At 49.8% G+C, this 57,671-nt stretch carries 42 protein-coding genes (1 of these 42 running past the window's edge); 19 read left to right on the top strand and 23 right to left on the bottom strand.

Annotated features, from left to right (window positions below):
- From AAC022_RS22065 to AAC022_RS22040, 6 genes are all read right to left on the bottom strand, one after another.
- Positions 1-563, bottom strand: partial view of a hypothetical protein gene (locus AAC022_RS22065; RefSeq protein ID WP_339734521.1) — the start only. The gene continues 595 nt to the left of window position 1, outside the view; 563 of the gene's 1,158 nt are visible here — the first part of the coding sequence; the start codon lies at positions 561-563; its stop codon lies beyond the left edge, outside the window.
- Between the two features lie 25 nt (positions 564-588).
- A complete protein-coding gene (gene guaB / locus AAC022_RS22060) occupies positions 589-2,070 on the bottom strand; it encodes an IMP dehydrogenase (RefSeq protein WP_339734519.1) in 1,482 nt (493 codons plus the stop codon).
- Between the two features lie 130 nt (positions 2,071-2,200).
- The gene (rsmA, locus tag AAC022_RS22055; protein WP_339734518.1) at positions 2,201-3,136 is read right to left on the bottom strand and encodes a 16S rRNA (adenine(1518)-N(6)/adenine(1519)-N(6))-dimethyltransferase RsmA; all 936 of its coding nucleotides are present in this window, start codon (positions 3,134-3,136) and stop codon (positions 2,201-2,203) included.
- Entirely contained in the window at positions 3,123-3,740 is a 618-nt protein-coding gene (locus AAC022_RS22050; protein ID WP_339734517.1) for a riboflavin synthase, read from the bottom strand. The genes rsmA and AAC022_RS22050 overlap by 14 nt, the downstream gene beginning before the upstream one ends.
- Before the next feature lie 55 nt (positions 3,741-3,795).
- Positions 3,796-4,683, bottom strand: coding sequence for a CDP-diacylglycerol--serine O-phosphatidyltransferase (gene pssA, locus AAC022_RS22045; RefSeq protein WP_339734516.1), 888 nt, complete (start codon positions 4,681-4,683; stop codon positions 3,796-3,798).
- Positions 4,684-4,702: 19 nt separating this feature from the next.
- Positions 4,703-5,752 (bottom strand): phosphatidylserine decarboxylase, encoded by a 1,050-nt coding sequence (locus AAC022_RS22040; protein ID WP_339734515.1) that lies wholly within the window; start codon positions 5,750-5,752, stop codon positions 4,703-4,705.
- A gap of 476 nt (positions 5,753-6,228) precedes the next feature.
- Between AAC022_RS22040 and eno the strand changes: the two genes are divergently transcribed.
- The 3 genes from eno (at position 6,229) to AAC022_RS22025 (ending at position 8,907) form a co-directional block, all read left to right on the top strand.
- Positions 6,229-7,503: a phosphopyruvate hydratase gene (gene eno / locus AAC022_RS22035; protein ID WP_339734513.1), complete on the top strand. Its 1,275-nt coding sequence runs from the start codon at positions 6,229-6,231 to the stop codon at positions 7,501-7,503.
- Positions 7,504-7,772: 269 nt separating this feature from the next.
- On the top strand, positions 7,773-8,330 hold the full coding sequence (locus AAC022_RS22030; RefSeq protein WP_339734511.1) for a hypothetical protein: 558 nt from the start codon (positions 7,773-7,775) through the stop codon (positions 8,328-8,330).
- Between the two features lie 292 nt (positions 8,331-8,622).
- Positions 8,623-8,907 carry a hypothetical protein gene (locus tag AAC022_RS22025; RefSeq protein ID WP_339734509.1) on the top strand — a complete coding sequence of 95 codons (285 nt, stop codon included), beginning with the start codon at positions 8,623-8,625 and terminating at the stop codon, positions 8,905-8,907.
- 38 nt (positions 8,908-8,945) lie between these two features.
- Here the strand turns inward: AAC022_RS22025 and AAC022_RS22020 are convergent, their stop codons facing one another.
- Entirely contained in the window at positions 8,946-9,662 is a 717-nt protein-coding gene (locus AAC022_RS22020; protein WP_339734507.1) for a flagellar motor protein MotB, read from the bottom strand.
- Positions 9,663-10,004: 342 nt separating this feature from the next.
- On the opposite strand from AAC022_RS22020, the gene AAC022_RS22015 reads away from it, so the two are divergent.
- Positions 10,005-11,192, top strand: a complete 1,188-nt coding sequence (locus AAC022_RS22015; RefSeq protein WP_339734505.1) for an HRDC domain-containing protein — start codon at positions 10,005-10,007, stop codon at positions 11,190-11,192.
- 59 nt (positions 11,193-11,251) lie between these two features.
- Positions 11,252-11,707: a hypothetical protein gene (locus AAC022_RS22010; RefSeq protein WP_339734503.1), complete on the top strand. Its 456-nt coding sequence runs from the start codon at positions 11,252-11,254 to the stop codon at positions 11,705-11,707.
- 11 nt (positions 11,708-11,718) lie between these two features.
- Here AAC022_RS22010 and AAC022_RS22005 read toward each other — a convergent pair whose 3' ends face one another.
- From AAC022_RS22005 to AAC022_RS21995, 3 genes are all read right to left on the bottom strand, one after another.
- Positions 11,719-12,036: a hypothetical protein gene (locus AAC022_RS22005; protein ID WP_339734501.1), complete on the bottom strand. Its 318-nt coding sequence runs from the start codon at positions 12,034-12,036 to the stop codon at positions 11,719-11,721.
- Between the two features lie 146 nt (positions 12,037-12,182).
- Positions 12,183-13,265 (bottom strand): DUF1559 domain-containing protein, encoded by a 1,083-nt coding sequence (locus tag AAC022_RS22000; protein WP_339734499.1) that lies wholly within the window; start codon positions 13,263-13,265, stop codon positions 12,183-12,185.
- Between the two features lie 236 nt (positions 13,266-13,501).
- A complete protein-coding gene (locus AAC022_RS21995) occupies positions 13,502-15,004 on the bottom strand; it encodes a DUF4339 domain-containing protein (protein ID WP_339734497.1) in 1,503 nt (500 codons plus the stop codon).
- Positions 15,005-15,043: 39 nt separating this feature from the next.
- Here AAC022_RS21995 and AAC022_RS21990 point away from each other — a divergent pair, with 39 nt between their 5' ends.
- Complete coding sequence (locus AAC022_RS21990; protein WP_339734496.1) at positions 15,044-15,325, top strand: hypothetical protein; 282 nt, start codon at positions 15,044-15,046, stop codon at positions 15,323-15,325.
- On the opposite strand, the gene lnt is transcribed toward AAC022_RS21990, so the two are convergent.
- The 3 genes from lnt to AAC022_RS21975 form a co-directional block, all read right to left on the bottom strand.
- On the bottom strand, positions 15,326-17,221 hold the full coding sequence (gene lnt / locus AAC022_RS21985; protein WP_339734494.1) for an apolipoprotein N-acyltransferase: 1,896 nt from the start codon (positions 17,219-17,221) through the stop codon (positions 15,326-15,328). It lies immediately after the preceding gene.
- Positions 17,222-17,443: 222 nt separating this feature from the next.
- The gene (gene glp / locus AAC022_RS21980; RefSeq protein ID WP_339734492.1) at positions 17,444-18,658 is read right to left on the bottom strand and encodes a gephyrin-like molybdotransferase Glp; all 1,215 of its coding nucleotides are present in this window, start codon (positions 18,656-18,658) and stop codon (positions 17,444-17,446) included.
- Positions 18,659-18,679: 21 nt separating this feature from the next.
- Positions 18,680-19,285 carry an aminodeoxychorismate/anthranilate synthase component II gene (locus AAC022_RS21975; RefSeq protein WP_339734490.1) on the bottom strand — a complete coding sequence of 202 codons (606 nt, stop codon included), beginning with the start codon at positions 19,283-19,285 and terminating at the stop codon, positions 18,680-18,682.
- Between the two features lie 441 nt (positions 19,286-19,726).
- On the opposite strand from AAC022_RS21975, the gene AAC022_RS21970 reads away from it, so the two are divergent.
- The 5 genes from AAC022_RS21970 to AAC022_RS21950 all read left to right on the top strand — a co-directional run bounded on the left by AAC022_RS21970 (position 19,727) and on the right by AAC022_RS21950 (position 27,683).
- On the top strand, positions 19,727-21,565 hold the full coding sequence (locus AAC022_RS21970; RefSeq protein ID WP_339734488.1) for a nucleoside-diphosphate sugar epimerase/dehydratase: 1,839 nt from the start codon (positions 19,727-19,729) through the stop codon (positions 21,563-21,565).
- A 151-nt stretch (positions 21,566-21,716) separates the two neighbouring features.
- Positions 21,717-22,691 (top strand): sugar ABC transporter substrate-binding protein, encoded by a 975-nt coding sequence (locus tag AAC022_RS21965; protein ID WP_339734486.1) that lies wholly within the window; start codon positions 21,717-21,719, stop codon positions 22,689-22,691.
- Between the two features lie 3 nt (positions 22,692-22,694).
- Positions 22,695-24,209 (top strand): sugar ABC transporter ATP-binding protein, encoded by a 1,515-nt coding sequence (locus AAC022_RS21960; RefSeq protein ID WP_339734484.1) that lies wholly within the window; start codon positions 22,695-22,697, stop codon positions 24,207-24,209.
- Entirely contained in the window at positions 24,196-25,146 is a 951-nt protein-coding gene (locus AAC022_RS21955; RefSeq protein WP_339734482.1) for an ABC transporter permease, read from the top strand. Before AAC022_RS21960 ends, AAC022_RS21955 begins: the two co-directional genes overlap by 14 nt.
- Before the next feature lie 197 nt (positions 25,147-25,343).
- Complete coding sequence (locus AAC022_RS21950) at positions 25,344-27,683, top strand: MMPL family transporter (RefSeq protein WP_339734480.1); 2,340 nt, start codon at positions 25,344-25,346, stop codon at positions 27,681-27,683.
- 18 nt (positions 27,684-27,701) lie between these two features.
- On the opposite strand, the gene AAC022_RS21945 is transcribed toward AAC022_RS21950, so the two are convergent.
- The 8 genes from AAC022_RS21945 to AAC022_RS21910 all read right to left on the bottom strand — a co-directional run bounded on the left by AAC022_RS21945 (position 27,702) and on the right by AAC022_RS21910 (position 39,649).
- Positions 27,702-29,660 (bottom strand): translocase, encoded by a 1,959-nt coding sequence (locus AAC022_RS21945; RefSeq protein WP_339734478.1) that lies wholly within the window; start codon positions 29,658-29,660, stop codon positions 27,702-27,704.
- 368 nt (positions 29,661-30,028) lie between these two features.
- Positions 30,029-30,976, bottom strand: a complete 948-nt coding sequence (locus tag AAC022_RS21940) for a site-specific DNA-methyltransferase (RefSeq protein WP_339734476.1) — start codon at positions 30,974-30,976, stop codon at positions 30,029-30,031.
- Between the two features lie 36 nt (positions 30,977-31,012).
- The gene (locus AAC022_RS21935; protein ID WP_339734474.1) at positions 31,013-31,648 is read right to left on the bottom strand and encodes a thioredoxin family protein; all 636 of its coding nucleotides are present in this window, start codon (positions 31,646-31,648) and stop codon (positions 31,013-31,015) included.
- 61 nt (positions 31,649-31,709) lie between these two features.
- A complete protein-coding gene (locus tag AAC022_RS21930) occupies positions 31,710-32,780 on the bottom strand; it encodes an Ldh family oxidoreductase (protein WP_339734472.1) in 1,071 nt (356 codons plus the stop codon).
- 209 nt (positions 32,781-32,989) lie between these two features.
- Positions 32,990-34,300, bottom strand: coding sequence for a PQQ-binding-like beta-propeller repeat protein (locus tag AAC022_RS21925; RefSeq protein ID WP_339734470.1), 1,311 nt, complete (start codon positions 34,298-34,300; stop codon positions 32,990-32,992).
- 28 nt (positions 34,301-34,328) lie between these two features.
- On the bottom strand, positions 34,329-35,795 hold the full coding sequence (gene pyk / locus AAC022_RS21920; RefSeq protein WP_339734468.1) for a pyruvate kinase: 1,467 nt from the start codon (positions 35,793-35,795) through the stop codon (positions 34,329-34,331).
- Between the two features lie 70 nt (positions 35,796-35,865).
- Positions 35,866-38,493 carry a DUF255 domain-containing protein gene (locus AAC022_RS21915; protein WP_339734466.1) on the bottom strand — a complete coding sequence of 876 codons (2,628 nt, stop codon included), beginning with the start codon at positions 38,491-38,493 and terminating at the stop codon, positions 35,866-35,868.
- A gap of 202 nt (positions 38,494-38,695) precedes the next feature.
- Positions 38,696-39,649, bottom strand: coding sequence for a MoxR family ATPase (locus tag AAC022_RS21910; RefSeq protein WP_339734464.1), 954 nt, complete (start codon positions 39,647-39,649; stop codon positions 38,696-38,698).
- Positions 39,650-40,046: 397 nt separating this feature from the next.
- Here AAC022_RS21910 and AAC022_RS21905 point away from each other — a divergent pair, with 397 nt between their 5' ends.
- The 6 genes from AAC022_RS21905 to AAC022_RS21880 all read left to right on the top strand — a co-directional run bounded on the left by AAC022_RS21905 (position 40,047) and on the right by AAC022_RS21880 (position 47,281).
- Positions 40,047-42,155, top strand: coding sequence for an acetylxylan esterase (locus AAC022_RS21905; protein WP_339734462.1), 2,109 nt, complete (start codon positions 40,047-40,049; stop codon positions 42,153-42,155).
- 125 nt (positions 42,156-42,280) lie between these two features.
- Positions 42,281-43,351: a MoxR family ATPase gene (locus AAC022_RS21900; protein WP_339734585.1), complete on the top strand. Its 1,071-nt coding sequence runs from the start codon at positions 42,281-42,283 to the stop codon at positions 43,349-43,351.
- Positions 43,308-44,213, top strand: a complete 906-nt coding sequence (locus AAC022_RS21895) for a DUF58 domain-containing protein (RefSeq protein ID WP_339734460.1) — start codon at positions 43,308-43,310, stop codon at positions 44,211-44,213. The genes AAC022_RS21900 and AAC022_RS21895 overlap by 44 nt, the downstream gene beginning before the upstream one ends.
- A gap of 21 nt (positions 44,214-44,234) precedes the next feature.
- Complete coding sequence (locus AAC022_RS21890) at positions 44,235-46,484, top strand: VWA domain-containing protein (protein ID WP_339734458.1); 2,250 nt, start codon at positions 44,235-44,237, stop codon at positions 46,482-46,484.
- 96 nt (positions 46,485-46,580) lie between these two features.
- The gene (locus AAC022_RS21885; RefSeq protein WP_339734456.1) at positions 46,581-46,760 is read left to right on the top strand and encodes a hypothetical protein; all 180 of its coding nucleotides are present in this window, start codon (positions 46,581-46,583) and stop codon (positions 46,758-46,760) included.
- Between the two features lie 62 nt (positions 46,761-46,822).
- A complete protein-coding gene (locus AAC022_RS21880) occupies positions 46,823-47,281 on the top strand; it encodes a hypothetical protein (protein WP_339734454.1) in 459 nt (152 codons plus the stop codon).
- Between the two features lie 13 nt (positions 47,282-47,294).
- Here AAC022_RS21880 and amt read toward each other — a convergent pair whose 3' ends face one another.
- On the bottom strand, positions 47,295-49,958 hold the full coding sequence (gene amt / locus AAC022_RS21875; protein WP_339734452.1) for an ammonium transporter: 2,664 nt from the start codon (positions 49,956-49,958) through the stop codon (positions 47,295-47,297).
- 784 nt (positions 49,959-50,742) lie between these two features.
- Here amt and carB point away from each other — a divergent pair.
- Positions 50,743-54,006, top strand: a complete 3,264-nt coding sequence (gene carB / locus AAC022_RS21870) for a carbamoyl-phosphate synthase large subunit (RefSeq protein ID WP_339734450.1) — start codon at positions 50,743-50,745, stop codon at positions 54,004-54,006.
- 533 nt (positions 54,007-54,539) lie between these two features.
- Here carB and AAC022_RS21865 read toward each other — a convergent pair.
- The gene (locus AAC022_RS21865) at positions 54,540-55,115 is read right to left on the bottom strand and encodes a methyltransferase (RefSeq protein WP_339734448.1); all 576 of its coding nucleotides are present in this window, start codon (positions 55,113-55,115) and stop codon (positions 54,540-54,542) included.
- Positions 55,116-55,336: 221 nt separating this feature from the next.
- On the opposite strand from AAC022_RS21865, the gene AAC022_RS21860 reads away from it, so the two are divergent.
- Positions 55,337-57,511, top strand: a complete 2,175-nt coding sequence (locus tag AAC022_RS21860; RefSeq protein WP_339734446.1) for a cation:dicarboxylase symporter family transporter — start codon at positions 55,337-55,339, stop codon at positions 57,509-57,511.
- Positions 57,512-57,671: the final 160 nt, after the last annotated feature.

Raw genomic sequence — 57,671 nt, 5'->3', positions numbered from 1 at the left:
AAGGCTTTTTGTTCGTTGATAAAACGGGACCCGCTTGAATTCCCCTCTGGGAATAAGGGATAATCTGGAGTTGAATTGCCGCTGGCATTTGCTGGGGTTGATGTGTTGAAATCGAGGTTAGTCGTGGCACTTTTGGCTACCGGTTGCTTCTGTTCCAGACCGATTGTTTTAAACGGCTCTGCGATCGGTTCGAGAGTGGTTACCGGCACGTTACTTTGGGGAGCAGAAAGCGAATTGACGTTCGCTGAACCCGGTTGTGTGTTTTCGGTAATTGCTGGAACGGTCGGTGTTGAAAAATGATCCGGAATCTTACGGAACTCGGGTGCAACTTCGGTTGCATCGGGATTTTGATTCGACTTGCGTTGTTCCCGACGCTCTTTGCGTTCCTGTTTTTTCAGCTCACGTTTATTTTCGCGTGAGAGAGACTCCCAGCGTTTTTCCGGAGAACGGCTTTTCAATTCTTCCCAGGTTTGTGCTGGTTCTGCTGACTGAGAAAGAAAAGGATCTGTCGAAGCAGGTTCGCTTGCGACAGAGAAAGGGCTCATTCCCAGCGTGAGTGCCACGGCCAACAGCCATCGCAGACGGCGACTATTCCATGGAATGTTCGGCTGTGTAATTTGGTGCTTCCTGAGTAACTGCAATATCATGCGGATGGTTCTCCCTAACCGTTGCTGCTGAAACCTGAATAAACCGGGCCTCGGTTCGCATTTCCGCGATAGATTGGACTCCTAAATAACCCATGCCTGCCCGTAGTCCACCCACGAGTTGATAGAGTAAATTTTGCAGCGGACCTTTATAAGGTACGCGTCCTTCTACTCCTTCAGGTACCAGTTTTTTAGCAGTGTCCTTTCCATCTTGACTGATTGAACTTTGGCGGTAGCGTTCGCTACTACCTTTAACCATTGCTCCCATCGATCCCATACCACGGTAGCGTTTAAAGCTTCGTCCATGATACAAAATCAACTCACCCGGACTTTCGTCCAGACCGGCGAGCAAGCCCCCTAGCATCACCGTATGAGCACCAGCTGCCAGTGCCTTGGCGATATCACCACTGTAACGAATTCCCCCATCGGCGATGACTGGAATTCCAGTCCCTTTCAATGCTTTTGCTGCATTGGAAATGGCCGTTAATTGCGGCACACCGACACCTGAGATGATTCGCGTCGTACAAATTGATCCGGGCCCAATTCCGACTTTGACGGCATCTGCACCTGCATCTGCCAGATCACGGGCACCCTGTTCTGTCGCCACATTTCCGGCGACCACATCGATGTCCCATCGGCTTTTAATTTCTCTCACGGTCTGTACAACATTGCCAGAATGGCCATGTGCACTGTCAACAACCAGGAGATCAACGCCCTTCTCAATCAGTAAAGCGGCTCGTTCAAAATCAAATACACCAACCGCAGCTCCCACACGCAGCCGTCCTCGTGAATCTTTTGAGGCCAGCGGGAACTGCATCGTCTTGTAGATGTCTTTAATCGTTATGAGCCCCTTCAGTTGATAATTTTCGTCAACCAGCAGAAGTTTCTCGACCTTATTTTCCAATAATATCCGCTGCGCTTCCTCAAGTGTTGTATCTCCTGCAGCCGTCACAAGCTTATCTTTCGTCATTACTTCAGAAATGCAGGTGTCTGGCGTGTCAAGAAATCGTAAGTCTCTGCTCGTTAAAATCCCCACAAGTTTCCCATTTTCCGTGACGGGGACACCTCCAATGTTTCTCCGCTTCATAATTTCGGCAGCTTCTGCCACTGTTGCTACGGGGGGGAGGGTAACAGGATCAACGATGACACCGTGTTCGCTGCGTTTGACCAGGTCGACCTGCATCGACTGCTGTTCCGGCGTCATATTCTTGTGGATGACGCCAATACCGCCTTCCTGGGCCATCCCAATGGCCATATCACTTTCTGTGACTGTGTCCATGGGGCTGCTGATGATGGGAACATTAAGGGGGATATTTTTGGTGAGTTGGGTGGCAACACTGACTTCGGAAGGCATTACTTCACTATAAGCGGGCTGCAGCAAAACATCATCGAAGGTAATTCCCTGACAGATAATTCGATCTTCCATTGTTCCTCTCCTTCGCGTCTCTTTAATGTATTTTCTAGAATGGTTTGATTTTATAGGAAAATATTTTTTATAAAACCAGTTCTCTCTGATTGACCAGTTCTCGCCCATTGGTTTGGACTCTGGTCGATTTTTAAATGCCCGTCGATTGTGCACCCGTCTGTTGTGCGATTTGTTCCTGAAACGAATTTGCCAGTTCGATCATTTCGGAAATCGTAAATTCTTCGGCCCGCGCTTTTTCGATTTCGATGCCGTGGACTGATAAAATCTCATCGACAGCCGACTTGGTCAGTTGCTTGCTATACATGCTTACGATAGTGCTGCGCATCAATTTTCGTCGGTGCTGGAAGATCCGTCTCAGAAAATCCTGAAAGAAGACACGGTCTTTGATCGTTTCTTTGAGCTTCGGGTTCGGAGTGAGCTGCATGATGGCAGAATCAACTTTGGGCCGCGGCCAGAAAACGGTGGGTCCCAGTTTTTTCAGAAGTTTGACAAAACATTGCGACTGCAGCCAGACCGACAAAGCACCGTAATTGGAACTCGATGGTTTAGAGCACATCTTTAAGCCGAGTTCATATTGAATCGTTACCACCATGCGAGTCCAAGGGAGATCGGAGGCGACGATGTTGGAAATAATCGGCGTAGCGACGTTGTAGGGTAGATTGGCGACCAGTTTGAGTTGGCTGCCGGGATTGGCGGCCAGTTGTTTTTCAATCGCATCGAGTACCGTGGGGGACATGTGATTTTTATTTTTTAAGGCATCACAATTGAGCAGTGTGATATTGTCGTACCTTTGGATGGCTTCACTGGCCAGCGTATGCATGTTGTGATCGTATTCGACCGTAATGACGTGTAGGGCCCGCTGTGCCATAAACGTCGTCATCCCGCCGGTTCCGGTGCCAATCTCGAGCACAATATCCTGCGGTTGAATATTGCCGTGTTGAACGACGTACTCGACGATATTCATATCGATCAGAAAGTTTTGACCCAGATCAGAGCGCGGGTTAAAGCCATGCCGCTCGAAGAGCTGCATTAAATAAGATCGAGTCTGCCTTTCATCGTCTTTCATTGAAACCATCAAGTGTTAAGGGAATCAGTTTTTGAACGTATTTCCCGAGGATATCTGTTTCGATATTTACCACGCTGCCAACCTGTTTTTGGCCGAGTGTGGTTACTTCCAGTGTGTGCGGTATGAGCGCGATACTGAAAGCCGTTTGTTGGCATTCCACAATCGTCAAACTGATTCCATCAATGGTGACCGATCCTTTGGGCACCATCTGCAGGGCAAGTTCCTGAGGGACTTCGAACCACATTGTAATCCATTCCCCGTCCTGGTCGATGGATTTTATCGAACCTACGCCATCCACGTGACCTTGAACAAAGTGGCCCCCCAGACGCCCGTTGGCCGCCAGGGGTCGTTCCAAATTGACCAGATCACCAACCGTTAACAGCCCCAGGTTGGTTTTGGCTAAGGTTTCTGTGCCTGCTTGAAACTTCAGATAGCCATCATTGATTTCAACAACAGTCAGGCAGCAGCCGTTGATGGCCACACTATCACCGATATGGGCATCATTCGTGATGAGATCCGAAATCTCAAGAGTTAAATCGATGGCTGAGCCGTTCTTTTCCAAAAGATGAACGGTACCTCGACCCTCGACCAGTCCCGTAAACATCGGCGACAGTACCTTCAGGGTTCGATAAGTAAGGGGAATTAAACCATCCAGTTTCTCAAATTTGTTTCGATTTGTATAGTCGCCCGGAGAGTACTTCTTCCCAAAAAGCACGAATTGGAGACGAAAATGCGAAATAACAGAATAAAACGGGGATTGCCAGTTCTTGGACCAGGAAGATCAAGGCGATCGAAAATACCAGTTGGATCACATGGCGTCGGCTGCGCTGGCCAGTGAACAATTGATTAAACACATGCATATATCGAATGCGGGAGACCATTAGGGCGGCAAGGGTGAATGTGATCCAGGGGAGTGACCATTCGACAGCGGGAATCAGCCACTGCGCGACAGATTGTGAAAATGACCCTGGTTCGGTTTCAGCCAGTTTATAAAGTCCGCGCATGGCGATGGGGAACGATGCGACCGCGCCCGCCGCTGCCGGGGAAGGGAGTCCACTGAAGCCTTCGTGAGAGTCCTCTTCATCGGTTTCCACATTAAAGCGTGCTAATCTTAAGATAGTACAGACGGCGAACAGCAAGGCGATCACCCAGAGTAAACGCGGGTGATAGTCGGTGCGAAACTGAACCATTTGCAGCATTAGAAATGCAGGAGCGATGCCGAAGCTGATGGCATCGCACAGGCTGTCGAGTTGCGCGCCAAATTCGCTGGTTTGGTTGGTCCAGCGGGCAGCGCTGCCGTCCAGTGCGTCAAACAGCATGGCGACGAAAATCAGCACCGCTGCAATAAACAGGTGCTGGTTATCAAACGAATTGAAGAGGCCGGGCGTGGTTCCCAGCATGCGGGTTAAACCGCCTCCGGTGGCAGCCTGGCCCAGGTATTCCGGACCGACTTTCGCAGCATAGGTGATCGCGCCGAATCCGCAGGCGGCATTGCCCAACGTTAATAACGTCGGGAGCACGGCGATCAGTTTGCGCTTCTTTTTCATCAGTTTCCTCAGCAGTTAATCAAGGGGTCTTTTCTGGTGCGGCTTTATTTGGCGAGGCATATTTCGCCAGGATGCTCGAACCGGCTTTCAGTTTATCGCCTGGTTTTGCCAGAATTTCCAGCCCTTCTTCTTTTGGAAATACAATCACGGTTCGCGAGCCTAATTTGATCATACCAAATTGGGCGCCCTTGGATAATTCGTCTCCCGGTTTCAGTCGACAGACAATGCGACGGGCGATCGCGCCTGTGATCTGCTGCACAAGCATGGGTCTCAATGTGGGTTCGGGAGTTTGCAGGTAGATTTCCAGCCGTTCATTTTCCCGCGTTGATTCAGGGCGGAGTGCGTTCAGGCATTTACCGGGTCGATAAGTCAGTTTGATAATTTTGCCTGCCACAGGCACACGGTTGATGTGTACGTTAAAGATGGAGAGAAAGATACCAATTTCAATGGCAGGGCCGCCAATGAATTCGTGATGGTCCAATTCTTCGATCGTATCGAACGTCCCATCGGCGGGGGAGACGACCACGCCTTCTCCTTCGGGGATCATACGCCTGGGGTTGCGAAAGAACCAGACGATTTCCAGGCCAAGCAAAAACAGGGTAAAGACCAGCAGCCAGCCAATGATTGCGAGAGCACCCGAAAGTTGGCTGGAGAGAATCAGTCCGGCTAACAGTGCCATACCCCCGAAGAAGAGAGTCGAGAGCACAATCAGTTCTGCTAAACCTTCCCGGGCAAATGGCAGGCGGCTGCGATAGGCAAACGGATCGTCTTGTTCGTCCCAGTAATAGCCCCCCTGATTTTCATAATACTTCAAGTCACGCGGATCAAGCACCTCGTGCGGGCAGGGGTTGAAGTCGCCTTTGCGCGTGCTCTGCATTTTCTGGACATAGCCACGTCGAAAGGTTGTTAACCAGAGCCGGCGCCAGCGTCCCCAGAACATTTCCAGATTGATAATCATGCCACCCCCCGGCTGGATGGTTTTCAGCTGGGGGTCCATCGGTTCGACAGCAAGCGGGGCGTACGATTTTTCTGTTGTCTGCGGGCTGGTTTGTGGTGAAGTTGAACTCATCAGGAGATTTTTTCAGTTGGTATGATTTTGAATGGGAGTATTCTATTTGTGTTATACAGAGCATTCTCGCTCGGATCTGGAACGTTCCAGTTTAACATGCTGAGACCAGTCTGACGAGATTGGGCATCGATCCTGGCCCGTATTAATTGGTTTTCCAGCAGGCCATTTCCTCGAATCGAAACAACCTGTTCAAGGTCTCTGTTTTGTGTGGTTATCAGAAAATGGCGGAAGGCTGCCGCTTTTAAGGGTTTTCTTCACTTGGGTTGCATCTTTAAGTCTGGTCATACTTTGGGTGTTTTTGGGGCAGACGATTTTTTCAGGTCTGTGAAAGATTCATACAATCTAAACTCAGTCATTTGAGCTTGCTCCTGGTTTCTGCTAAAAAGATGCTTCTTAAACAGCGAAAATATCAAAAATTGTTGATCTGTTGCAGGTGCAGTAGATCGAGTTCATTTATCTTTGAGGAATTACAAACGATGAGTATTGCCATTAGTTCCGTTCATGCCCGTGAAATTCTTGACAGTCGCGGGAATCCCACAGTGGAAGTGGATATCGAGCTGGAAGATGGAACTGTCGGTCGCGCTGCTGTACCCAGTGGTGCCAGCACAGGCATACATGAGGCCTGTGAACTGCGTGACGCCGATAAAAAAGACCGTTTTCTGGGCAAAGGTGTTCAGCAGGCGGTTCTGAATGTGAACACCGAAATCGCCGATGTTCTGGTTGATCTTGATGTCTCCGACCAACTGTTGATCGACCGGGTCATGCTGGATCTGGATGGTACCGAAAATAAATCGCGTCTGGGAGCGAATGCGATTCTGGCTTGTTCTCTGGCAGCCGCTCATGCAGCCGCACATGCTTCCGATTTGCCGCTGTTCCGTTACCTGGGTGGCGTCGGTGCCAATCGTCTGCCTGCCCCAATGATGAATATCATCAATGGTGGTGAGCACGCCAGCAACGGGATTGATCTGCAGGAATTCATGGTGATGCCTCTGGGCTTTGATAACTTCAGCGATTCCCTGCGTTGTGGAACGGAAATTTTCCACTCTTTGAAGAAAGTACTTTCTTCTAAAGGCCTGAGTACCGCCGTTGGTGATGAAGGCGGATTTGCTCCGGACCTTCCCAACAGCGAAGACGCGATTGATGTCATTTTGACCGCAATTGAGCAGGCAGGCTACAAAGTCGGCGATCAGGTCCAGATCGCTCTGGATGCAGCTTCCACCGAATTCTACAACACTGAAACGGGGATCTATACGGTCGAAGGACGCGAATTCGATTCTGCAGGCATGGTTGATTTCCTGGCATCATGGGTTGATAAATACCCGATCTGTTCCATCGAAGATGGTCTGGCAGAAGATGACTGGGCTGGCTGGAAGCTGTTAACAGATCGCCTGGGAGACAAAGTGCAACTGGTGGGTGATGACCTGTTTGTGACCAACCCCAAACGATTGCAGCGCGGCATCGATGAGGGAATCGCCAACAGTATTCTGGTCAAAGTCAATCAGATTGGAACATTGTCTGAAACAATCGAAGCAGTCCAGCTGGCAGGCCGCAATGGTTACACCGCTGTGATGAGCCATCGTTCTGGTGAGACAGAAGATACCACAATTGCCGACCTTGCTGTCGCCTTGTGTACCGGTCAGATCAAGACCGGTTCCGCCAGCCGAACCGATCGTATCTGCAAGTACAACCAGTTGCTCCGAATTGAAGAAATTCTGGGAAATGAAGCAACTTTTGGTGGAACAATTTCCTGATCTGCCAAAAAACGATATTGAAAATCAACTCCCCTTTGAGATCTCAAAGGGGAGTTTTTTGTTGTGCCATTTTCTAATCGACAGATTGGTAACAAGGCGGATAACCGTTGCTGTTTGCCAGTGGATGGAGAGTCCTGAGTGGGAATGACGATTTTGATTGAAGGAGAAGCGTGTTGGCTTTTCCCACGTATACTTGAATTAATTCAGATCGGGTTTGAATAATTGTGTCTGTCACACAGAATCAGAATGAGGAATCCAGATTCGGCTGGATGATTTCACTGACATTCTGGATCTTTCTATTTATCGCAGCGATCCTGTTTGCTGCGGTTCTGCTGTCCCCTCGCTATTTATCTTATTTGAGTTTAAAAAACGAGTATCTTGCCAATCAGGTCCAGCTGGTTTCGCTGGAAAATCAGGTTGAGTATCTACGAGAAATTGCCCATTCTTTAGAGCATGATCCGGAATTTCGTTCTGAAGTAGCACGTGTTGATTTTGATGCGGTTCGCCCGGGTGAAGAGCGAATTGCTGTCCATCCGGATTTGGCTCTAGACGTTCCACAATGGAATCCGGGGAATAAAATCCCAGTCACAAATCGGTCCTGGTATGTGCCGATGCTGGGGGTTCTGAGTGAAAATCAAAAAGTCCGATCGTCTATTTTGCTAACCGCTGCCGTGATCGTCGTTCTGTCATTTACTTTTCTGCATGAGTCGCAGTCCAGACAGATAGAGAGCGTCACGAAATCGACGCGTGATGTTTTCGGCCTGTTCTTTTCGCGGTATCAAATCTCTGATGACGATTCTAGGGATTGTGAGGAAGAGGGTGGCTAGCTGTGCGTTCTGGGGCTCTCGGGACTGGTTTTGATGATTGTTTCGTATCTGGCTGTTATTGTGGTCTTAGGTATTCTTCCTAAGAGTGTTGTTGTTCGGGTTGCGTCTGGAATAGCTGCATCTTGAGTTGAATCTCACTTAAAGCAAGTCACAGAAATAAATTGATTTTGGCTGATGGGTGTTCTGAGACGATTCCTGTTGTAGTTGCATTATAAGAATATTCATCAGTGAAGGGCATCACAGAATGAAAAGAGAGGCAAGCGTTGCAAGCTCTTTAGCAGCGGAATTCCGAATGAGACGTTGGGCTCGGATGCATTATGTGCCATCTGATCAACGGAAAGAAACATGGAATCCGATTGTGTTAGATGAAATGAGAATGAAGGACCAGGAAATGCATGAAGCAGAAGAAAATAGTATGAATGCTCGTGTTTCGTCGATGTATGTGCCTTTGGCTCCCGGTGTTACAAGCCGGATTGATGAGGCCCACGAAGAAGCCTCGACGCCGCACATTTTGAAAATGCAGGATCCCTCAACACGTTACCTGCGTAAGCAGGCGACGGAATTGACCGAAGAATAAGCGGGCTTGCTGGTTGATTTTCCAGTTTGTTTTCCGGCTTACTTTCTGGGACCTACATAGTCATTGACAAAGGCATCCAGCAATAAAACGTCAAGTCGGTCCATTTGTTCCGACTTTTCATCGCCGGTTTTCAATGGTGGTTCATAATCGGATGCGGCTGTAATTCTGATTCGTTTCGGGGCAATTCCTTTTTGGATCAGATAGAGCATCACGTTACGTCCCCGATCATAGGTCAGGACCAGTTTGTCTTGAATCGGGCAATCGGCGGGCAGTGGTTTAATGGAAGTGTGTGACCGCAATTCGATTTTATTCGGTTTCCCTGCCAGTTCCGGGATGATTTCGTCCAATTTCTCTTTGCGATCTGCATCTAGTGCAATGTCGGTCTGGTTATAGTGCAAGGCTTCCCCTACTTTTACGGGAACTCCCTCCCGCGTGCGGTATACCCGGACGTCCTTTCCTTCCAGGGCGCGTGTTTTAATCCCCCCTCTTCCACGGTCAGGGCTATCTGTAAAGGCACCCAGCATGCTCATTTGTTCGACGAGCGAGTTCATGGGGAAATATTTTCCAGGTGGAGAGACCGGACCTGTGCGGTACCCCGAATAGTTTTGAATGGATTCCAGAACGGCCCGGAATTTTTCATCGTTGACGATTTCACTCAGGGAAACCAGCATGATAAAGAATGTTAGCAGGAGTGACATCATGTCTCCATAAGTCACTACCCACTCCGGGACTCCTGGTGGATCATCATCTTCCATGATAATGCACTCCTGGAGTGTAGTTAATAAGCCAAGTTAATAATCGGCAGTATTTGCCGAGGGGCCAGAGATTCCTGAGCCTGGTATAAACAGAATCGTCATCGTAGCCGGTAGAACTTACCAGATTTTGTGAATCGAACGGACTTCCAGGGCTTTTTATTTGGGAGCGCGCAGGTTTCTGGGATCCTAGTAAACGTAGTAAGGGACACAAAAAACGCTTGAGTTCATTGACGAAATCAATAAATATCTACAACATTAGGGTTTAAGAATGATAAAATCTACGGGTTCTCGGCAGATGAAAGATCTGCGGTTCCTGGTCCAAGAAAAGGAAGTTATCAAAGGATGTCGAGCCCACTCATTGTTCAGCAGTCTGAGTTTATCGCCTTATGTGATCAAATCTTAGACGCGGGCATCGTTTCATTCGATACCGAATTTGTTTCAGAATTCACCTATCGTCCCGAGCTTTCGCTCTTGCAGTTTTCCTTAAATGGTCAATCTGTGGCAGTCGATCCTTATGAGGTACAAGACCTCTCTCCCTGGTGGGAGATTATGACCAACGATTCCACAACGGTGGTCGTGCACGGGGGGCGGGAAGAGGTTCGGTTTTGTCGACACTTCTCCGGCCAAAAACCTCAGAAGCTGGTAGATCTGCAGATTGCCGAGGGACTTCGGTCGCGCAGCTTTCCGATTTCTTATACCGCGCTGGTGGCGCGCGTGCTCAGCGAAAAGGCCGGCAGTAAAGAGACACGCACAGACTGGCGACGACGACCGCTGACTCAGCAGCAAATTAAATATGCGCTGGATGACGTAAAGTACGTCTTGAAAATCTGGAAAATACAGGAAAAAGAACTGAGTGATTTGGGGCGGCTTATTTGGGCAGAGTCCGAGTTCCAGCGGATGGTTGATGAAGTCGATTCCGAGTTTTATCGCGAAAACTGGCGGCGTCTTTCCGGCTTACATAAATTGAAGTCGCGTGAACTGGCAATTGTGCGAGAGTTGTTTGCCTGGCGTGACGAAGTGGCTCAGGAAAAAAATCAACCCGCGCGGCGCGTATTGCGTGATGATCTGTTAATCGAACTGGCACGCCGGAAGCCAAGTACCACACAAGATCTGACGGCAACGCGTGATCTCAATCGCAAAAATATGTTTAAGGTGGCTCCTGAACTGATTCAGCGTATCGCCAAGGCCCAGCAGATTCCCAACGATCAGCTCCCGCAGCATATGGAAAACCTCAGCAACCAGCAGAATCAGGATGAGCAAGTCATTGGAAAGCTGCTGGGGATAGCGCTGGCAAATCGTTGTGCAGAAATGAATGTGTCTCAAACACTGGTTGGTACTTCAGCCGACTTAAGGCACCTCGTCCGCTATCATGTTTATAAAGAACAGGGTGAAGAAAAACCACGGTTGATGTCGGGCTGGCGGGCCGAGGTCTGCGGAGATCTCTTAACCGATGTACTCGATGGCAAAATCTCGATGCGCGTGGCTGACCTTGAGTCCGATCACCCGCTCCATTTCGAGCGATTAGACTAAGTCTCGGAGTACGACAGCGCACTTTCGGAAATGGATTTCAAAAGTAAAGGAAGGGACCAATGAAACAAATTGTTCTATTGGCTGCGATTCTGTTTTGTTGGACAACCGCTTTTTCTGCAGAGCCCGCTCCTGAAGAAGACTATCAAATTCTGGAAGGGAAATGGGTCAGAAATGATAAGGCTAGGAACGGGGCACCACTTCGTGTCGAGCAGGAGTTCTCAGGGAAAGTTACGAAATTACATTTGTATGACAGCAATGGCACGCTAATTCATGCCCACCAGGCCAAGTACCGGCTACAGCGGATGTCCGATGCGAATCTCTTTACCTATTATGATCTGGAAGTTTTAACCGGGCCGAACAAAGGTAAAATCCAGAAAGCACCGCGATCATTCATTTACCGCGTGAAAGGGAACCAGTTTATCCAGGTGGAGGGGATTTTGAATGATGATAAAACCCCTTTGCTGATGACTGTCTGGTGGAAAGTGAAACCGCCTGTACCGCAGCCGGATATTTGAGTTTTCTCAGGCTACTGAAGTGCCCCGATAATTTTTGTTGCCAATGATTTACGATTTTCAGATTTTGACGTATTCAGCAGCGCTTGAAAATCGTTCTCGATGGCCTGTGCTTTATCGGGGGCCTGTGTTTTAAGTTCTTCAAATTCCGTTCTCAAAATATCGAGACCGCTTCCACCTTCACCGGTGTCTACGACGAGCTGGAGATTTGCTTTCAAAGAAGCAACGATTTCTGCGGAACTGGGGACTTGAGGAGCTGCTTCACCCGAACAACCACTGGCAACAGGGCAAATTAGAATTAGGCACAGTAGTAGTGCATTAAGAGATTTCATGGATCTGGCTTTCTTAATATTAGTATCTGAATCGTAATCTCTCGAAAAAGATTACGATTCAGTAAAATGAACCTGCTACAGGTAGTATGAGTTCTCTAAAACAATCATGAGAGATTTGAGACCGCTACGACCGCTTTGAGTCAGCTCTAAAATTCACCCAGGACGTTCCCATCAGCGATCGCACCCAGATTTTGCCAGGTGGCATTGTCAATGTTTTCACTGATAAATCGAGTGGCGCCATCACCCATCAGGATATGGACACCTCCCGTATGCCGACTGCGGGCGGGAAACAGGCCGGTCGAATCATTCGTTCCACAAGTGGCACAGCTCACGCAGTTGGGATACTTGGAGTTGGGGTTGGTCAACGTGTTAAATACCGTCAACCCGCTATTCCCGTAGACCCAGTTTGAACCGGTGTCTCCCCGTGGAGCGGGAGAAGCCGGGAGAGAGTTTTTCTTTGCTAAGCAGGCATTGCCCCAGGTATTTAGATCTGATTGAGACGGGAATGAGTAAGCAGTGCTTCCTCTTCCCACTCCGCGAACGGTATCCCCGGCGCCAATTTGTGAGGCATCGTTATTACCATCACCCATCATAATTTCCGAAGCGGCGATGGTATTCGAAGTTCCATCGACCAAGTCTCGAATTCGGATTGCTTTCCGATAATTAAACATACCGACTTGATGCTGAAGATTCTGAGGGGACGTGTTGGTCGCCGAAGGCGTAAATCCAAACCAGTATATTGATGGTCCAGCACATACAGCGTAACTGTTTCCCGGACCGGCCCCATAACCACCACCATTCGAAATCGAGCGAGTATCTGAAGGGCAGAGAAACGCAGGAATGACCGCTCTTTTCGTTGCGTCATTCGTGGATTGGTTTGGAGCGAGTGAAAAGTTAAATTGATTGTAAAGGGGAGCTTGATCCATAAACGGCAGGAGCATCGTTTGCGCAGAATATGCCAGATAAGAATAATTCCCATATCCATGGGTCGATGCTTCTTGTCTTTCAAAATTGGCACGTGGATAGATGGAATGCGTTTCATGATAGTTGTGCATTGCCAAACCAAGTTGCTTCAAATTATTTTTGCAGGAACTTCTGCGTGCTGCCTCTCTGGCTTGTTGTACCGCGGGCAATAATAAAGCGATCAAGATGGCGATGATGGCAATCACAACCAGCAATTCAATCAGGGTAAATCCCCTGGTTTTTAGAGAAGAAGACTCTGTATTCATGATAAATACTCTTTGTTAATGCAGGATAAGCTGGTGGGAATTTCTAAGCAGAAAATACTTTGGGAAACTCAATTAGGGGAGAAAAATAAGGCGGGTGACGACTGCTAGAACTACTCTTTTAGTTTAGCACTGGATAGTACCTGTGGAAAGAACTAGACAAAAAAATTCTGCTCTCAGGTCAACTTTGTACAGATTGATGTGCATAGTGAATGCTCGTAGCCAGGAGTGCATTTTTGTCACTTTGTGATAATGCGTTCCGCTTCTTTGATGTGCGTCTCAAATTTTTCCTGGTCGCGGTTTGCCTCAGTTCGTGCGGTTTGAAGCATGGGTTTTAAATAGTCTCGGCCTGCCCACAACAAATGTTGCAGCTGTGGATTGTCAGAGCTGGCATTACTTTCCAGGCTTTCGATGACTGGGGCCAGATCGGACTGGGCTTTGTTCTCGAAACTGGTCCACTCTGCATCGCTGGCTTTCTTTTGCTGTAATGCTAAAAATTCTCGATGCACCGCCTTAAATTTATCCAGTTCATCACGTCCACTGGAAGACAATAATCCGCCAAGGGGGACAAAGTAAAAAATGGCCACTAAAGCAATCACTGCGGCGGCACCACCTAAAATCTTAGGCTCCATCATGGGGCCTAAAGACTCGAATGGGTTGGACCGTGCGACTTTGATTTTCGGTTTGGGACGCGCGGGAGCGGGGGTCGCCGCTGCGAAAGAGGAAGCGGCAGGTATCGCGGCAACGGGGGCTGTCGTTGCCCCAGCCTTGATGGGGGCCGTAGCGGGTTTGCTTTCCGGTGCGTTCAATTCTTCTTCGGTGGGAGCCGTTGCGTCGGCCGCTGTTTTTTCTACCGGTTTTTTTAATTGCAAGGCTTCGATTTGCCAGGCTTCAAACCATTCTCCTTTGCGGCCCAGCTTCAGTAAATCGGTCGGTTCCACACGTTCCTGTTCGGCCCACATTTTAATTTTATGGGCTTCAATCGGACCATAACCCATGCCACCCAGTTTGCAGAACCATTTTTGTCTTGAACGTACTTGGAGAATGGGGGGCTTGGCAGGTTTGATGGGAGCTGCTGCCGGCGTTGGCTCAGCCGGTGTTTCCTCTACCGGTGCTTCAACAGCAGCCTCGGCCGATGCGGGAACAACGTTCGCCGTTTCCTCTGCTTCTGAGTCCAGCAGATCCAGGTCCCCGCCAGAGGAACTTAGGAAAACAACGGTTCGCGCGGGAACCCACTCCGGTTCCGCAGACGATTTGACTTCATCGTTCGGCGCCAATTCACTATCGAGCAGCAGTTGCATCAGGTCGTCTGCCGACATCGGTCCCAGTTCCTGATTCAGAATGCGACAATACCATTGAATCTTCTGGTGCTTGCTTCTGACTGCTTCCAGTGTGGCAAAGCGGGGCAGCTGTGATTCTAATTCCGAAGAGAGTTTGTCTTCTTCTTCAATGATCGAGAACCCATCCAGTGTAGGCAGGTTTTCCTGGGGCTCGACGCCAAAGGAAGAATCGACGATTGAAAACTCGTCGAGTGAAGGCATTTCATCGGCGGAAACATTGTCAGAGTCTGCGTCAAACAGTCCGCCGATGTCCTCTGCCGGAAACCAGTTTCCTGACTCGCCATTTCTGATCTCCATTTGAGGTGTCAATTTGCCCTCATGCGCCATGGCAAATAGTTCTTCAAATGAAATTGGCCCACAGATCTCGTCTACTTGCTTATAGTACCAGCTATCGACTGCCATTTTTGTGAAACGATCTTCTTCAGATTGAATGTGAGTAATATGTTCGATGTTGGCTGCATCAATACAAAATCTATGCCTGCCTGTCTCTATTTTAGCCACAGGGGTGGGGAACACGCAAATCTATTGTTCCTGCTGGATTTGTTTAAAATCAACATAAATCAACAAGCAACGACTGAATGGCTCAATCACTCAATATCGGGAGGGAGCCGGCAGGCAGGCGAAAACGAAGATGACCAACAGATCATCATTTCAGCGCATATTCAAAAGCAGGAAACGGACGATCAGCGGTCGTTTGATGAACGTGACTCCGTAGAGTTCTGATTATGACTTCACAGGTCCTGGAGTTCGTTTGAGAGTCAGCAGTCCCATAAAAAATACGAACAGAACACAGAAGCAGCAGGTTCCCGCAAACCAGTCGCCGTATTTTGTATACAGGCTGGTTCGATTATCCAGGGGAATCGTATCGATGACGACGGCATTCATCGATTTATTCCAGCGACCTGTCTTGGGATTCACGAATGAAGTGCGCCCTTGATTATCGCCGTCGATAAAGAGATCGGGTTCGACGATCATGCCGTCTCCGTCAATGACAGCCGAGATCCCGGTATTCACGGCTCGAACCATGGGGGTTCGATTTTCGACACAACGAAAGGCCGCTGTAATCAAATGCTGGTCCAGTTCGCTTGAGCCGTGAAACCAGCCATCGTTGGTCAGATTAACGAGACAATCGATTGGTTTGTTTGTGGAGTCAGCACTGGATGACTGATTGACCACCGAGCGGACCAGGTGCGGTACGGTGTCTTCGAAACAGACCACCGGTGAAAAGTTCCAGTTTTGAAATTCAAAGTTTGCCGCCGCTTTCCCCGGTTCGATACCGAACGAAGCACCATAGGGTGTGAAGTATTGTAAAAAGGGAAGTGTGTCTCTTAAGGGAAGATATTCGCCGAAGGGAACACGGTGAATTTTATCATAGCGTGAAACAATGCCATAATCGGGGCGTATAAACAGGGCGGAGTTATAGTGATCGACTTTCGAGTCACCTGCGGAGATCGTATCCAATCCGATGACCAGAGCCGCATTGGCTTCTTTACTCATGTTGCTGAGCAATTTTCGCGCGGAAGGTTCATTCCATTTTTCCAGAGGAATTTCGGGCGCAATTGTTTGCAGTTCCTGATTGGTTTTTCCGTTCGATTCAATGAGCGGCCAGCGAAACATGGTTTCCGGCCAGATGATCAGATCGGGCTGATGACGAACGGCAACGCCCGTCAGGAACAGGTGTTTGAGAAAGATAGACTGCCATGCATTGGGATCATGTTTCACCGATGTCGGAAAATTCCCTTGAATTAAAGCCATACGGGGCCCATCCTGAAATGCGGCTTGGGAGCGACGTACGTAACCGTAACCGAGAACAGCAAAGAACAGAGTTAAGCAAACCGCTGTCTGAACGATCTGCTTCAAGCTGATCTGATCCAGATTTTGTTCTTCCGGAGTCAAGTTCACCGGGAACAGTTTGAAGCGTTTCATTATTGATGCCGGTAGCAGATCGGCAAAGCAGGCTGCCAACATGACGACCAGAAAGCTGACGCCATAAGCGCCGGTGATGTCGCTGATCTGAATCAGTTCAATCCAGCGATATTGTGTATGTCCGATGTAATACCAGGAGAAGCCGGTCAGCAGGTAGGCACGCATGTATTCCAGGCCAACCCACATGATAGGTGCAGCTACGGGGAGAGGAACATGAAAGCGATGAACGGCGGTTCGTGTGAGCAGAACAAACAACGGAAAATAGCAGGCGACATAAATCGCCAGCGCGACCCAGGCAACATACATCGAAGGGTCGCCGAGCCGCATCCATTGAAATGAGGCCAGAGTAAACAGGAAACCCGAACAATAAATGGCGGTATACATCAACCGCGTTTTGCGCGGAATTCTGACCAGCAGTAACAGCGGAATCAGACAAACCCATCCCAGCGAACCATAGTCAAGGGGAGTAAAGCTGGCCCACATCATTACAGCAGTGAAGCCCGACATCAACCAGGCGCCCAGTGCCGGTGCGGGCGATGTCCGCGCGGTATTAATGATGTTCTGAATGTCCTGGCCTAGCGGCTGGTTATTCGGTAACTCATTTTTCAAAGGCACGTTTTCAGACACAGGATCTTGTTCCATCGTTGGTTGATCAGTGGGAGAATTTTCAATTGTCGTTGTGGTAAAGGCCATGATATCCGTCCTTGGAATCCGATCTCAATGGGAGGTTTTTAAGAAAACCTGTGGTGAGTGAAACATCCTGTTTCAGCTGAACCGGTCATATTTCTTACGTCAATTCCACGATCCTGAATGGGGGCAATCCGAATGAAGGTCCTCATTTTAAGTCTGATCGAGGTGATTTTTACAGAAATCAGGCATTTGAGAGTAGATCAATTGTGGCAGAAACTGGGAGAGCTACCATAAAAAAGTGTCAACTTGAAGACCCGCCTGATAAAGCTGATTTCCAGTGGGAAACAGGGCAACGGCGTTTGCTGTGACTGTGGAACGCAGATCAGCAGAACCTAGAGTTTTCAAAGGAGTCACAACGGCTTCTCCTGATTTCCATTCCACCTGAGCCGGGTGATACGTCGGCCGATCTCCACGGGATTGGAAATCCGCACTCAAACGGGCTTGAACCGGAGCCGGTTTCGGCGCGGGGAATTCCATGAATTGTCGGATCGCCGTTCGGACAAACAAATCAAAGCAAACCATGCTGCTGACAGGGTTTCCGGGCAATCCAAAAATATAACACGGGCCCTGGTTTTCCCGTTCCAGGATGCCAAACCAGAGCGGTTTTCCCGGCTTCAGATTCACTTTGTGAAAGACCTGTTTCACCCCGGCAGCCTGCAGTTCAGAAGGAACCAGATCTAACGTCCCCGCAGAGACACCCCCCGAAAGCAGCAGGAAATCACTCTTCAAGCCTTCCTGTATTTTTTCACTTAAATGAGTTCGTTCATCGCGGGCAATGCCCAGTGGAATCGGTCGTGCATGCGATTGCAGAATTTGTGAATACAGCATGACTTCATTGGAATTTCTGATCTGACCCGCTTGCGGAGACTCTTCAGGTGGGACGAGTTCATCACCGGTCGCTAAAATAGAGACGCTGGGGGGACGGCGAACTGAAATGGTGGGACTGCCGGTTTCTGCCAGGGCACCGATTTCCTGTGGCCGGAGCAATGTTCCTGCTTCAATTACGGGGGCACCGGTTTCGAGAACAGAGGCCCGGTAGAGCATGTTTTTTCCGGGGGCAACCGGAGAAGTTTCGATCTGAACCGTCTGTTGTTCTTCATTAATCCGGCAGTGTTCAATCTGAACGACGGCATCGGCGCCTGCTGGCAGAGGTGCACCCGTCATGATCTGTGAGGTCTGGCCGGCTTGCAGAGGCAGCGTGGGAACAGAGCCGGCATAAATCGTTTCTAATATTTTGAGTGTTGCTTTGCCCTCTGGTAAATCAGCACTGTTGACGGCGAAGCCATCCATCAGGGCTTTATCAAACGGGGGAACATTCAAGTCACTCACGGTTCCTTTTGCGAGGACACAATGTGTGCCTTCAAACAGCGAACAGTCCTGAGGAGGAGAGGGTTTGACCGTTTCCAGAATCAATTGAAAGGCTTCTTGAACCGACAGCATAGGGGGATTTCTCTTTTCCGTTCAGGCACTGGTGAGTTGTTCTGCGGGAAGCGCCAGGAAATTTTTCAGCAGCGTCACACCTTCCAGAGTAAGAAAACTTTCCGGGTGAAACTGTACGCCGTGCACAGAATGCGTTCGATGTCGCAGTCCCATGACTTCTTTCGGATGGCCTTCCTCTTCCACCCAGGCACAGACCTCAAGTTCTTCCGGACAGGTCTCTTCCGGGACGATCAGACTGTGGTAGCGGGTTGCCTCAAAGGGGGAGGGGATGTTTTTAAAGACGCCGGTCCCATCATGGTGAACCAGCGAAACTTTGCCGTGCATCAATCGATTTGCTCGAACGACTTTGGCTCCAAAGACCTCGGCAATGCACTGATGCCCCAGGCAAACCCCTAAAATGGGTACTTTGCCGGCAAAGTACTCAATAATTTCCTTGGAAAGCCCTGCTTCCCCAGGGGTGCAGGGACCGGGAGAAATGATGATTTTTTCGGGCGCGCTCTGTTCAATTTCTTCAAGGGACGTCTGATTGTTTCGGACGACCTGAATGTCCAGAGTGGGATCGATTTCCCCAAACCTTTGCACAAGGTTATAGGTAAATGAGTCATAGTTATCGAGAACGAAAATCACGTTACACCTTATACTTTGTCTAGTTGAGTCAGGTAACAGGTTTGACTGAGGCTCATCATAATCAACCAAAATCGGAAAAGCGACCAGCCTGCAGTGTTAACTGCATTGGGAAATTCAGACCGCGGTTCATTTTCAGACGATTTGGAAAAGGGCGTGGTCAGAAAAGCGAGTCTTTCAGATTATAAAACCAGACAAGGTATTTGCTGGATTGTTCTTAAGAATTTTGATGTTGACGGAAAATAGTGAAAATTGGTATTAACACGGCCCCGCTCTGAACCATCTCAAGAGAGGTATGTATTTATGTGTATAGTTTCTGGTCTAAGTTTGTTCTTGGACCGGGATTTACGACATTAGGAGCTAAGGTTGGACTCCAAGTCAAAATCAAATTGGTTTCAGAAATCTCGTGTAACGCGTCGCCAACTCTTTTGGATGGTTGTGTTTTTGCCAATATTTTGCGCAATTTACTACCTTGCGTTCTGGCTGCGCTTCGAAGGTTCGTTCAATATTGATGGGGTGCTGGGAGAGTATGGCTTTCGCATGTTCCGATCGACTGTTTTATGGGCCGTTGGCTTGAAAACACTGACGTTCTGGGGCAGTGGGGTCTATAAAATCCGTAGTCGGTATATCACTGTCCTCGACCTGGTCAATCTGGCGAAGGCTGTCACCTTGAGCTCGGCTGCCCTGGCGATTATCGATTATTTAATTTTCCCCAATATTATGATTCCCCGCTCCGTTTTTCTGATTGACTGGGGATCCACTATCTTAGCGGTCTGTGGTGTCTGTGCCGGAATCCGTATGATTCAGGACAGCGGACGCATCTTGCGGCAGCAGAGTGATTGTAAGCCCACCTTTATTGTGGGAGCAAACGAGTCTGGTGCGTCTTTACTTCGCATCATTGAACGGAATAAGGATTCGTGTTTGAGGGTGGTCGGTTTTCTGGATGATCATCCCAATCGGCTGGGAACGCGCATTAATGGCGTTCCCGTTCTGGGTCCCTTAGAGGAGATGTGTTCTCTGGCAGAGCGGTATGCGGTTTCCGATATTCTGTTACCAGCAGATGAGATTCCGGGTAAGACTGTGCGTCAGTTAATAGAAGCAGGGAACTCTGCTCAGATTCAGGTACAGGTACTTCCCAGTTATCAGCAACTGCTGTCTGGCAAAGTCGAAATGAAACCGCGTCCGGTTTGTATTGAAGATTTGTTGGGCAGAGAAGCCGTGCAACTCGATATGCAGAATATTCGCGACTGGATGGATGATCGTGTTTTGATGGTCACAGGCAGCGCGGGAAGCATCGGCTCGGAAATCTGCCGTCAGCTGTTACAATTTTCCCCCCAGAAATTGATTCTCGTGGATCGTTCTGAAAACAGCCAGTTTTATCTGGAACGCGAACTAATTAAACTCGGGTATCAGGGGCGGTTTGATGTCGTGATTGCAGACCTGAATGATTCCAAAAGGATCAGGGCTGTCATGAACGAGTATCAGCCCGATATTCTCTTTCATGCAGCAGCCTATAAACACGTTCCGTTGATGGAAAGTAACCCGGGAGAAGCCGTAAAAAATATTGCTTTGGCAACAAAACGGTTGGCCGATCTGGCAGAGGAACTCGAGGTTGGTACTTTTGTGATGATTTCCTCCGACAAAGCCGTCAATCCGACGAATGTGATGGGAGCCAACAAGCGAATTGCCGAGCTGTATGTGCAATCTCTGGCCGCGCAATCCAAGTGCCATTTTGTAACCGTTCGCTTTGGAAATGTATTGGGGTCCGCGGGGAGTGTGGTCCCGATCTTTACGCAACAGATCCAGAATGGCGGTCCCATTACGGTGACCGACGAACGGATGCAGCGGTATTTCATGACCATTCCCGAAGCATCTCAGCTGGTCATTCAGGCAGGCGCCATGGGACGTGGTGGCGAGATATTTGTACTCGATATGGGCGAGCCGGTTCGAATTGTGGATCTGGCTGCCGACCTGGTGCAACTATCCGGTCTGAAATTGGGCGAAGACATCGAAATCCAATTCACAGGCTTGCGTCCTGGTGAAAAACTGTACGAAGAGCTGCACGTGGATGGGGAAAAACATCTGCCAACATGCCATCCCAAAATTATGGTCGCAGAGAAAGTTAATTTCAGCCAACAGTTCATTCACGAAGCATTTGCGAGGCTGACTGATATTACCGAGCAGCCTTCACATCAGATCCTGGAAGAGATTCAGAGGATTTTGCCTGAATTTCAATCGCCTACTGCAAAACAGGCTCGGGAGCCCTTTAAGCGAGCCGCTTAGTCAGTCGCAACTTCGAACGTGTGAACCGCAGTTTGATACACACATTTGCATCCCAACCTTTTCATTGCAGTCTGATTTTGTTACTTAATAGTAACAGAGTATATCGTTTTACAGAGGAATTCTCACTATTCCATTGGAACGAAGGCTGATTATGAACAGTGCGCGACAGTTTCTGATCTCTTCTTTGATATTCCTGCTCCTCGTCCCGTTTTCGAACGGTTGCAGTGAAGACCCCGGTTCCGAACCGCAACAGTCCCCTGCTGAGGCAGCCAAAGGCAAACTGTTTGGCGTCTCATTTCAAACTCTGAACAATCCTTTTTTTGTCGATCTCGGCGAAGGTTTGAAACAAGAGCTTGAAGCCAACGGAGATCGGCTGGTCATTCTGGATGCACAGTTTAATTCCCTGAAACAGAAAAATGATCTCTCCGACTTGATCCTGCAGGGAGTTGCCGGCATTTTTGTAAATCCGGTCAACTGGGAAGGCTTAAAAGGTTCGTTACTCGAAGCCCAGCGAAAAAACGTGCCGATTATCATCGTGGATGCACCGGTAAAAAAATCAGACGAAGAGTTGATTGTGTGTACGGTCGCTTCAGATAATGTCCGTGCCGGAAAACTGGCAGCACAGGCACTGGCAAAAGTGAATCCGAAAGCAAAGCTGGTGGTTTTGCATCTGTCTGTCAATAAAGCGTGCATCGACCGCGTGGAAGGTTTTAAAACGGAAATGGCTCAATTTCCCGAGATGGAAATCTTAGATGTGCAGGAAGCCAAAGGTTCGACCGAGGGAGCACGCCCGGTGATGCGCGATCTGATTGGTCGCTATCCCGATTTAAACGCAGTCTTTGCCATCAATGATCCGAATGCATTGGGCGTGATTTCTGCGTTGGATTCGGTAAACAAACTGGATCGGGTGACGATTGTTACCGTCGATGGTTCCCAGCCGGGAATCAAAGCAGTTCAAGCGGGCAAACTGCATTCCACATCAGCTCAGTTTCCTCGTGAAATTGGTCAGATTGCCGCTCAAAAAATGCTGGCACATTTGCGCGGTGAAGCAGTCGAAACAGAGGTCAAAGTGCGCGTAGAGTTAATCACGTCAGAAAACGCGGAGCAGTTTCTGGAGGCAAACTAAGCGATGTCTGCCAAGAGTGTGCCGCTACTCAGGCTCCGGGGAATTACCAAACGCTTTGGTACAGTGACTGCACTGGATGAGATCAGCTTTGACCTGGAAGCCGGCGAAATTCATACCTTGCTGGGAGAGAACGGCGCGGGCAAAAGTACGCTGATTAAAATTCTGGGCGGCATTCATCAACCCGATCAGGGAGAAATCTGGCTGGAACAGAATCAAATCACGCTGCGAAATGTGGCCGATGCAGACCGGCAGAAAATTCGCTTGATCCATCAGGAACTTTCGCTGGCGCCCAATTTGTCTGTAGCAGAGAATATCTTTCTAGGTAGAGAACCGGTTTCGCTGGGAATCTTGCGCCGCTCTCAGATGAATCGGCAGGCAGAAGATCTGATCGCGCAATTGGACCTGTCTGAAATCAATGATGTGACCGCGCTGGTATCTGACCTGAGCACGGCACAACAGCAACTGGTAGAAATTGCCCGCACTTTATCGCAGGAAGCACGCATCCTGATTCTGGATGAGCCAACCTCGTCGCTTTCTGAGGTCGAGGTGGATGCATTGTTCAAAACGCTGCGACAACTGCGCGAGCAGGGAGTCGGCATCATTTATATTTCTCATCGGATGGAAGAGATCACGCGTCTGTCAGATCGGATTACCGTATTACGCGATGGAAAGTCGGTCGGGACGGCGAAAACAAATGAGATTGAAACAGGGACGCTCATTCAATGGATGGTGGGCCGTGATATCAAAGAGCATTTCCCCCGGCCCCCTTATCGCCCCGGCGAGGTGGCATTGAAAGTTTCCGAACTGAGTAATTCCCAGGTACATGACATTTCTTTTGAGGTCAGATATGGAGAAGTGCTGGGATTGTCCGGACTGGTTGGCGCCGGTCGGACCGAGCTGGCACGTGCTTTGTTTGGCATTGATCGTATCCAAAGCGGAACAATTCAAATCGATGGAAAACCAACGCAGATTCAGAGTCCCCGAGATGCTTTGCAGCAGGGGTTGGTTCTGGTTCCCGAAGATCGAAAGCGGCAAGGCCTGGTCAATGATCAGTCGGTCGCGTTCAATATCACGCTCCCTTGGTTGAAGGATTGGATCAACGGCTGTGTGTTTCATTACGGGGTTCGAAACGCCATCGTCGAACGGACGATCAGCCGATTTGGAGTCCGCTTGTCCGGAGCCGAGCAACCGGTTCGGGACCTGTCGGGCGGGAATCAGCAGAAAGTACTTGTTGGCCGCTGGATGGAACAGCCGCCCAAAATTCTGATTCTGGATGAACCGACACGCGGCATCGATGTGGGAGCGCGGGAAGACATGTATCGTATTATTGGTGGTCTGGTGGAACAGGGAATGGCCTTGATTTTAATTTCTTCGGATCTGGACGAAGTGTTGAATATTTCGCATAAAGTGGGCACGTTCCGAGAAGGACGACTTACCCGGATTTACGAAGCACAAAACGTCTCTGCAGAGCAGGTGATGCAGCAACTGACAGAAGGGGCAGCAAGTGAAAGTCGTTAAACAAATGGTTCCTCTGCTGGTCGCGATTATCATATTGCTCCTGCTGTTTCGAATCTGGGTGCCTACGTTTCTCTCTCCGGAAAACATGCTGAATCTGACGCAGCAGATCTCCGTCAATACCATCCTGGCGTTCGGGATGACATTGGTCATTTTGATTGGGGGGATCGATCTTTCCGTCGGCGCCATGGTTGCACTGGTGGGCACGACGACCGTGTTTTGTTTATCTGCTTTGTCTGGTGATTCTCAGAATCTGTTTCTGGTTTTGATTTCCATTCTGGCGGGATTGGGCGTCGCAGCGGTATTCGGAACTTTTCATGGTATTGCCGCATCAAAAACAGCGATGCCCCCGTTTATTATCACGCTGGCGTCAATGCTCATCGCCCGTGGTTGTGCACTACGGTTTAACAGTGGCCTGCCGATGCCGATTGAGGAACAGCAGACATTTTTCCTCGCGATTGGCAATGGTCGCCTGTTCGATGTGATTCCGATCCCCGTGGTTATCATGCTGACGCTGTTTTTTCTGATGGCGCTGCTATTACATCGTACCCGTTTTGGTCAGCATGTTTATGCGCTGGGAGGCAATCGAGAAGCGGCCTTGTATACCGGGATTCCCGTCGTCCGCGTCGAAATTCTGGTTTACCTGCTCTGTTCGCTGATGGCGGGAGTTGCCGGGATGATCCATACCGCACAGCTTTATTCTGCGGAACCGGGTTCAGGCGAGATGTTTGAATTAACGGCGATTGCCGCCGTTGTTGTTGGTGGTACCAGCTTTACGGGAGGCCGGGGAACCATGTTCGGCACGTTGATCGGAGCCGTTATTATTGGCATACTCGACAAAGGCCTGAATCAGGCAGGCGTCCATTATTCTCTGCAATATATCGTCAAAGGGGCCGTAATCTTGATTGCCGTTTATCTCGATGTGCGACGGAACAGATAGTCATTCAGCCTGTGTGGCGCCGTTGATGGCTGTTGTTTCGAATGTGCTGATTGCGCAGGGGGGCGAGTCTGCCGAAAGTTTATTCTTTTTTTGGACGAGTGAAAAGTCGTGAGCTAGACTTGCTGTGTACACATGGGCTGGATGGCCTTGGATGTACCCGTTGATCTTGTTTTGTCCCCTCACTCAGAGATCGTCCAATGACTTCTAAACAACCGCGTTACGTACGGCGCTATGTCGTTACCGTTATTTTATTGGTACTCGTCTCACCATTTCTGATTTATGGTGCGCACCAAAGTGTCGAAAGCATGTGCATTGCCCCAGAGAAGTGGGCGCCGCCTGTCATGCAATCCCGACAGAACTATGATAAGTTCAAAGATCATTTTGAGAGTAATGATCTGCTCTTAATCAGTTGGCCTGGTTGCACGGTCGATGATCCTCGCCTGATTGAATTCGAAGCCGCCATCAATGGGCCGCGCTCCACCGATTTTGGTGAGACACACGAGTCACTATTTGACCGTATCGTCAGTGGGGCTGGTGTGGTCAATACACTGACGGCACCTCCATTAAAGCTGCCGCGCGACGAAGCGCTGGTACGACTGGAGGGATCACTGGTCGGTCAAGACTTAAACGACAGTTGTGCCGTCATTATTTTAACAGATCGTGGGAATGAACTACGCAAACAATCCATCGAACATGTCTTAACGGTTGCTGAAGAAGTCTGCCTGTTACCACGCGAAGAGTTTCGTGTGACCGGCCCCCCCGTCGATGGAGTCGCCATTGATCGTGCCAGTATTCACAGTGTGAATCTGTTTGGTGCTTTGTCTACTTTCGTGGCAATTGGTCTCTGCTGGATTTGTATTCGTTCCTGGATGTTGACGGCTACAATCCTGCTGGCAGGTTTGTTCGGGCAAGGGCTCGTTCTGTCGCTGGTCTATTATTCCGGAACACCCCTGGATGCCGTTTTAATTATTACACCTTCACTGGTATTCGTGCTGACCATTTCCGCCGGCGTGCATCTGGTGAATTACTATTACGATGAATTATTTGCGACCGGCGCTCAGTCGAAAACAGAAGCGAATGAGGCAGTGCGCACCGGGTTTTCCAAAGGCTGGCAACCCTGTCTGCTGGCAGCGGTTACTACAGCCATCGGGCTTGGGTCGCTGATGGTTAGTCAGATTATCCCCATCGCGATGTTTGGTCTGCTGGCTTCGGTGGGCCTGTTGGTCACATTGGGAGTCTTATTGCTGATTCTGCCAGGAGCGATGCAGCTTTGGCCGCCTCAACAGATTTTGAAATTTAACCGGGGCAATAAGCGGTCAGCAACTCCCAAGTATTTTACTCGCATCTCCCACTGGATGGAAACGTTAGCGAAAGTGCTGCAGCGACATTCGGCAACGGTGTTCCTCTCCTCAATATTATTAATGGCGGTTTCGGCGTATGGCTTACTCTCAATCCGCTCTTCGGTCGATGTGCCTTCTCTGTTCCCGGCAGGCAGTCAGGTTCTGGATCATTACCAGTTTAACGAAGACCGGATGGGGCCGCTGATTCCCGTCGAAGTGGTCATCGAGTTTGACGCCGATTGTAAAAAAACATTTCTGCAACGCTTGCGGATTATCGATGATATTGAAAAAACGATCAAAAACATTGACGGCTATACGGGTACAATGTCGGCTGCCACCTTTGGTCCTAATCCAGTCGAACATAACGGGTTTGAATCGATATTCAGAAAAGTCGTGACCAATAAAAAACTGAAAGAGAACCGTCAGGCGGTACTGGATTCGGTTTATTTATCTGAAAATGACGGTACAGAATCGTGGCGTATCAGTGCCCGGGTTCCTGCGATGCAAAAGATCGATTATGGAGCCGCTCTGGCGAAGTTGAAAACAACGCTCAAGCCGGCACTCGAAAAATATAAAGCAGAGGGCGTGAATATGACCGCGTATTACACCGGGATTATGCCTTTGATTCATACGGTTCAGCAGTTGATTCTGCACGATCTGACCTGGAGTTTTCTCACCGCGTTCTTACTGGTGGCTGTGGTGATTGTCATCATCCAGCGCAGCCTGTGGACTGGGTTATTGAGCATGCTGCCCAATGTATTTCCAATCGTCGTCGTGTTTGGTTTGATGGGCTGGATGGATATTCCTCTGGATATTGGAGCCGTAATGACGGCCAGTGTCGCATTGGGAATTGCCATTGATGATACGCTGCATTTCCTGGCATGGTTCCGCAGAGAAAAGACCTTGAACCGAACCAACGAAGAAGCGATTCAATCTGCTTTGAAACATTGCGGACGTGCGATGATTCATACCACGTTTATTTGTGGCCTTGGATTAATGGTGTTTGGTTTCAGCGATTTTATTCCTACGCAAAGATTTGCCTGGATGATGCTGGCACTGCTGACAACGGCTTTGATTGGAGACTTGCTCTTCCTGCCTGCCATGTTAATGCAACCTTTTGCTAAGCATCTGCAGTTTGCGAAGAGGGGGATTTATGAAAAACTGAGCGTAGCGCCACACTCACTGTCAACAAAATAAACGGACAGGAGCGGGCTGCTAATGCTCGCTCAAGTTGGCGTGCTGGCCCATTTGTTTCAGCATCTGACGACGCTGAGTGATACGGTTCACCAGATCAATGCGTTGCTGTTCGTGTCGTTTCTCGATACGTTGTTGCGCCTGGTAGAAGTAACGCAGCGTCGATTTCAGATCCTGGCTGGTTTCCTGGAAACTGGTAATCAGGTCCTGCGCGTGTTCTTCGCCCAGGCCCGTTGCCAAAATATCGTCTTCGAGTGATAGAAAAACGCGGGCGCTGCCTGGATCTCCCTGGCGGGCGCAACGTCCGGTCAATTGCCGGTCGATGCGTGCGGATTCATGCAATTCAGAACAGATGACATGCAGGCCGCCTTTTTCAGTGACTCCCTCACCCAGCAGAATATCCGTTCCGCGGCCCGCCATGTTCGTGGCGACTGTAATCCGGCCTGGCTGTCCTGCCTCTTGAATAATGGATGCTTCATTTTCATGATTGAGCGCGTGTAGCACTTCATGCTCCAGCCCTGCTTGTAAGAGCAACGCCGATATCTGATTCGACAGATTCACGGAACGCGTCCCGATCAGCACCGGTCTGCCCTGCTGATGCATTGTGGCAGTTTCTTCAACGATCGCGGCCCATTTTTCTTCTGTCGTCAGAAAGATCTGTTCGGGAAGATCTTTACGTTTCGAAGGCCGATTGGTGGGGATTTTAATGACGGGGGTGCCAAAGACTTTTTTCAATTCACTGGCGGCAGATTCGGCGGTTCCCGTCATGCCTGCCATGCGCGGATAGCGCGAGAATAGTTCCTGAACCGTTGTTTGTGCGCCGATTTTTGTGGGTGAGGTAATCTCTAGGCCCTCTTTGGCTTCAATGGCCTGGTGAACGCCGTTTTGCCACTTGCGGCCTTCTGAGATGCGCCCCGTGAATTCATCAACGATCGCCACCTTCCCATCACAGACAACATAGTCGCGACCGTTCTGGAAATAGTGATGCGCCTTTAAGGCGCGTTCGGAAGACTGATAAGCGGTGCCCGTATCGAGTGAACCGGGGGCATCAGTCTGTAATAATAGTTCACGTACCACACGTCGACCCGCTTCGGTTAGTTCCATGCCCCGCTGCGGACCATGGTCGATATAATGTTCATCAACAGTTAATTGCGCAATTTGCGATGCACTCCACTGGCAGAGATCAGTCATCTGCTCTGCTTCGGCAGCATCAGTCTGTCCAATGATCAATGGCGTGCGTGCTTCGTCAATCAGAATGCTGTCGGCTTCATCGATGATCACCATGTAAGGCTTTCGGGGATTCAGCAATCGTTGCTCGCTTTGATTGTTCTGCTGACCGAATAACTGCTCGCGATGAGGAGAGACAGTCATTTTGGAACCCGGCGCACTGAGCAGGTCCTTCAGATAGTCAAAACCAAACTCGCGTGCGGTGCTGTAAGTGATATCACATTCATAAGCGGCCCGCCGTTCGGCCGTTGTGGAATCAGCGGTGATGGTTCCGACGGTCATTCCCAGCGAATAATAAACGGGGCTCAACCACTGGGCGTCTCGTTCGGCGAGATAATCATTGGCAGTGGCGATATGAATGCCCTCATCGGGTAACGCATTCAGGCACAACGTCAACGCCGCCGTCAGAGTTTTTCCTTCACCCGTCTGCATTTCTGCGATGGCGCCTTCATGCATGGCAAACGCGCCCAGGTATTGCACAGGATAAGGCGTCATACCCAGATGACGTTGCATTTGCTCGCTGACGATCGCAAACGATTCCGGAAGCAGATTCGTGAGCGACTCACCACTTTGTACTCGAAAGCGGAGTGAGTTCCATTCATCAAATAACTGGGATTCAGACAGGGAAGATAAATCCTGTTGCAGGAATTGAATCTGCTCGATCATATCCCACCATAGCGCAGGGATTTCGTTTTCTCCCGTTAGAAGAAATCCTCGCAGTCGATTCGTGAGAGAGGTGATGAAGTTCGCCACGATGAATCTTTAAAATCCCGATAAGGGTTGTGGTTGATGCGATCTGTATATTCTAACGAACCGTTGCGGCTGTTTCGATCCTTTTTATCTGCAAGCCTGACTGAAGCCAGAAATGAGTGTGCTGTGTTGATTTTTCGCAACAGCGCCGGCAAACCAATGTTGTTTTACGGCAACAATTTAGGACACAGAGCCCTTATTTCAGGAGCAAAAGCGGCATATCACTGTAAAGGCACATTCCATACCGCGGGAGATGGGGGCACTGGCTGCTTCGGGTGGATAGCGACGACTTTGACGGCGCATTCTGGAAATGAGAGTGCGCGCGTCAAGCGTTGCAGGCAGGTATGAAACTAAGAGCGAGAAGAGTCAGATCAGAGCAATTTTTTCTGACGTGGATTCTGTTTTTTTGAAGCGGCGCTTTTTTTAGAAGCAGTACTCGCTGGCTGCTCTTTCAGTCGCTTTCCATTTTTGGTCGAGGGAGCACTGACCAGCGGGTTTTCCTGTCCGTCCAATGGCTGTCCGATTTCGATTTCAGTCAGCCGTTGTTGTGCGCGTGCGCCATATTCATCGGAGAGTTCGAAACCGACAAATTGACGGTTTAATTTCTTCGCGACAGCCAGAGTGGTTCCGCTTCCCGAGAAAGGATCGAGGACCACTTCTTCCGGGTGCGAACAGGCGCGAATGATGCGCCCCAGAAGTTGTTCGGGCATCTGACAGCCGTGCCAGCCCTGACGTTCCTTGAACGTGCCATTGATGCGGGGAAAGTACCAGGTGTCTTCATCTGCCTGAAAACTCTCAGGAATATCTTGTGGCCTCAGGATCCAAGTGTCATCGGGAAGGCGTCCCTTGGGGTTGGCCCGCTTATCGCCGTAAACGAGTTGGCGGGCAGAAGGAATGCGGATCGAGGGATCGTCGGCGTTGAATGTAAATTGTTTTGGGTCTTTGACCATATGAAATAAATGCGCATGTGAGCGGCTGAATTTATTTTTGCAGTTTACGCCAAAGGTGTAATACCAGATGACCCAACTGCGGCAGGTGAGCCCGAGTTCCCGCTGCATTATGACTTTGAGTTCAGCCGCGTATTCATCACCAATCGCCAGCCAGAACGTACCATCCGGTTTCAAGAGCCGCACGACTTCGGCCAACCAGAGCGAACACCAGTCGAGGTATTGTTCACTCTCAAGACGGTCTTCGTATTGATCGTATTCATAGCCGATATTGAACGGCGGATCGGCGAATGCCAAATCGATCGATTCCGCTTCGAGTCCCTGCATTCCAGCAATGCAGTCCTGAATATGTATCTGGTTCAATTTCGTCATGTGTGCTGCTATTGAAACGATTGAGAAGAGAAAGTGTTATTTTTTTCTGCGGATGCGTTTGTAGCGAACATTACAGCCGATGGCAATGGTCTCCTGCGTTTCCGGCTGTTTGCCTGCTAAAGCCGCTTCAATCGCCTGTGCGACGTAATCGCGTTTGACTTTGCTGGCATCGGTGGCGTCATCCATGGCTCCCATGTAAACGACTTTTCGGTCTTTGTTTAAAACAAAAAACTCGGGAGTCCGCGTGGCGCCGAATTGCTGGCCGATCTTTTGTGTTTTGTCAAACAGATAAGGGAAGACAAACTTTTTCTTTTCGGCCTGCGCTTTCATTTTTTCCAGACTGTCAGCCGGCACCAGATTCACATTGACGGCAATCACGCCCACTGGGGAATCCTTCGTGGCATATTTTTGCGCGAGACGATTCAGACGGTCTTCATAGTCAACTGCATAAGGACAACTGTTACAGGTGAAGGCGATCACCAGCACGTCTTTGTCTTTGAAGGAATCGCTGGAATAAGTCTTGCCATCTGTCGCAGGCAACTTTTCCCAGGTCGGCGCCGGATCGCCTGCGTTCAGCACAGGATTGTATTTACCCGCCGCGAGTTCTGTGTGGGTGGAACAGAGGAAGCAGATGGATAATATCAGAAGCGAAATTGACTGACGTGCTGCCATTTTCATTTCAGACCTCAAAATTCGTGATTAAGAAAGGTGATATCAAAAAACAGAAGTACGTTTACCAGGGGACGTCATACTTCACGCGCTCAGCCAGTTCTTTGAGTGAGTTGGCATGATCGCGATGCACGTACAGGCCTTCCTGGAGCGCCCGTTGAGTCTGTTTCCATTCCTGCTCCCCGGGTAATTGAACCCGCTGGTTTTCGTTGACCGGGTTTAACTGATGTATGGCCTCCGTCGCGGATGCCAGTGTTTCATGGAATTTGTCTTCTTCAACGAACTGTTTGATATCGATGACATAGAAAAAATGTTCCGAGCCTTCCAGTTCCGGTGCACGCGTTTTGTGGATCGGCAGTTTGCCTCCGGTTAACGCCCCCGTCAGTATCGAACTGACCATGGCGAGCCCATAACCACGGGGGCCCGCTGCAGGCAGGAGTGTTTTGACGGCTGAGGAATCGGTGGTTTCTTTCCCCTCACTGTCCAGAGCATAACCGGGTGGCACCGGTAATCCATACAGGGACAGCGTCTCCAGTTTTCCCCATGACGTTTTGGCGCATGCCATATCCAGAACAAAGGGGGCTCCTTCGCGGGTGGGAACGCCCCAGGCGATGGCGTTGTTTGCCGTTGCGCCCTGTGTGCTGCCATGGGCGGCTACGGTGGCTCTGCCGGTATTCGTGGTGCAGTAGCCAATCATGCCGGCTTTGGCCGCCAGCAGAACATAAACGGCGGCGGCGCCAAAATGATGGCTGTTGCGAACCGTTACGGTTCCCGTGCCGACTTCGCTTGCTTTTTTGATCGCCAGTTCCATGGCGCGGGTTGCGGCGACATGCCCCATCGCATTGCTGCCATCCAGAACTGCGATTGCTGGCGTTTCCGTGATCGTCAGGATTTGTGCACGGGGATCGATATCGCCCATGTCCATCGCATCCAGATACCGTTCTGCGGCGCGGCTGCCATGTGAATGAATGCCGCGCAGGTCGGCTTCGATTAACCGATCCGCGGCGATTTCCGCCTCAACTTGAAACATCCCCATCCGCACAAAAAGCTTGACCAGCAATTCTTTGAGCGGTTCCAGTGGTATCAGAACTTCCTGGGATCGATCCTGAGGAGGAGCAAAATGATCCGACGACATAATAGTAACTCTCGATGTATGAACAGTGTTCACACGCACTAAAGAAAGTGCGCGTACATAAACAGGCTGTGTAGCCCTGATGATAGACTAACGCCAATTATATCCGGTTTCGACTCTAAGCGGGACTGACGATCCGACTTTTGGTAATTCTCCACAAAATTGTGACAGGTTTTCGTTTGAAAATTCTCGACGAAAATATCCGTGTTGTACTACTTCGCGGATAAATCGACGCGGATGATTTCTTTATCATTCCGTGCAAACACGCTTTTCATAGCAAACGCGGGATGCGACCAGATGGTCATACGGCGTTGAACGCGGCGGGTCGGCTCGATTAATTTGGCACGGCTGATTTCTTCATATCCCTGCGGAGTCAGATTGGCGATGATCAGATCGCCTTGCTCATTATGTAGAAAATAGCGATCTTCGTGCGGGACAATGAATGCGTTCCACCAGCGCCCTTTGCCGGTTGCTTTTTCTGTTTCCCACAAACGGCGACCGTTGCTGGCATCGAGGCACCGCAGTTGACCGTAACTGCAGACGCCGTAGATGTGCGTTCCGTTGAAAATGGGAGTCATCATAATCGGGTGCAGGCCATCCGTCTTGAGCTCACTGTCGCTGTTTCCTGACCAGACAATTTTTGCCTGACTGCCGTCATTAGAGACTTCAATCATGCGTGGCCCATTATAAAAACTGGCGACGAACAGGCGATTTTTCACTTTGCGCGGTGTGGCGATGCTCAGCCCATAGCGGACACCATATGGGACTTCCCAGATCAGTTTTCCGGTCTTCGGTTCCAGAGCAGAGACCGCCGTCGGATGCCAGACAATCAGTTCCCGTTTCCCGCCAAACGTGAAGATGACGGGCGGCGCATAACCGACGGCACGGTCATCGAGGGCTCGCCAGAGTTCTTTGCCCGTCGCTTTATCAAAACTGACGACCAGAGAATTCTTTTGTCCGCCTACCAGCGTAATGAGTTGATCGCCGTCCACCAGCGGTGCCGCCACCATGCCCCAGGTCGCGAGTCTGGTTCCATAATCTTCAACGAAGTTTTTACTCCAGAGGACTTTTCCTGTCGCCGCATCAAAGCAGAATAAGTGGCCTTGCGCGCCGAGTGTGTATACGCGGCCGGCGTCGATCACCGGCGTCGCACGCGGGCCAGCGGGATAGCTGACGGAATACTCTACCGGATATTCATAATTCCAGATTGGTTTTCCGCTTTCCGCATCCAGGCACAAGACCCGTTCATATCCCACGCGTTGTTTGAAAATACGATCTGTCACGAAAACACACCAGCGGGAATTCACCTCTGCAACAGCCGGTCCGGAATAGCCTTCGCCAATCGGAGTCGACCAGACGCGCGGGAGCAGGCCGGTGGTGGGGAGTGTTTTCACAATCCCCGTTTCCCGCCAGACAAGATCCTGCTCTGGTCCACCCCATTGAGGCCAGTCATCACCAAAGCCAAACTGAGAAGTCAGACTGGAACAGAGCAGTGTTATGATCAAAGTCAATTTGTGTGGCATGCTGCCCTCAAATATTTAACAGACAGAGTTATTTCACTTCATGGACTAAAAGCATATCGTGCCCTAGTGAAGACCAATCGGTTCCCGAAATCAAGACAATCTGACTTCCCGCCGATAGGAAACCGAGCTTTTTGCCATAAGTGTCGATGAATTTCAGAATTTTTTGTGGTGACTTATCGACGACATCGGTCAGTAGTGGGGTCACACCCCAGTAAAGCGTAATGCGGCGGGCAGTCGCCGGTCGATCGGTGAGGGCGACCGTGGGGACGGTACGGCGCTGTTTGGAAAGTGCCATTGCCGTTTTTCCTTCGTGCGTACAGGTCACCATCAAGTCGGCGTCCAGTTTTTCCGCTGTAATGCCGGCACCCAGGGTGACGGCTTCGGTGACTTCACGCGCATGTAAGCGGCGGTTACTGGTGATCTCTTCCGAATGCAGATTGGATGACAGGATGCGGGCGGCTTCGCGAACGATGCGGCTCATCATTTCGACAGCAGCCAGTGGGCTGACACCAACGGCTGTTTCACCAGAGAGCATCACGGCGTCGCTGCCATCCAGAACGGCGTTGGCCACGTCACTGGCTTCAGCGCGTGTTGGAAAGGTATTGAACTGCATACTGTCGAGCATTTGCGTGGCGGTAATCACCGGTATGCGGTATTGATTACAGAGATGGATAATCCGTTTTTGAATAATGGGAACCCGTTCGATATCGACTTCAACCCCCAGATCGCCGCGTGCGACCATGACAGCGTCGGTGAGTTTGAGAATCTGTTCGATATCGCTGACGGCTTCGATTTTTTCAATCTTGGCGACGATCTGCGGGCGATCAACGGGTTTTAATTTGTCGATTTCTTCATTCAGGTGTGTAATGTCATCGGCGGAACGAACAAAGCTGAGGCCGACGTAATCGAGCCCGTGTTCAACGCCCCAGGCAAGGTCTTTGAGATCTTTTTCTGTCAGACAAGGTGTACTCAACTGGACGCCGGGCAGATTCACACCCTGCTTACTGCGAATGATGCCTTCCCGTTCGACAACGCACTCCACGAATTCTTCATCTTCTGGTTTTGCCACCACACGCATGGCAACCATACCATCGGCTAAAAGTACGGGGTCACCCACGCGGAGATCGCGGATCAAAGGTTCGTAAGTGCAGGTCAGCTCCTGTGGATTATCGGAATCGATACCACGAATGAAGCGAAATTTCATATTATGCCGACAGGCAATTTCACCATCCGGTAAAACTCCCAGACGAATTTTCGGTCCGGATAAATCGCCCAGAATTCCAATCGGCTTTCCCAGTTCTTCCGAGAGCTCATGGATATTTTTGACAACTTCGGCGAGATTGTCGTGCTTTCCATGCGCGAAGTTCAGCCGAAACAGGTCAACGCCGGCGATAATTAATTTACGCAGCATTTCGCGAGAATCGGAAGCCGGGCCGACCGTGGCAATGATCTTTGTTTTTACGAGCGGCTGTTCTTCATATTGTGTGTCGTTCATCATGAACCTTTAAAAAAATATTGCGACAGCAAACATTTCAATTCGCTCTGTTTTCGTCGGGATTAGAAACTCAGTCTTTCGTTTCAGATTGAAACCATTTTTGATTGACTTGTTTGATTGGTTCGCCCGGTTTGGCGATTCGAAATTTCCCTTTCAGACTGACCGTCGTGGGGCGAATACAGGTTTTGTCATTACACGCCTGATATTTTACATTCAGCTCCAGTTCTTCATCTTTTCCAGCGGCACCGGCAGGTATGGTGAGTATGCCTCGAATGATGGCCTGTTTTTCGTAAACCTGCAGCGGTTGATCATAACCGGTCACTTCGAATGCGTGACCGGCGGGATATTTCACCTTCGATAATTTGATATTCTGAGCCGTCTTAATCGTGAACGTGGTCGGTACTAGAAAATCAGGACTGGATGGATTTTGGTTGATGTGCCAGCCCTCTTCAATCGCCAGCACAATCGCTACTTTGCAGGTTTGACCCGCGGGCAGTTTGTCGACCGAGAGGTACGCTTTCGCAGTGACCAGTTTTTTCTTGGGACTGGTTTGGCCTAAGCCTGCTGCCACCAGTAATTCGATACCTGGATTCACGGCTGCCAACTGTTCTGATTCTTCATCAGCGGTGAGCAATAATCGAAAATCGCCGGCAGGGATGGAAAGCGCCGATTGTTTTTGATTGAGGGGTGAATCCAGATATTCTCCGACGGCCTGTACCAACTGGGCACAGCGGCCGGGATAGAGTTTGATGATTCTGCCAAACAGTTGGAGTGTCTGGTCAGCGTGCTGGCGGTATTTCGGTTCCTGAGTCAGATCGGATAAGCGAATCAGGTTGCGGACGCTGATGCTGTTTCCAGATGGAATCGCCGCGTCGTAGGCATTTTTGGTGCGGGCGATTAACTGTTCGTGGTCGTGCGTGGTGAAATAGAATCCGTGCTCTTTCTGATCCCAGAAGAGTTCAATCTGCAGGTCAGTCAGTTGACGGGCCTGGTCCAGCCAGTGTTGTTTGCCAGTTGCCTCATGCAGTGCCAGCAGTCCCTGAACGAGAAACGTATAGTCGTCGAGATAGGCGTTTAAGCGTGCCTGGCCTGAACGATAACTGCGATACAGGTGACCTTGTTCATTGCGCATTTGATCCAGAATAAACTGTGCTGCCTTTTCAGCGGCGGCAGTATACTCGGGGCGTTTTAGAACGCGACCGGCTGTCGCCATGCCTTGAATCATTAGGCCGTTCCAACTGGTCAGGATTTTATCATCTTTTAACAGGGGCTTTCTTTGATTACGAATCGAATGCAGCTTTTGACGCATCGCGGCGAGTCTGGTTTCGAGCGCGGCGGGAGTCGTCTTTTGCTTTTCAGCGAGTGCTTCCAGGGAAGTGACACGGTGTAAAACAAAACCGTGTTCGAAGCGGGTGGGTTCATTCAATCCGTAGAATTCCGCGAACAGGCTATAGTCATCGCCCAGCGCGGTTTTGAGTTCTTCTTTCGACCAGGCATAATGTTCGCCTTCAACGCCATCGGTTTCTGCATCTAGGGCCGAATAAAAGCCTCCTTGAGGATCGGTCAATTCCCGCAGCACAAAATCGATAATGCCTTCGGTAACCTGCTTGTATTGAACGTTGCCCGTTTGCGCAAACGCATTCGCATACAGTGATGCCAACTGTCCGTTATCGTAGAGCATTTTTTCAAAGTGGGGGACATGCCAGTAGCGGTCGGTACTGTAACGGTGAAAGCCACCTCCCAAGTGATCATAGATGCCGCCGTTCGCCATCGCGTCGAGTGTGTGATACAGAACCTTAGCGGACTCTGCCGAAGTGGCGTCCTGCGAGGGAGCCTGTATGTCGTATTGCAGCAGTACCAGCTTGGACGAAGTCGGAAACTTGGGTGCATTCGGTGAGACTTCAGAGAAATCGATCCCCCCAAATTCCGTATCGTAACTGGCGTTGATAGATCGGACACCCGCTTTGACGAGTTTACTTTCGATTAAGATGGTTTCCGTCGCGGCTGCTTCTTTTTGCAGGCGGGCAACTTCTTTAGCAATGATCGTCGCGCTTTGCTGGACCTGTTTCTTATCTGCTGACCAGAGCTGATTCACGCGTTGCAGGACGCGAGGAAAACTCATCTGGCCTCCCTGATCGGTGGGAGGAAAATAAGTGCCGCCTGCAAATGGTTCCCGCTCCGGGGTTAAAAACATTGATAACGGCCAGCCACCATTGGCAGAGGCGCCAATCAGGTGAAAGTAAACGCTTAAGGATGTCATGTAAATGTCATCGATGTCCGGGCGTTCTTCCCGATCAACTTTGATGTTCACAAAATTCTGATTCATGTATTTGGCAATGTCAGGGTTTTCAAAAACCAGACGTTCCATTACGTGGCACCAGTAACAACTGCTGTAGCCAATCGAGAGAAAGATGATTTTGTTTTCCTGCTTTGCTTTTTCAAACGCCTCTGGTCCCCAGGGGTACCAGTCCACTGGATTATGTTGATGCAGCAGCAGATAAGGGCTGGTCTCTTTTGACAGCCGATTAGTGAATTTTGTCGTTTCTTTTGGAGATTCGCTCGAGTCAGAGGATGCCTGCTGCGGTGTTTTTTGAGAATCATCATCGGCAGACAACATTTGATGGTTCCAGTTTGAGCTGATGAAGCAAGTCGTGAGAACCAGACCGAGCCACCACTTTGTAATTTGATTGCAATCCATTTTTATTCCTCCAGGGACAAGCCAGCGTCTGAGTGCCCTGTCAAGCGTTATTGGTCTAAAGCAGCCTAGCCGAACTGCGACTGATCTGACGGTAGGTACCAGTATCTTATCTAATCCAACCGCGGACGACTATTTAATAATAGCAGAACCGTAAAAATTCCGCGGGACAGCGTAGATTGTCTAAGTGAGCGGTCTTCCCATTTTATCCCGGAACCGCAGCCTGTTGTAGGATCTGCCGAATGATTTCACTCGCGCGGGTCCGTTGGTTCTCGCGCACCAGGGATTTCGTAATGACCCGGTGTGCTAATACGGGGACGGCTAACTCTTTGATATCATCCGGTGTGACATAGTCACGTCCTTCCGTATACGCTTTGCTTTGGGCGGCATGGGAATACGTAATCGCACCCCGTGTACTGACGCCTAAGGTGAGCTCCGGGTGGTTGCGGGTCATGTCCACAATTTCCAGGATGTAGTCCGTTAATGAATCATCAACGCGCACATTGGAGACATCCTGTTGCATTTCCCTGAGCTGTTTGATTGTGATTACCGGCTGCAGAGTATCCACAGGTTCGCCCGAGCGATGCTGGATTAAAACATCCCGTTCGGTTGATCGTTCAGGGTAACCGATGTCGATACACATCATGAATCGGTCGAGCTGGTTTTCTGGTAAAGGATAGGTGCCTTCAAATTCAAACGGGTTTTGCGTCGCCAGAACGAAGAAGGGGGGCTGCAGCAGAATCGTTTGCCCTTCGACACTCACCTGGCCTTCATTCATCGCTTCCAGCAGGGCGCTTTGAGTGCGGGGAGGCGTGCGGTTGATTTCATCTGCCAGCAGGATGTTGGAAAAAATTGGGCCTTTACGAAATTCAAATTCGCCCAGGTTGGGAAGAAAGACATTCGAACCCAGAATATCGGAGGGCAGCATGTCCGGCGTGAATTGAACTCGTTTGTAGTTGCAATCCAGGCTTTTCGCGATGGCTTTTGCCAGTGAGGTTTTACCAACACCAGGCGCATCTTCGATCAGAATATGACCTTCTGCCAACAATGTGACAATGGCAAGTTTCACGACCTCCGGTTTACCGATGAGGACTTTGGAAATGTTTTTGTGAAGAATTTTGACCAGTTCTGCAGTCTCTTGCTGGGAACGAACTTCCATTTATGATCCATTTCTGATGGAAACGTCTGCTGACGTCTGCTGGTGTAGCGGAGAGCACTATTGTGTTTCTAGTTTTAGAATTACATAAATCTGTCATTCATTTCAACTATCAGTGTATCCAGTTAGTAAACAGTGTATCCAGTTATTAACGCTTATGGAATTATGAGAAAACAACTAAAATAATTCTGTACAATTGTCGGAATGATTTTCATTATAGAGAAGCCAATTGTAAAGAAAACGAAAATATGATAACAATCAGCGCGTGATCACAGCATAATTTGAATTTCGCAACTTTGTTTCAGCGTATTTGAGATCATGGAATACCGTGTTTGAGATCATGTAAAACAGTGACGCCGTGTATTTTTTTAATTATAAATATTCATCAGGATCATTCAATATGTCGGGCTCAAAACAGGCGATTGACCAGTTTGAAACTCTCTCACGACGTGCTTTTCTAAAAACGGGAGGAGTCAGTCTGGTTGGTTTGAGTCTGCTAGAGAACCTGATGATTCAAGAACTGGCTGCGGCGCCCGCAAAACCTGATCAAACAGTTCCCACATTGAATCGTTTCCCGCGAATGGTTCAGGAATACTTTGTTGATCGCGTCAGGGAACAGGAAGCAAAAACAATTGCGCGGCTGGATTCGCTCAAAACAAAAGCGGACGCAGAAGAGTATGTAAGTTCCGTGCAGAAACGAATTCGGGAGGCATTCGGGCCGAATCCGGAACGGACACCTTTAAATGCCCGCGTCACGAAAACAACAGACCGTGATACTTATACAATTGAAAATATCATTTTTGAAAGCCGGCCCGGCTTTCTGGTGACAGGCAATCTGTATCTTCCGAAAGGCATCACGAAACCGGTTCCCGGCGTGGTGGGAACCTGTGGTCACTCACACAATGGGAAAGCAGAAACCGCTTACCAGTCGTTTTCACAAGGGCTGGCCAGAAAAGGATACGTCGTTCTGATCTATGACCCGATCGGCCAGGGAGAGCGGGTTCAGTATTCCGGTGACGATCTGAAATCAACGATTGGTGTCGGCGTTCGCGAACATTTGCACGGCGGCAATCAGCAGTTTCTGGTGGGAGAAAATCTGGCGATGTGGCGTGCCTGGGATGGTGTTCGCGCACTGGATTATCTGCTAACCCGTAAAGAGGTTGATCCCAAACAGGTAGGAGTGACCGGAAATTCAGGCGGCGGAACCATGACCACCTGGCTGTGTGGGGTAGAACCCCGCTGGACAATGGCGGCTCCCAGCTGTTTCGTGACTACATTCCGACGCAACATGGAGAACGAACTTCCCGCCGATACCGAACAGTGTCCGCCGAAAGTGTTAGCCTTGGAACTCGATCACGCCGACTTCTTAGCCGCCCAGGCTCCGAAACCCGTCCGGATTTTAGCTAAAGAACGCGATTTTTTCGATGTCCGGGGTGCGCGGGAAGCCTACCTCCGATTGCAGCGGCTATATAAATTGCTGGGGAAAGAGGAAAACGTATCGCTGTTTGTCGGACCAACGTATCACGGTTATTCGCAGGAAAATCGCGAAGCTATGTATGAATGGTTTAATCAAGCGACCGGTGTCTCCAGTGAATCCAAAGAGCCGAAGCTGACCATCGAAAAAGATGAAACGCTGTGGTGTACTCCCAAAGGGTCCGTCGCTGATCTCGATTCCAAACCGATTCATGTCTTTACGGCAGAGCGATCAAAGGAACTGGCCCAGCAACGCAAACCCAAAACAGGCGCAGCCCTCCAGTCGGTTGTAGCAGAAACACTCCGCTTGAAGCATATCGAGGGAACTCCCGATTACCGTATTTTGCGGAACCGAGGCGGGAAAAATTATCCGCTGAAACATTCGATTACCTACGCGGTCGAGACAGAGCCCGGTATTCAGGCAATTGTCTATCGTGTGTCTGATGAGCGTCTCTATTCCCGACCTCCCCAGAATGCAGGTCAGCAGGCGACCTTGTATGTGTCCCATGTTTCATCCGACGCAGAGCTGCGGGAAGAACCATTGTTGAAAACCGCCAGTCAGGATAAAGACCGTGTGCTTTATACCTGTGATGTGCGAGGCATTGGCGAGTCGATGCCGGATACGACCAGCCCGAATTCGTTTTTTACGCCTTACGGCAGCGACTATTTTTACGCCGCGCATTCTGTGATGCTGGATGAACCTTACATCGGCCAAAGAACATTTGATGTCTTGCGTACTCTCGACTGGATGGCTGCGAACGGGCATACCGATATTCATCTGATCGGCCGGGGTTGGGGTGCTTTGCCGGCGACGTTTGCGGCGTTATTCTCACCTTATGTGAAACAGGTTACGTTGAAAAATGGGTTGACCTCCTTTAGCGACATTGCAGAGACGGAACACTACCATTGGCCATTGTCGACTTTGGTTCCCAATGTATTGGCGTCCTTTGATATGCCAGAATGCTATGCAGAACTGAAGGCACGCAAAGGCCTTACGCAAATTGCTCCCTGGGGAGCAAAAGGCGCTGACAGCTAAGAACAGACGCAAACAGCCTTGCGTCAACGGGGGCTCGCTCGTCACAATAGTAGTCATAAGTGTGAGCGGGCGTTTTTCCTTTCTTCGAATCAGAAACTGGCAATATCGTGAGCAGCGATCCTACGATGGAACCTTCCGATCTGGAAGACGTTGAAAAATTACATCAGGCATACGAACGACTGATGCAGGAAGTGAATCGGGTCGTCATCGGGCAGCATCAGGTTGTCGAAGAATTAATGATCTCTTTACTGGCGGGTGGACATTGTCTGCTGGTAGGGGTGCCTGGTCTGGCAAAAACGTTAATCGTGCATACGCTCGCCGATACCTTAAACCTGACGTTTAACCGTGTGCAATTTACCCCCGACTTGATGCCGGCTGACATTACCGGAACCGATGTCATTCAGGAAGACAAAAGCACCGGCAATCGTGATTTCAAATTTCTGCCCGGCCCTATTTTTTCAAATGTGGTCTTAGCGGATGAGATCAACCGTACGCCCCCCAAAACACAGGCGGCCCTCCTGGAAGCGATGCAGGAACATCAGGTGACCGCGGGCGGACGCAAACATAAGTTGCCCGTTCCCTTCTTTGTGTTAGCAACTCAGAACCCGATTGAGCAGGAAGGGACCTATCCACTGCCGGAAGCGCAGTTGGACCGTTTCATGTTTGAAGTCAAAGTCGATTATCCCAGCGAAGAGGAAGAGTTCGCCATTGTGCGGCAGACCACGTCCAACGATTCTTACACCGTCAAAAAAGTGTTGGACTTGGATGAACTGCTCTCGTTTCAGTCGCTGGTTCGCAAGGTACCGGTGGCCGATCATATTATCCGCTATGCGATGCAGTTTGCCCGGATGACCCGCATCAAGCCGGGTGATGATACGAACGCCGATGAGGTGCCTGACTTCATCCGGGAGTTTGTCAGTTGGGGAGCCGGGCCACGTGCCAGTCAGAATTTGATTCTGGGAGCGAAAGCACGGGCGATTCTTCACGGAAAACTTTATGTGAGTACGGATGATGTGCGTGCGGTGGCTCATCCGGTTTTGAGGCACCGGATCATTACGAATTTCAACGCGGAAGCAGAGGGAATGACGCCCGACAAAATTGTGGACCGCCTGATTCAACTCATCTCTGTCGATTCCTCTCAGGAAAAACTTGATGGAAGATTACCACAAGTATTTAGATCCGCAGACGCTCGCTAAAGTCCAGAACCTGGATCTTGCGGCGCGGCAGATTGTGGAAGGTTATGTCTCGGGTTCCCACAAAAGCCCCTTTCACGGGTTTTCTGCTGAGTTTGCACAGCACCGCGAATATTCGGTCGGCGACGATCTACGGTATGTCGACTGGAAAGTGTATGCCAAGTCGGATCGGTATTATCTCAAGCAGTATGAAGCCGAGACCAATTTTACCTGCTACATCCTGCTCGATTGCAGTGAATCGATGCGCTACCGATCTGACAACGCCGCGCTTTCAAAATGGGAATACGGAAGACTGGTCGCGGCGGCGCTGGCATACGTGGTCATCAAGCAGCAGGATGCCGCCGGACTCTGTACGGTGAATGATCACGTAGTTGATTTTCTCAGGCCCTCCAGCCAACCGACTCATTTGAAGCAGATGTATTATACAATGGAACATACGGAGCCGACCGGTGAGTCGGGGCTGGGAAAAGTGTTCCACGAATTGGCCGAACGAATTTCCCGTCGCAGCCTGATCATTGTTATCAGCGATCTGTTTGATGACCTTGATTCTGTGATGTTAGGTCTGAAGCATTTTCGGCATCGTAAACATGATGTCAGCCTGTTGCAGGTGATTGATCCGGCTGAGCAGGATTTTCCGTTTCAGGAGCCGGTCCTGTTTAAAGGATTGGAAAACCTGCCCGAACAGATGGCCGAACCTCGTTCGCTGAAGAAAGCCTATCAGGCCGAATTCGAGACATTTTTAAAAACCGTTCGGCGGGGTTGTCGCGATTTAAAAATGGATTATGGTCTGGTCCGTACCGATCAATCTCTGGATGTCGCTTTATCGACCTTCCTGTCACATCGCCAGTCAAGAATTGGCTCTTAAATAGTTACTGATTTCTACTCCATGACCGAATTAGCATTACATCCCATTTTCGCATTTGGATTCGCCAGCCCCTGGTTGTTGATGGGGCTATTGGCGGCGGGGATACCGGTGTTGATTCATTTGCTGCATAAACGAAAGTTTATTGAAACCGAATGGGCGGCGATGAAATTTTTGTTGATCGCTACCAAAAAATATTCGCGACGCGTTCGATTCGAACAGTTACTGGTTCTACTGGTTCGCTGCTTAATTATCTTGCTCCTGGCGATTGCCTTTTCCCGACCGTACTGGTCGGTGCAAGGTGGTTTTTTTGAATCAGCGGCGCCAATCCATCGGATTCTGGTCATCGATTCCTCGTTCAGCATGCGCTGGAAGGGAGACGAGCAGTCCCTATTTGAAGCAGCAAGAGAACTGGCCCGCGAGCAGGTTTCCGATTCAAATACAGGAGACGCGTTTCAATTAATCCAGATTTCGAATTCCTCGCCGCAGGCTTTGATTTCACGGCCTTCACGCCAACAGGCGTATGTGTTAGATGAAATCAAGCGGATGCAACCGACCGAAGAATACGGCAATGTGGGGCAAGCCCTGCAGACGGCGCTCGATTTTCTGGGGCAGGCACAGGAACTGGCTCAGAAAGAAGTGATTGTCATCAGCGATTTTCAGGCACAAAGCTGGACGCCGTTGCAGTCAGATCAGGGGAGCTCTCGGATTCGTTCTTTGATGGAAGCTATTTCCAAAAAAGCGACTTTGGTCCTTAAAGATGTGGGCCAGACGGAAGAAACAAATCTGGCAGTGATCGACTTGTCCAGCAAGTCTGTGTTTGCCACGGTAAACCAGCCGATTCGCCTGGGAGTCACGTTACACAATTATGGAGGCTTGAATCAGGGGCAGGTCAATCTGCAGTTATTTGTCGATGGTCAACTGGTCAATCAGAAACAGGTGGACCTTCCCGCCAATACAGATACGCAGACCGAATTCACGCACCGCTTTTCAAAAGTCGGAGACCACCGGATGGAAGTCAGGCTCGCGGAGGACCGTCTGCCTCTGGATAATCGGCGCTGGAAAGTGATGCCTGTCAAAAAAGAGATCAATGTACTTCTGGTAAATGGCCGGCAATCAGGCGAAGTGATGGGCCGTGCGACCGATTATCTGGAATTGGCATTGTCTCCCTCTTTGAAAGAACAGCCCTGGCAGGGAGTGATTAAACCGCACGTGATCAGTGAAGGCGAGCTGACGAATACGGAGTTGAGCCTGTACGACGCCGTCGTGATTTGCGATGTCGCGCTGTTTACCGAGAATGAGCGAGACCTTTTAAAACGCTATGTGAAGCGGGGGGGCGGGTTGATTATCAGCCTGGGAGAACAAGTAAATGCCGAAAATTATAATCAGACAATCTTCCAGCCGGACAATGGTTTGCTGCCTTTGAAGTTATTAAACCGTCGTGGTGATGCGGATAAACCAACGACACTGTTTGAATTTGATCCGTTGAAATATCAGCATCCGGTGATCGAAATATTCAAGGGCAATCCGGATGCCGGTCTGGAGACAACACATCTCTATGAATATTTCCAAACGGAAATTCTGCCCGATCCCAATACCCGATTGATTCTGAATTTCGATACGAATGACCCGGCAGTGATCGAGAGTACGCTCGGCCGCGGCAAGATTATTCTGATCACAACCTCGCTGGACCGTCATTGGGGGACGTGGGCGATCTGGCCGAGTTTTCCACCGATGATGAATGAATTCGTGCTCTATGCCGCTACCGGAAAATGGGGCAAGCGTGAGTCGCTCGTTGGTCAACCGCTGGAAATTGTCACTCAGGAAAGTCAACGGACACTCTCTCCCCGGATGATTACTCCCGGCGAGCAGGAGTTTCCGCTTCGGAGCGTACTCGACAAAAACTCCGAATCCAGAACGATCTCCTTCAACCAGACCTTCCAATCAGGTATCTATGAGCTGGACTGGGGAACGTCTGCTGCGGAGAAGACACTCTTTGCTGTGAATGTTTCTCCGCTGGAAAGTGATCTCCGGCACATCGGACCACAGGTGATTCCTCCACAATATTTTCGCAGACAGGCCAGTACGCCGAATGTATTGAATGAACAACCCCAGGAGCAGAGTTCCGAGGCCGGTCTGTCTGAGATTATGCTGCTCACCGTTCTGGCTTTGATTGTGGTAGAGCAGCTATTACTCTGGCGGTTTTCGGTTGGCGCACTCTCCTTTCTGGCTGTGATGCTATTATCCTGTCTGAGTCTGTTTTTCCAGCGTTGATCCGTGATGAGTCTATAAACGGGAAACTGGTTCTGGTACAATCACCGTTTCACGATCCCGATTCGTATCCTAAAAATAGAGGAAAAGTTTACAGCGATGGGCTTGAACAAAAAACAGAAAAAACAAATCGATGTGGCGCGCCAAAAGATTCAAAAACTACGTCAGCGATTGACGGGGGCTAAATCGCAAATGGACGATCCCCAGGAAGTCACAAAACTCGAGCAGGAGATCGCTGCCCAGGAAGATATGATCAAAAAGGCTCAGGATGGTTCCTGAGGCAATCTCGAAAACGCACCACTGATTGTTTTGAATTCATTTCGTAAATAAAGTCCGGCATTGTGTCTGTTTCGCATCCCCCCACGATTATCGTCGTTCATCCCAAAGAACGAAAAAGTAAGTGCACCGTACAATCATTACGCACGCACGAGGATTTTGTTTTCTGGAAATTTCCCAGGAAAGAACCTGACAAGTTAACGCACTATGTTCGCCTGGGGATGGGGGGGCCACAAATCAGTCAGGCAGACGCCGCCTCGGGATTGCTGGTTCTGGATGGAACCTGGCGGCTGGCTGAAAAAATGGAGCCTGCTTTTGAAGAACTGCCCATCCGTAGCTTGCCGGCATGGGAAACCGCTTACCCTCGTGTCTCCAAGCAGTTTGATGATCCGGCATCCGGGCTGGCGACCATCGAAGCCATTTTCATGGCCTATCATCTGATGGGATATGAGACAGAAGGTTTGTTAGATGGCTATTACTGGGCTGACGCATTTTTGGAACAGAATCGAGATCAGCTTTCCTGAATGAGAGCCAGCTTTAATTCACGAATTCTGTCGACGTCTCTTTCGATGAATCTGTTTGATAGGTGTGCACAATTTCCCGCAGCTTCTCTCGATTGACGGGCTTCGTCATATAATCATTACAGCCTGCATCGATACACTTTTCGCGATCGCCACTCATGGCATGAGCCGTTAAGGCAACAATCGGAAGCTTGTAGCCTTGTTCACGCAACATTCTGGTTGCACCATAACCGTCGAGTACGGGCATCGACATATCCATCAGGATTACATCAAAAGGGTTCCCGTTCTCCTGTGCATCCAATGCCCGTCTGACAGCGATATCTCCGTTTTCTGCCAGCATGACTTGCGCTCCCTCTTTTTTCAGCAAGGTCGAGATCAAGCGTTGATTGTCGATACCATCTTCGGCCAATAGCACGGAACAATTTCCTTTAATTTTTTCTGCCGTAGCGCCACACGCAAAGATGCCGTCCAGATTACTGACTCGAATTGATTTCAATGCAACCAACGGGTCTTCATGAAATTGAAGTGCTTCCTGATCGCCAATATTGATCGTCAATGTGAATTCGGTGCCCTCATTGGGAACACTCTGACAGACCAGATCGCCACCCAGCATATTTGAGAGACGCTTACTGATCGCAAGACCCAATCCTGTTCCACCAAATTTACGCGTAGTAGAAGAGTCTGCCTGAACGAACGCTTGGAATAGATTTTTCATTTGCTTGGCAGTCATTCCGATCCCGGTGTCTTGGACTCTGAACTTTAACATCGGAGTTCCCGATTCTGAGTTCACAAATGACGTTTCCATGATCACGTTTCCGCCATCAGGCGTGAACTTTATCGCATTACCAACCAGATTGATCAGAATCTGTTTGAGGCGTGTTGGATCACTCTTGATCTGTTTTGGTATTTTGCCGTCGAATTTTAGCTTGAAACGAATTTCCTGGTTCTCAGCGCGAACGCTCATTAAAGACTGAATTTCTTTCAGCTTATCCAGTAGCGGAAATTGGATTGTTTCAATGGTCAGCTTCCCGGATTCAATTTTGGACAGGTCAAGAATGTCATTGATCAGCTCCAGCAGATAATTTCCATTTCTCTTGATCACATCCAGTAGTTTTAAACTGCCCGGGCGTCCCCAGCTTTCTTCAACCAACAGATCTGTATATCCCAGAACTGCTGTCATCGGGGTACGTAATTCGTGGCTCATATTTGCCAGGAATTCACTTTTGGCACGCGATGCGGCTTCGGCATCTTTATTCGCCTGCTTCAAGCGTTCTGCTTTTTCTTCGAGTTCTTTGCGTACAATTTCCAGATTATCCGTCCGGTCTTTCAGCTCGTTTAATGCCTGGTCACGAATTTCTGAAACTCGGTTGTATTGTTTGGCGATTAATCCAACGTCACTATATTCGTCCAGATCTTTGATCGGACTGGAATCGCCTTGAATATGCTGTTCCATCGAATTCAGCAGCTCATACATTTCGGTCGTGGCACCATGCTCGGCCATATTCAACCCGATTTCCTCTTCCTCGGGAGTTACTCGCAGTCGAATAAAATTGCTCACAATGCGAAGCGTGATCCAACAGAAAGAGAAGCACCAGATAAAACAGACTACACAACCCAGCAGTTGGACCATGAACTGATGCAGACGTGAATGAACGAGAAATTCTGCGGGCACGAAAATCGCGACGGCAAGTGTTCCCCAGACACCGGCGAAACCATGTACCGGGATCACGCCAATCGTGTCATCCAGCTGGCAGCGTTCCAGCAACCAGGTTCCCACTTCCATGACGAACGCAGCTACGATACCAATCATTACGGCTGAGGTGTGAGAGATTACATCACAACTGGCACTACTGGCCACCAGTCCGGCCAGCAGGCCATTCAGGATATTTTCAATCTCAATATGTTTGCGTTGATAAAATTGCCAGATCAGTAAGGTAATGGCACCAGCGGCAGATGCCAGAAAGGTATTGATCAGGATTTGAGGGACATGCGAGGTAAAACCAAACTCGCTCCCGCCGTTGAAACCAAACCACCCAATCCAGAGAATGAAGACACCAGTCGTTGCTAATGTCAGGTTGTGGCCATTGAACTTACGAGCACTTTTTCCATTTGCAAATCGCCCCAGACGTGGCCCCAGAATCATGATGGATGCCAAGGCAGCCCAGGCACCGATAGAGTGAACTACGGTAGAACCACTGAAGTCCTTGAATCCCAGAGATTCCAGCCAACCGGGGGCTTTACCGGTAAAGTGACTCGTCCACGCCCAGTGTCCGAATACCGGATAAATCAAACCGCCCAGAACGATTGAAAGAATCACATACGCGGTGAAACGCATCCGTTCGGCTGAAGCACCAGAGGCAATCGTAGCAGCGGTCACACACAGCATCAGCTGGAACAGAAAAAATGCGGACAGAAACACATTGGTTCCCGAATTAATATACGGGAAGTGAGAGGTGCCAATCAAACCGCCGCTCGTTGTTCCAAACATCAAACCGAAACCGAAGATCCAGAACAGCATACCGACAACGCTGACATCGACAATATTCTTAATCGCAACATGAATACTGTTTTTTGACCGGGATAAGCCGGATTCCAGACAGCAAAAACCGGCCTGCATGAACAGTACGAAAATACTGCAAATAAGAATCCAGACGATGTCAATTTGTTGATGAAGATCCATTGTGATATCGATTCATTTCTCTTGAAGATCAATTTTTATTGCACTTGCATTCGTTGAGAGTGTTAAACCTTAGACTTGATTGATTCGTGATAGATAAGAATGAGGCACATTCGCCACAGAATCTCATATGCAAAAAGCTTATGTCTTTTTGTGTAAACATGAGGCGTTAACTCAACAAAATCCCATCTCTGTTCATCCTTGAAAGTGATGTGCAAGGAATGCCTGTACCTAACTGGGAGGGAAAGATTTAATTTGTCTAGATGGACGTAATTCGAGGAACAAAAACCTCCTGTATGAAAAACAGTTTGTAAAAAGGAACTTAGAGCTTTCATGACGAGTGTTTGCAAAACGGCAAAATCGCTACAGGCCATCAAACTGGCTTAGCACTCTTGGTCAGAACCCCGTTCTAATTTTTTAATGGGTTGGTGGATCTTCTTGTCCAAATAGTGGAAATTTTCACCAGGAGCTCATTCCAAGGAAGCGTTTTGGGGCTCACGGTTTATGAAAGCAGGTTTTTTTCGTTAGCTTCAGTTCCCTGTTTGATGTGAGCCCGTTCAGGAAATTGGTTTCTGTTACGACCCACCCATCTGAATCCAAATGTGGTCTGAAATTGACTTACCAGCAGCAAAGTGTTTGTATATCACGTTTCAAAGGCCGTTCTGGTACTTTCTGGTCTGCATTCCTTGATTATTTCGGTTCGCTTGTTAACGTTGGGAAGATTTGCGCAAAAATAGGTAGTGCAGCCCAGAAATAATGAACATTTGCTGTTAGGTGATGTGACAAAGTGCCCAGACGAGACGATATTCATAAGATATTGATCATTGGCTCCGGTCCGATTGTAATCGGCCAGGCCTGTGAATTTGACTATTCCGGTACGCAGGCCTGTAAGGCTCTGAGAGAAGACGGTTATGAGGTGGTGCTGGTTAACTCCAATCCCGCCACGATTATGACCGATCCGGATACCGCTCATCGGACCTATATCGAGCCGATCACGTGGCAATACATTCAAAAAGTGATCGAAATCGAGAAACCAGACGCCCTGCTGCCAACGCTGGGCGGACAGACCGGCTTGAATGCAGCCATGGATCTCGCCCGCCGGGGAATCCTCGATCAACTCGGAGTCGAGCTGATCGGCGCCAAAGAAGATGTCATCGCGAAAGCCGAAAGTCGTGATCAGTTCAAAGAAGCCATGACGAAGATCGGCCTCGACAGCCCGCGGAGTGCAGTCGTCCATAATATGGAAGAGGCCAATGCTGCGATGAAAGATATTGGCTTGCCAATCATCATTCGCGCCAGTTACACCCTCGGCGGAGTAGGTGGCGGAGTGGCCTACAACCGCGAGGAATTCGAACAGAAAATACGCAGCGGTCTCGCCCTTTCTCCGGTCAACGAAGTGTTGCTCGAAGAATCCATCCTCGGCTGGAAAGAATACGAGATGGAGGTCATGCGCGATCAGGCCGACAATGTCGTCATCATCTGCGCGATCGAAAACTTTGACCCGATGGGCGTGCATACCGGCGATTCCATTACTGTCGCACCCGCACAAACACTGACCGACAAAGAATACCAGCGGATGCGCGACGCCACGATTGCCTGCATGCGTGAAATCGGTGTCGAAACCGGCGGCTCCAATGTCCAGTTTGCGATCAACCCCGATACGGGCCGCATGACGATTATCGAAATGAACCCCCGCGTCAGCCGGTCCAGTGCGCTGGCATCGAAAGCGACCGGGTTCCCCATTGCCAAAATCGCCGCCAAGCTCGCCGTCGGATATCGGCTCGATGAAATTCGTAACGATATTACTCGCGAAACACTGGCCTGTTTTGAACCGACCATCGATTACGTCGTCACGAAAATCCCACGCTGGACGTTCGAGAAATTTCCCGACGCCGATCCCGTGTTGACCGTGCAGATGAAATCCGTCGGCGAAACCATGTCCATTGGACGCACGTTTAAAGAATCGCTGCAGAAAGCACTTCGCGGACTGGAGATCGGCCACTTCGGTTTGGGTAGCGGCAAAAATGACCTCTGGGGAACCGCGAAACAACCAGCCAAAGATATCATTCAATCCAAGCTGTCCGTTCCCAACGAAGACCGCATCTTTTACATTCGCTATGCATTCAAGCTCGGCTTGACAACAGAGCAGATTCATGAGTTGAGCGACATTGATCCCTGGTTCCTGAACCACATCAAACAACTGGTTGAGTTTGAAGAAGAAATTCGTCAGGTCTCCAAGCTGGAAGGCATGGACTTCGCGTTCATGAAAAAAGCCAAACAGTACGGCTACTCTGACAAACAACTCGCCTTCTGGCTCGACTCGACCGAAATGGATGTCCGCCAATACCGCAAAGGCCTGGGCATCGAAGCGACCTTCAAACAGGTCGATACTTGTGCCGCGGAATTTGAAGCCTTCACGCCGTATTTCTATTCTACCTACGAGGATGAAGATGAAACACCGGCGAACACCGACCACAAACGCCGCATCATGATTCTCGGCGGCGGACCCAATCGCATCGGGCAGGGGATTGAATTCGATTACTGCTGTTGTCAGGCTTCGTTCGCCTTGCAGGAACTGGGTATCGAAAGCATCATGGTCAACTCGAATCCCGAAACCGTTTCGACCGACTACGACACCTCCGATCATTTGTTCTTCGAACCCCTCACCACCGAAGATGTGCTCAATATCTGCGATCGCATGAAACCAGACGGCGTGATCGTGCAGTTCGGCGGACAGACCCCACTTAATCTGGCCCGCGGGCTGGAAGCGGCCGGTGTCAACATTATTGGCACCAGCCCTGAAATGATCGATGCAGCCGAAGACCGCGAACGTTTTCAAGCGATCCTGGAAAAACTGGAACTGCATCAGCCCCCCAACGGCATCGCCACCGACACTGAAAGCGCACGTACCGTTGCCAACAGAATTGGCTATCCGATTTTGGTTCGACCCAGTTATGTTCTGGGCGGGCGAGCCATGGAAATCTGTTATGACGAAGAATCCCTCGTTCGCTACATGAACGAAGCCGTCAATGCTTCCCCCGATCATCCGGTTCTCGTTGACCGGTTTTTGGAAGATGCCATCGAAGTCGACGTCGATGCCATTTCGGACGGAATTACTACACTCGTTGGCGGAGTGATGGAGCACATCGAAGAAGCCGGCGTGCACTCCGGCGATTCTGCCTGTGTTCTGCCACCGCACTCGCTCCCTGTTTCGGTCATCGATGAAATCAAACGAGCCACACATGCCCTGGCACGTGAGCTGAAAGTCAAAGGACTGATGAATCTCCAATTCGCCGTCAAACAGACAGACGGCGAATACATGGTTTACATTCTGGAAGTCAACCCTCGCGCCAGTCGCACCTCGCCGTTCGTCTCCAAAGCCACCGGGCTCTCTCTGCCACGCATCGCTGCAAAAGTCATGGCGGGTGTTTCCTTGCTCGAACAGGGGGTTACCAGAGAACCCGTGCCCAAACATACTTCGGTCAAAGAAAGCGTGTTCCCGTTCTCCCGCTTCCTTGGTGTGGACATCATCCTCGGACCCGAAATGCGTTCCACGGGCGAAGTCATGGGTATCTCGGAAGGCTTTGCAATGGCGTTTGCCAAAAGTCAGCTCGCCGCCAGTACCAATCTGCCTTCGGAAGGCACCGTCTTCATCAGTATGGCTGACGTCTATAAAGAGATGATGATCGAGCCGGCACGCCGACTGATTGAACTCGGTTTCAAGATCGTTTCCACATCGGGCACGGCCCGCGTGTTGAAAAAAGCAGGGATCGAAGTCGCCACCGTCAAGAAACTCAAGGAAGGGCGACCCAACCTGCTGGATATGATGGCGAATCAGGAAGTTCAGTTCATTTTCAATACCCCCAGCGGCAAAGGTTCGCGGACCGATGAAGGGAAAATTCGCTCGGCTTCCGTCTCCTACGGCGTGACCTGTGTGACCACCATCCCCGGTTGTCTCGCAGTCGTCAAAGCCCTCGAAGCCCTCGCCGAAGATCCTACACCACAGGTTCGGGCACTGCAGGACTGGATGGCTGAAATTGAAGATTGCTGATGTCGCAAAGCGGGGAGACATTAAAACTCCTTGACAAAGCCACGACTTAAAAAAGCGATTTTACCCCTGTTTATCAGGGGTATTTTCTTTCCTTGACTTCCATCTGCCCATTTCGACAATCTGTAACCTGCGTCGCGCGCGTGAGCAAAACCTGAAAAATCCGTGAAGACTTGCCTCTTCTGTTGAAAATTGCACTATAAAACCCACTGGTTTGAACGTGTTTTTTGTCTGACTGAACATGATAGCCCTTCCGAATCAACACCAGATTTTGCGACATTGCGAACACAATCCGTCACCGTTTGAACAACCTTTTGAAAACGCCCGACACGATCCAGACCAAGTTCTGCCAGCTTTGTGCATTGTGCTTGACGCACTCACGCCGATCACAATGATGGGGCACAGTTACAGCAGGGAGGCGATCATCCAAGCATCCCGACAGAGAGACACTCGCTTGATAAAAGCGGGACAGCAGATTTTATCCGATGTCGCTCAATCAGACGGAGATGAAAATCGGGAAGTATCGTTATTGAAATTCACCGGTTCCGCCGTTTGCGTGCTGCGTATGTCGCGCGGCGTTTCTCTGAGTGAAATACAAAGTAGCCGTCGATTTCATGCACGTCCGTGCCGCCGAAGATGCTGCCTAGTTTTTTCTGATACCACAACCGCCGCCGCGTTACCATCACCATCCGCCCGCCGATCTTCAGACGATTAAAACCTTTCATGATGAAATTCTTGGCGACAGAAAAATCTTCGTGATAAGGTGGGTTCGACAGGATCCAGTTAAAGTCGGTCTCCTGATGATCCTGGAAGCCGTCGCTTTGAAGAATGGTGACGCCTGCAACCTCGTTCTGCTCTGCATTCAGATGGGCATATTTGACGGCCAGGGGATCGACGTCCGTCAGCACCACATTTTCCGGCCCCACGATTTTCGCAGCCAGAATTCCCACCACGCCATATCCGCATCCCAAGTCCAGCACACGCTGTCCTGGTTCGAATGTCACCGTCGATAACATTGCCTCCGTTCCCCGATCGAGATTTTTGGGGGAAAATAATTCGGGTGCAGTTTTAAGTGCGACGTGCTGACTATGATAAGAATGAGTAAATGACATACAGGATCGGCAAGCCTGGAAATAGACAGGTTTTCTGTTAAGAATCAATATTCAGGGGAGTGCCTTGATTGTCTCGATTCACTGAGCTGGTTACGTTATTAACAGTATCTTCACTGGAAACATACACTTCTGGCGGGGATTTATCCATGACAAGTATCAGTTTTCCAGAAGTGTAGGATCATTTTTCCGACACTGGCTACCTGCGCGCAAGGACTTGGTGAATGGAAAAAACGGTTCAGGCACATTTCAAACCCGGATTAACAACGTGGATTCTGACGAGTCTGGTGTTAGGGGTCGCCTGTGGTTTGTTTTTTGGTGATCTGTGTACCCCACTGAAAGCGGTCGGCGATATTTTCATCGGCCTGTTGCAGATGACAGTGCTCCCTTATATCACGCTTTCGCTGATCTTGAACCTGGGACGAATCTCGATCAAACAAACACGCAATATGGCGTTCACTGTCATTGTTCTGCTGTTGGTTCTATGGAGTATCGGCTTATTTTCCGTCGCACTGATGTCCCTCTCGTTCCCGTTCTGGCAGAAGGGCGCTTTCTTCAGTACCAGTATTATCGAAGGTCCCAAGACCGAGAGCCTCTACAACTTATTCGTTCCCGCCAATCCGTTTTTCTCATTGGCAAATAATGCGGTCCCTGCCGTCGTTCTGTTCTCAATCGGCGTGGGCATCGCCTTAAGCAGTATCCCCAAGCGAGAACATCTGCTCGATCCACTTTCCGTTGCGGTCAGTGCATTGATGAAGCTGAACCGTTTTGTGGTGCACCTCTCACCGTTCGGCGTCTTCGCCATCGTCGCTTACGCCGTCGGTACACTCCCCTTTGAAAAGTTCGGCCTGCTGCAGGCCTATCTCATCACCTATTCTGTCGCGACAATTATAATCACAGTGGGCATTTTGCCGATGCTACTTTCGATCTGCACCCCCGTCCGCTACTGGGATGCAGTACGAATCTCACAGCCGGCAGTGATCGCGGCTTTCGTACTGAGCAGTACATTCGCAGTGCTACCTCTGATTGTCGAAGCAGCTCGAGAATTATTGGACCGCTATGATCTGGAAAAAGACGAAACTGGTGGCTCGCCCGATGTGCTGGTGCCTCTCGTGTTTCCCTTTCCTGACCTCGGACGGATTGTCGGCTTGATCTTTATTCCATTCTCCGCCTGGTTCTATGGCGCCAGTTTAATGCCCGAACAGTATCCCAAATTCCTTTCACTGGGGATGGCCGGTTCCTTCGCCAAGCCTGCCGTCACGATTCCCTGGCTACTCGATCTGATGCATATTCCGCACGATATCTTTCAACTTTATCTGGCGGTCGGCGTCTACACCACACGGCTGGGGGATGCACTGCGGACAGTCTACCTGTTTTCGTTTGCGGTGCTCGCCGCTGCTTCCCTCTCGGGAACACTCAAAGTGCAATGGAAACGATTTTTCACATATACGTTTCTTTCACTTTGTCTGGCCGGGGTCTTGATTACCGGCATTCATACCGTACTGGAATATACATTCAAAAACCTCTATCAATCCAAAGCCTTGATTGCGGATCGACAACTGCTGTTTCCCGGGGTCACTGAGACAATCTTGAAAGGCACTGCACCAAACCCTGATCGCATTCAGCCCCATGAAACTCGCATTGATCGCATCCGCAGGCGCGGCAAAATTCGCCTCGGCTTCGATGCCAAACGCCTCCCCTTTTCTTATTTTAATGATCGAGGAGAGTTAGTCGGCTTTGATATCGATATGGCCCATCGACTGGCGTTGGATCTCGGCGTGGATATCGAATTTATACCGTTTATACCCCAGACCCTGATCAAACAATTGAACGAGGATCATTTTGATCTGGCCATGTCTGGTTTGGAAGGCACTATCGAACGGGCCACTGCGTTCCCTGTCGCCGATTCGTACATGGACGTCACATTGGCCATCGTCCTGCCCGACTTTCGCAAGGTTGACTTTCTCGAATTCGAAGCCTTACGGCATTCGCACCAACTGAAAATCGCCGTCGTCGCTAACAGTTTTTTCGATGAAAAAGCCCATGAGTTCTTTCCCAACGCGACCTTTGTTTCCATCAATTCCGAAGAAGACTTCTTCCAGAAAAAAGCAGCGGGTGCCGATTTAATGGTCACCAGTGCCGAAGCGGGAGCTGCCTGGACGCTCCTCTATCCGGAGTTTTCTGTGATCAACCCCTTCAAGAAAAATATCCGCGTGCCCATGTATTATCTCGGTGCACACGACATTGAGTTCGAAGAGTTCATGGAAGTCTGGCTCGAGCTCAAAAAGAAAGAAGGCGTATTCGACACGCTCTACAACTATTGGATTCTCGGCAAAGACGATGCCATCGCCGAACCCCGCTGGTCCATCATCCGCAACGTTCTCCACTGGGTCGATTAAAGCCGGAATTGAAAAGACACCCTCTCCGGTAGCGCATTCCACCACCGGGTTATCATCTCCGTTTGCCACCGAACGGTTGTTACCCATGTGTCCGGCCTAAATAGTTTGCCCGACGGTGCTCGTTCGAAATCAGAAAGACATTCCAACCGGTGTTGCCGTA

Origin of the sequence: uncultured Gimesia sp. (genome assembly GCF_963976445.1) — a bacterium.
Lineage (GTDB): Bacteria > Planctomycetota > Planctomycetia > Planctomycetales > Planctomycetaceae > Gimesia.
The sequence above is the reverse complement of the archived record's forward strand: the minus strand, read 5'-3'. Positions and strand labels throughout refer to the sequence as shown.

Coding starts and splice junctions, on each gene's coding strand:
- guaB (WP_339734519.1), bottom strand. CDS start 2,070: ATGGAAGATCGAATTATCTGTCAGGGAATTACCTTCGATGATGTTTTG.
- rsmA (WP_339734518.1), bottom strand. CDS start 3,136: ATGAAAGACGATGAAAGGCAGACTCGATCTTATTTAATGCAGCTCTTC.
- AAC022_RS22050 (WP_339734517.1), bottom strand. CDS start 3,740: ATGTTTACGGGACTGGTCGAGGGTCGAGGTACCGTTCATCTTTTGGAA.
- pssA (WP_339734516.1), bottom strand. CDS start 4,683: ATGAAAAAGAAGCGCAAACTGATCGCCGTGCTCCCGACGTTATTAACG.
- AAC022_RS22040 (WP_339734515.1), bottom strand. CDS start 5,752: ATGAGTTCAACTTCACCACAAACCAGCCCGCAGACAACAGAAAAATCG.
- eno (WP_339734513.1), top strand. CDS start 6,229: ATGAGTATTGCCATTAGTTCCGTTCATGCCCGTGAAATTCTTGACAGT.
- AAC022_RS22030 (WP_339734511.1), top strand. CDS start 7,773: ATGATTTCACTGACATTCTGGATCTTTCTATTTATCGCAGCGATCCTG.
- AAC022_RS22025 (WP_339734509.1), top strand. CDS start 8,623: ATGAGACGTTGGGCTCGGATGCATTATGTGCCATCTGATCAACGGAAA.
- AAC022_RS22020 (WP_339734507.1), bottom strand. CDS start 9,662: ATGGAAGATGATGATCCACCAGGAGTCCCGGAGTGGGTAGTGACTTAT.
- AAC022_RS22015 (WP_339734505.1), top strand. CDS start 10,005: ATGTCGAGCCCACTCATTGTTCAGCAGTCTGAGTTTATCGCCTTATGT.
- AAC022_RS22010 (WP_339734503.1), top strand. CDS start 11,252: ATGAAACAAATTGTTCTATTGGCTGCGATTCTGTTTTGTTGGACAACC.
- AAC022_RS22005 (WP_339734501.1), bottom strand. CDS start 12,036: ATGAAATCTCTTAATGCACTACTACTGTGCCTAATTCTAATTTGCCCT.
- AAC022_RS22000 (WP_339734499.1), bottom strand. CDS start 13,265: ATGAATACAGAGTCTTCTTCTCTAAAAACCAGGGGATTTACCCTGATT.
- AAC022_RS21995 (WP_339734497.1), bottom strand. CDS start 15,004: ATGGCAGTCGATAGCTGGTACTATAAGCAAGTAGACGAGATCTGTGGG.
- AAC022_RS21990 (WP_339734496.1), top strand. CDS start 15,044: ATGTTCGATGTTGGCTGCATCAATACAAAATCTATGCCTGCCTGTCTC.
- lnt (WP_339734494.1), bottom strand. CDS start 17,221: ATGGCCTTTACCACAACGACAATTGAAAATTCTCCCACTGATCAACCA.
- glp (WP_339734492.1), bottom strand. CDS start 18,658: ATGCTGTCGGTTCAAGAAGCCTTTCAATTGATTCTGGAAACGGTCAAA.
- AAC022_RS21965 (WP_339734486.1), top strand. CDS start 21,717: ATGAACAGTGCGCGACAGTTTCTGATCTCTTCTTTGATATTCCTGCTC.
- AAC022_RS21960 (WP_339734484.1), top strand. CDS start 22,695: ATGTCTGCCAAGAGTGTGCCGCTACTCAGGCTCCGGGGAATTACCAAA.
- AAC022_RS21950 (WP_339734480.1), top strand. CDS start 25,344: ATGACTTCTAAACAACCGCGTTACGTACGGCGCTATGTCGTTACCGTT.
- AAC022_RS21940 (WP_339734476.1), bottom strand. CDS start 30,976: ATGACGAAATTGAACCAGATACATATTCAGGACTGCATTGCTGGAATG.
- AAC022_RS21935 (WP_339734474.1), bottom strand. CDS start 31,648: ATGGCAGCACGTCAGTCAATTTCGCTTCTGATATTATCCATCTGCTTC.
- AAC022_RS21930 (WP_339734472.1), bottom strand. CDS start 32,780: ATGTCGTCGGATCATTTTGCTCCTCCTCAGGATCGATCCCAGGAAGTT.
- AAC022_RS21925 (WP_339734470.1), bottom strand. CDS start 34,300: ATGCCACACAAATTGACTTTGATCATAACACTGCTCTGTTCCAGTCTG.
- pyk (WP_339734468.1), bottom strand. CDS start 35,795: ATGAACGACACACAATATGAAGAACAGCCGCTCGTAAAAACAAAGATC.
- AAC022_RS21915 (WP_339734466.1), bottom strand. CDS start 38,493: ATGGATTGCAATCAAATTACAAAGTGGTGGCTCGGTCTGGTTCTCACG.
- AAC022_RS21910 (WP_339734464.1), bottom strand. CDS start 39,649: ATGGAAGTTCGTTCCCAGCAAGAGACTGCAGAACTGGTCAAAATTCTT.
- AAC022_RS21905 (WP_339734462.1), top strand. CDS start 40,047: ATGTCGGGCTCAAAACAGGCGATTGACCAGTTTGAAACTCTCTCACGA.
- AAC022_RS21900 (WP_339734585.1), top strand. CDS start 42,281: ATGGAACCTTCCGATCTGGAAGACGTTGAAAAATTACATCAGGCATAC.
- AAC022_RS21895 (WP_339734460.1), top strand. CDS start 43,308: ATGGAAGATTACCACAAGTATTTAGATCCGCAGACGCTCGCTAAAGTC.
- AAC022_RS21890 (WP_339734458.1), top strand. CDS start 44,235: ATGACCGAATTAGCATTACATCCCATTTTCGCATTTGGATTCGCCAGC.
- AAC022_RS21885 (WP_339734456.1), top strand. CDS start 46,581: ATGGGCTTGAACAAAAAACAGAAAAAACAAATCGATGTGGCGCGCCAA.
- amt (WP_339734452.1), bottom strand. CDS start 49,958: ATGGATCTTCATCAACAAATTGACATCGTCTGGATTCTTATTTGCAGT.
- AAC022_RS21865 (WP_339734448.1), bottom strand. CDS start 55,115: ATGTCATTTACTCATTCTTATCATAGTCAGCACGTCGCACTTAAAACT.
- AAC022_RS21860 (WP_339734446.1), top strand. CDS start 55,337: ATGGAAAAAACGGTTCAGGCACATTTCAAACCCGGATTAACAACGTGG.